Below are 56,666 nucleotides of genomic sequence, written 5' to 3'. Positions count from 1 at the left end.
ATGCAGTTCGAGGCGGCGCCACGGGTGCGCTGGGGCGTCGTACGGGAATGAGCCGGCACCGGCGTGGTGCACCGAGGGCCCGGTGCCGCAGGGAATGTCTGCGGCACCGGGCCCTCGGTCTGTCCGGGCGGGGTCTGGGACGGCTCAGCGGTCCACGAGGCGGTCGTACTGCGTGGTGGTGTGCCGCAGATGGGCCACGAGCTCCTCGCCGACCTGCGGCTGTGGGGCATCGCCCGGCACGAACAGGATCGACACCTGCATGTGCGGGGGCTCCGCGAACCAGCGCTGCTTCCCGGCCCACACATAGGGCGCGAGATTGCGGTTGACGGTGGCCAGGCCGGCCCGCGCCACGCCCTTGGCACGCGGCATCACCCCGTGCAGAGCCTTGGGTGATTCCAGGCCGACACCGTGCGAGGTGCCGCCGGCCACCACGACCAGGTAACCGTCGGAGGCCGCCTTCTGCTGGCGGTAGCCGAAGCGCTCGCCCTTGGCGATCCGGGTGACGTCGAGCACCGAACCGCGGTACTCGGTGGCCTCGTGGTCGCCCAGCCACAGCCGGGTACCGATCCGCGCGCGGAACCGCGTCTGCGGGAACTGCTGCTGGAGACGGGCGAGTTCATCGGCCTTGAGGTGGCTGACGAACATGGTGTGCAGGGGGAGGCGGGCCGCGCGGAGACGGTCCATCCAGCCGATGACCTCCTCGACCGCATCGGACCCGTCGGTGCGGTCCAGCGGCAGGTGGAGCGCGAAGCCCTCGAGCCGGATGTCCTCGATGGCCGTGGCCAGCTTCGGCAGGTCCTCCGGCTTGACGCCATGGCGCTTCATGCTGCTCATGACCTCGATGACCACGCGGGCGCCGACCAGGCCACCGACGCCCTCGACGGAGGAGACCGAGCGGATCGCCCGGTCGGGCAGCGGCACCGGCTCCTCGCCGTGTCGGAACGGCGTCAGGACGAGCAGGTCGCCGCTGAAGAAGTCCTTGATACGGGCCGCCTCGTAGGTGGTCCCGACCGCGAGGATGTCGGCACCCAGGCGGGTCGCCTCGTCGGCGAGGCGCTCATGGCCGAAGCCGTAGCCGTTGCCCTTGCAGACCGGGACGAGCCCGGGGAACTGCTGGAGAACGCTCTGCTGATGCGCCCGCCAGCGCGCGGTGTCGACGTAGAGGGTGAGCGCCATGGCCGGGCCCGGAACCTTTCTCGTGGCTGCGGTGTGTCAGGAGTACGAACGGTGCGGTGAAGCGGATCAGCGGCGTGCCATGTACATATCGAACGCCTTGTGCAGAAGCTTGTTGAGCGGGAAGTCCCACTCACCGAGGTACTCCGCTGCCTGCCCGCCTGTGCCGACCTTGAACTGGATCAGGCCGAAGAGGTGGTCGTTTTCGTCCAGCGAATCGCTGATGCCGCGGAGGTCGTAGACCGAGGCGCCGAGCGCATAGGCGTCCTGCAGCATCCGCCACTGCATCGCGTTCGAGGGGCGGACCTCACGGCCGATGTTGTCCGAGGCGCCGTAGGAGTACCAGACGTGCCCGCCGACGACGAGCATCGTCGCCGCGGAAAGGTTCACGCCGTCGTGGCGCGCGAAGTAGAGCCGCATGCGATTGGGATCCTCGGAATTGAGGGCCGTCCACATGCGCTGGAAGTAGCTGAGCGGCCGCGGCCGGAACTGGTCACGGACCGCGGTGATCTCGTAGAGGCGCTGCCATTCGGCCAGGTCCTCGTATCCGCCCTGGACGACCTCGACGCCGGCCTTCTCGGCCTTCTTGATGTTGCGGCGCCACAGCTGGTTGAAGCCCTTGTGGACCTCCTCCAGCGAGCGGTCGGCCAGCGGCACCTGGAAGACGTAGCGGGGCTGTACGTCGGCGAAACCGGCGCCGCCGTCCTCGCCCTGCTGCCAGCCCATGCGGCGCAGCTTGTCGGCCACCTCGAAGGCGCGCGGCTCGATGTGCGTCGCCTCGACGTCCCGCAGACGCTTCACATCCGGGTTCTGGATGCCGGCCTTGATCGCCTGGGCGTCCCAGCGGCGGATGATCACCGGCGGGCCCATCTTCACGGTGAAGGCACCCTGCTGCTTGAGATGCTTCAGCATCGGCTGCAGCCAGTCCTCCAGGTTCGGCGAGTGCCAGTTGATGACCGGTCCCTCGGGGAGGTACGCCAGGTAGAGCTTGACCTTGGGGACCTGGCGGTAGAGCACCAGACCCGCGCCGACCATCTCGCCGCTCGCGTCGAACCAGCCCAGGCTCTCCGACCGCCATTCGGCCTTGACGTCCGCCCAGGCCGGAACCTGCATGTGGCTTGCCGCCGGCAGGCTCTGGATATACGCCAGATGCTGCTCTCGGCTGATGGTCCTCAGGGTCAGGCTCATGCGGGGCGCTCCTCGGCAGGTGTGTCCCCATGGTCGGGGCTCCGGCTCTCGCGCCGAAGCCTACTGTGACCGTGGAGCGCCCCGTCTGGGCCGTACCTGCGCGGGCCCTATATGCCGCATCGTCGCGGGGCCCGTCGGGCGGGCTCTAGCCGATGACGCCGCCGAAAAGGCCGCCGTGCGCCACGCCCAGATAGAAGCCGACGGCCGAGGCTCCGAGGCCGATGATCAACAGGAAGCGTTCGCCTGTCGTCGAGGAGATGAACTGGCCCCAGAGGCCGGTACCGATGCCGATCAGACCGACCCAGGAACTGATGAGGTGCAGGCTGGGAGAGAGCGTGGTGAAGACGGCGATCGCGCCGAGCACGATGGTCACGAGGGCGAGGGTGTTCTCGACGGGATGGTCCTTGCCGTCGCTGTTGAGAAGCGAGAGCAGATTGCGCTGGGTCCTTGCCTGTGCCATGCGGCACCTCCGATGACAGGGCGGCGCACTGTAACGCCGCTCACACCCGTTGTGTTCCAGATTGAGGGGTGCACCGGCCGGATTTCAACCGGAAGGCCAGAGGCAGGTACTCTGTACGGTCTGCGCCTATGTCTGTCCGGATGACCGGCCGGGCACGGCGCGGAAACGCATATGACCCTCCTGCCACGGAACGACCGTGGCCGCTGAGTCCAAAGGAGGTGGGTTCCACATGCGTCACTACGAGGTGATGGTCATCCTCGACCCCGATCTCGAGGAGCGCGCTGTCTCCCCGCTGATCGAGAACTTCCTCTCCGTCGTCCGCGAGGGCAATGGAAAGGTCGAGAAGGTCGACACCTGGGGCCGTCGTCGTCTCTCGTACGAGATCAAGAAGAAGCCCGAGGGCATCTACTCGGTCATCGACCTGCAGGCCGAGCCTGCGGTCGTCAAGGAGCTCGACCGTCAGATGAACCTGAACGAGTCGGTCCTCCGGACCAAGGTTCTCCGTCCCGAGACCCACTGAGCGCGACAGCGCCAGCGGTAACCGGGTCCGAGTAGCAGCAACACCAGCAGCCAGCAGCACACCCGCCGAGAGGTTCCCCTAATGGCAGGCGAGACCGTCATCACGGTTGTCGGCAATCTTGTCGACGACCCCGAGCTGCGCTTCACCCCGTCCGGTGCGGCGGTCGCGAAGTTCCGCGTCGCGTCCACTCCCCGCACGTTCGACCGCCAGACCAATGAGTGGAAGGACGGCGAGAGCCTGTTCCTGACCTGCTCGGTGTGGCGTCAGGCGGCGGAGAACGTCGCCGAGTCCCTTACGCGGGGTACCCGCGTGGTCGTCCAGGGCCGCCTCAAGCAGCGGTCGTACGAGGACCGCGAGGGCGTGAAGCGCACGGTCTACGAGCTCGACGTCGAGGAAGTGGGCGCGAGCCTGAAGAACGCCACGGCCAAGATCACCAAGACCAGCGGTCGCGGTGGCCAGGGCGGCGGCTTCGGCGGCGGTCAGCAGGGCGGTGGCCAGGGCGGCGGCGGTTGGGGCGGCGGCTCCGGCGGCGGCCAGCAGGGCGGCGGCGGTGCTCCCGCCGACGACCCGTGGGCGACCAATGGCCCGGCCGGCGGCGGTCAGCAGGGTGGCGGCGGCGGTGGCTGGGGCGGTAGCTCCGGCGGTGGCTACTCGGACGAGCCGCCCTTCTAGGTCCATGAGCCGGTCCGACGCCGCGCGGTTTCACGTGAAACAGCGCCGCGGACGGCCGGAGGCCTGAGGGCGTCAGCACAAACTTCTTGAACTCATTGGAGAGAGACAATGGCGAAGCCGCCTGCTCGCAAGCCTAAGAAGAAGGTTTGCGTGTTCTGCAAGGAGAAGATCTCCTACGTCGACTACAAGGACACGAACCTGCTGCGGAAGTTCATCTCCGACCGCGGCAAGATCCGTGCCCGCCGGGTCACCGGCAACTGCACTCAGCACCAGCGTGACGTCGCCACGGCCGTGAAGAACAGCCGTGAGATGGCGCTGCTGCCCTACACGTCCACCGCGCGATAAGGGAAGGGTGACCGAATCATGAAGATCATCCTCACCCACGAGGTCTCCGGCCTCGGCACCGCCGGCGACGTCGTTGACGTCAAGGACGGGTACGCCCGCAACTACCTGGTCCCGCGTGGTTTCGCGATCCGCTGGACCAAGGGTGGCGAGAAGGACGTCGAGCAGATCCGTCGCGGTCGCAAGATCCGCGAGATCGCCACGATCGAGCAGGCCAACGAGGTCAAGGGCCAGCTCGAGGGCGTCAACGTGAAGCTGGCCGTGCGTGCCGGCGACGCGGGTCGTCTGTTCGGCTCCGTCACCCCGGCCGACGTCGCCTCGGCGATCAAGGCTGCCGGTGGTCCGGACGTCGACAAGCGTCGTGTCGAGCTCGGTTCGCCGATCAAGACCCTGGGCGCGCACCAGATCTCCGTGCGTCTGCACGCCGAGGTCGTCGCGAAGCTCGGCGTCGAGGTCGTCGCCGCGTAATCGCAGTACCGCGCCGAAGGGCCGCATCCCGTCACCGGGGTGCGGCCCTTCGCCGTGTCCGGGGCCTGCTCCCCGGATCGGCCTCGTCGTGCGGCCGGCCGCGAGAGCCCGTTCTCAGTCCTCGTCCTGGGCGTGCTTGTAGAGCTTGGCGATGTCGTCGTCGAAGTACGCGGCGTACGACACATCGTCTTCGTCACCGCCGCCTTCGTGGCCGCCCAGGACACCGATGACCGTGCCGGTGTGGCTCTTGGGGTCGTAGTCGGCCAGCCAGGGGCTGCCGCTCGTACCGCCCTCGAAGTCGGTGCACTGGATACGCAATTGGGTGTCGCTGAACTTCGTGGTGCGGTTCTGGCAGGAGATCGGCATGTTGCGGCTGGTGGGGTAGCCGGTGATCTTGACTTCGTTGTCGAAGCCACGGTCTATGCCGAGGGTGTTGCCGCCCAGGACGTCCTGGATCTGCTTGCCGCTCTTCTTGTCGAGCACGAGGAAGGCGACGTCGAGATCCTCGTCCTGGGACTTGGCCCAGCGATTGTCGACGATCACCTTCTTGACCTTCCACAGGCCCGTGGGACCGTCACCGTTGCGGTAGTCGGGGGCGAAGACCAGATCGTCGACCGTGCTGCCGGCGTCGATGTCGTAGGCACAGTGCGCCGCGGTGATGAGCATGTTCCGGCCCGGGCTCTGCACCACGCTCGCGGTGCAGAAGTGGTCGCCGGAGTCGTCCTTCTCGAAGACCGCGCCGACCCGCGAGTTCTGCTCGGTTCTGCGCGGGGTGTACGCATTGCCGTCATCGGCCGGGGCCGTCGCCTTGGGATCCTGGTCCTGCGGGTCCTGGCTCGACTCCCCGGACTTGCCGAATCCGCTGCGGCCGATGCTGCTGCCGCTGCTGATGTCGGTTTGCTCCGTGGCGTAGCCCACCACGGCAGCAGCCATCATGACGACAGACGTCAAGGGCAGCACGGACTTCCTGGCAAGCGAGCGCACAGGGTCATTATTGACATGCGCTGCGTGTGACGGGAGGTGGTTCAGCGGGAGGCTCCGGTCACAATCCACCGACCGGAGCGGGTGCGCAGCCACAGGGTCAACAGTCGCACGGTCATCATCAGGGCCATAGCCCCCCACAGCGCGACCAGTCCGCCGCCGAGGGCCGGTACGGCCAGCGCGGCCGGAGCGAACAGCGCCAGTGTCACCACCATGGCCCAGGCGAGATACGGGCCGTCCCCCGCGCCCATCAGCACCCCGTCGAGGATGAAGACGATGCCGGAGACCGGCTGGGTCACGGCCACGACCAGGAGTGTCGCCAGCAGCGGCCCTTCCACGGCGGGGTCGGAGGTGAACAGGGGGATGAACAGCGGGCGGGCGAGCGCGACCAGCACGCCGAGGACCAGGCCCGCGGCGATGCCCCACTGGACCATCCGGCGACAGGCGGCCTTGGCGCCGTCGCGGTCCCCCGCGCCGAGGTAGCGGCCTATGATGGCCTGCCCGGCGATGGCGATCGCGTCCAGCGCGAAGGCCAGCAGGGACCACAGCGTGAGCACGATCTGGTGGGCGGCGACCTCGGCGTCACCGAGCCGGGCGGCGACGGCGGTGGCGATCATCAGTACGGCGCGCAGCGAGAGCGTACGCACCAGCAGCGGGACCCCGGCCTGGGCCGAGGCGCGGATCCCCGCGGCATCGGGGCGGAGCGAGGCGCCGTGCCGTCGCGCGCCGCGGACGACCACGGCGAGGTAGACCGCGGCCATGCCGCACTGGGCGATGACCGTGCCCCAGGCGGAGCCTGCGATACCGAGGCCGGCGCCGTAGACCAGGCCGATGTTGAGCGCGGCGTTCACGGAGAAGCCGCCGATGGCGACGTGGAGCGGGGTCCTGGTGTCCTGGAGGCCGCGGAGCACGCCGGTGGCGGCCAGCACGACGAGCATCGCGGGGATGCCCAGCGCGCTGATGCGCAGGTAGGTCGTGGCGTACGGGGCGGCGGTGCCGGAGGCGCCGAAGGCTTCGACGAGCCACGGGGCGGTGGGCAGCACGGTCGCGATGACGGCGGCGCCCAGCAGCAGCGCGAGCCAGATGCCGTCCATGCCCTGGCGGATGGCGGCGGGGAGGTCGCCGGCGCCGACCCTGCGGGCGACCGCCGCGGTGGTGGCGTAGGCGAGGAAGACGAAGACGGAGACGGCGGTGGTCAGCAGGGCGGCGGCGATACCGAGGCCGGCGAGCTGGGGAGTGCCGAGGTGGCCGATGACGGCGCTGTCGGCCATGACGAAGAGCGGTTCCGCGACCAGTGAGCCGAAGGCCGGCAGGGCAAGGGCGATGATCTCGCGGTCATGGCGGCGGTCGGTGCGCCGCGGCATCGCGGGAGCCTGTGTCATCCGCGCAATCTAATCTTCCACAGGTAAGAGATGCAAGTCCCTTGCAGTCCTTACTTTCCGCTGTGTGGGGGTGTCATCCGTGTGCCGTTTGTCGCGATCTTGAACACCTGGGGAAAGTTTTTCTCCCCCACAGCCTATGGACGAGAAAGGTGCAGGTCAGAAGGGTGAGGGTGGGGTGATTGTGTGCTTGTCCACAGAAGTTTCCCCCGTGCCGTGCACAGGATCCGGGGACTTCTCCACAGCTGTAGGCCAGTCATCCACATGGCCTGTGGATAACCAGATTGGCGGACGGTGCCCACGGGCCTACCGTGGTCCGGCACCCGCCGCCCGTTCCGGCTTGAGACAACGTCCGAACTCGACGCGCCGTAACCGGAGTCGGGCGTCTCGATTGTCAGAGCTGTGCCGTAAGAAAGAACCGCACAGCAAGGTCCGCGTCGCGGACGGGAGGAGGTGCCGGGGTGAGCATTCCCGAGCCCATGGAAGACCCTTGGGCGGACTCCGGTCCCAGCGACCTGCTGCCGGCCGCCCGCTCCCGGCGTGGCGAGGGCAAGGGCCGCGGCCGCGGCGACCGGCAGGAGCGTGACGACGACGGTGGCGGCTCCTGGGCCGGCGGTTTCGAACGGGTGCCTCCGCAGGATCTGGACGCCGAGCAGTCCGTGCTCGGCGGCATGCTGCTGTCGAAGGACGCCATCGCGGATGTCGTCGAGGTCCTCAAGGGCGAGGACTTCTACCGTCCCGCCCATGAGCTGGTCTTTCAGGCCATCCTCGACCTGTACGCCAAGGGCGAGCCGGCCGACCCGATCACCATCGCCGCGGAGCTGACCAAGCGCGGCGAGATCGCGCGGGTCGGCGGCGCTTCGTATCTGCACACCCTCGTCCAGTCCGTACCGACCGCCGCGAACGCCGAGTACTACGCCGAGATCGTCCATGAGCGTGCGGTGCTGCGCCGGCTGGTCGAGGCCGGCACCCGTATCACGCAGATGGGATACGCCGCGGACGGCGACGTCGACGAGATCGTCAACAGCGCCCAGGCGGAGATCTACGCCGTCACCGAGCAGCGGACCAGCGAGGACTACCTTCCGCTCGGCGACATCATGGAAGGTGCCCTCGACGAGATCGAGGCGATCGGTTCACGCCAGGGCCAGATGACGGGCGTGCCGACGGGCTTCACCGATCTGGATTCCCTCACCAACGGCCTGCACCCCGGCCAGATGATCGTGATCGCGGCCCGTCCCGCCATGGGTAAGTCGACCCTGGCGCTGGACTTCGCGCGGGCTTGCTCGATCAAGAGCAATCTGCCGAGCGTGATCTTCTCGCTGGAAATGGGGCGCAACGAGATCGCGATGCGTCTGCTGTCCGCCGAGGCGCGGGTCGCGCTGCACCACATGCGCTCCGGCAGCATGACCGACGAGGACTGGACGCGGCTGGCGCGCCGGATGCCGGATGTCTCCGCCGCGCCGTTGTACATCGACGATTCGCCGAACCTCTCGATGATGGAGATCCGCGCGAAGTGCCGCCGGCTCAAGCAGCGCAACGAGCTGAAGCTGGTGGTCATCGACTATCTGCAGCTGATGCAGTCCGGTGGCTCCAAGCGTGCCGAGAGCCGCCAGCAGGAGGTCTCGGACATGTCCCGAAACCTCAAGCTGCTGGCGAAGGAGCTGGAGCTCCCGGTCATCGCGCTCTCCCAGCTGAACCGTGGTCCGGAGCAGCGCACGGACAAGAAGCCGATGGTCTCCGACCTGCGTGAATCCGGTTCGATCGAGCAGGACGCCGACATGGTCATCCTGCTGCACCGCGAAGACGCCTACGAGAAGGAATCCCCGCGAGCCGGCGAGGCCGACCTGATCGTGGCCAAGCACCGTAACGGCCCCACCGCCACGATCACGGTGGCGTTCCAGGGCCACTACTCGCGGTTTGTCGACATGGCGCAGACCTGAGCTGTCCTGAACGGCGGCGTGCGTCGCGCCTCATGGCCGTCATTCGCGGCGTAGAAGTGTGCTGAACGGGACCGGCGCGAGCACGACGGCCCGGGCCCGGTCAACGAGGGAGCGCCGGCCGGGGCTTCACCCTCGGGCGGCCGGGTCAGAGCGACCGACAGGACGATCTTGCCGGTGGTGCGGCCGGTCTCGCCGAGAACATGGGCCTTGGCGGCGTCCTCAAGCGGTACCACCGCGTTGACGTTGATCTGCAGCTTTCCGCTGTTCACCAGGCCGGCCACGGCCTGCAGCCCGGACCGGTCGGACTCGACGAGCATGAATCCCGCGCGGATCCGTGCGTCGCGCGTTTGCTCGTCGGCGGCCGCCGGCTGCCGGAGGGCGAGCAGGCGGAGTTGGGCGCGGTGATCGGGTCGGCAGCGCTGCGGTGATACGGCGAGGATGGGCCCGGCCGAGTCGGATCCGCTGTGGAGGAGCGCCATGACCATCGCACAGTCCGGGCAGTCACATGAGCCCGGGACGAACGGGCCGGGGGCGGTTGCCGCGCCTGACGAGTTCGCGGAGCTGTTGCCGCAGACACGGAGGGCGTTGCTGCGCCGGCTCGCGGTGGGGCAGTCGGAGGGCCGGGCGCCCTCGATGGTGGGTGCGGTCGTCCGCGACGGGCGGGCGATGTGGACGGGAGCCCGCGGTGCGGTGGACGGCGAGGCGCCACACGGCGCGGTGCAGTACCGGATCGGTTCACTCACGAAGACCTTTGTCGCCGTGCTGGTGCTGCGGCTGCGGGACGAGGGGCTGCTGCGGCTGGAGGACCCGCTCGGCAGGCATCTGGACGGGACTCCGGTGCCGGACGCGACGATTGCGCAGCTGCTCGCGCACAGTTCGGGGCTGACGGCCGAGGCGCGGGGCCCGTGGTGGGAGCGGACCGACGGTGGGCTGCGGCCCGCGCCGGCCGACCTCTTCGGCGAGCGGCCCCAGCGGCTGCCGGCCGGCCGTCGGCACCATTACTCCAACCCTGGCTATGCGCTGCTCGGGACGCTGGTCGAGAGGCTGCGGGGCGACACCCCCTGGTACGAGGTCCTGCGCCGCGAGGTGCTGGAACCGCTCGGCATGAGCCGTACGACGCTGTGTCCGCAGCCGCCGTTCGCCGGCGGCTGGGCGGTGCATCCGTGGGCCGATGCGCTGCTGCCGGAGCCGGGCGAGGACACCGGACTGATGGGCCCGGCAGGGCAGTTGTGGTCGACGCTTGCGGACCTGTGCCGATGGGCGGCGTTCCTGCTGCGGGGCGACGGCCGGGTGCTGTGCGCGGAGAGTCTGGCCGAGATGCGGATGCCGGCCGTGCCGCCGGAGGGGAGTGCCTGGGATGCGGCGTACGGGCTGGGCGTTCAGCTCGTACGGCGGGACGGGCGGCTGCTGGCCGGGCACCTCGGCTCGATGCCCGGCTACCTGGCGGCGCTGTGGACCGATGTCGACGAGGACGTTGCCGGAGCCGTGCTCACCAACTGCACCTCGGGCCCGGTGGTCTCCGCCATCGCCGCCGACCTCACTGCCATCGTGACCGAGCACGAGCCGAGGATTCCCGAGCCCTGGCGCCCGCTGCCCGGGCCGCTGGACCGGGAGCTGCTGGCGCTGACCGGGCCCTGGTACTGGGGCGCGAACCCGCACGTCCTGCGGCTGCGGGCCGAACGCGGGCTGGAGCTCGCGCCGCTGTCCGGGGTGGGGCGATCCTCGCGATTCCGGCCGGAGGAGGACGGCACGTGGACGGGGCTGGACGGCTACTACGCGGGCGAGACGCTGCGGGTGGTGCGCGACGAGGACGGTTCGGTCAGCCATCTGGATCTCGGCACCTTCGTGTTCACCCGCGGGCCGTACGAGCCGTCAGATCCGGTCCCCGGCGGGGTGGATCCGGAGGGCTGGCGGGTGTGAGGCCCCTACCCGAGGGTGCGGGGGCCGGCCGTACAGTCGAACCAGATGTCAGGAGCCGCGCCGCGTCGGCTCGCCACCGCTGGAAGGCCCTGTGACTGCCGTGTCTGACCCGACCGCGAACCCCTCCGCCCCCGTCCTGCTCGATCTGCCGCCGCTCACCGCGGCCCATTTCGCGCGGATCGAGGACAAGGTCGCTGCTCTCCTGCACACCCGCTGCGATGTCGTGGCGATGCAGGGCGAAGCGCTGCTGCCGCTGGAGGCCTGTATCCGCTCGGCCGTCCGCCCCGGCAGCACCGCGCTCAACATCATCACAGGGCCGTACGGCGAGACCTTCGGCGGCTGGCTGCGCTCCTGCGGTGCCGATGTCGTCACCCTCACTGCGCCGTTCACGGGCGCGGCCGACCCGCAGCAGGTGGCCGATGCCCTGCGGCAGCACCCCGAGATCGACTTTGTGAGTCTGGTGCACGCCGAGGCGGCGACCGGCAACACCAACCCCGTCGCCGAGATCGGCGCGGTGGTGCGGGAGCACGGCGCGTTGCTGATGCTGGACGCGGTCGCCTCGGTGGGCGCCGAGCCGCTGCTCACTGACGAGTGGGGCGTGGACCTCTGTGTGATCGGCGGGCAGAAGGCGTTGGCCGGGCCCGCCGGGGTCTCCGCGGTATCCGTCAGTGCCCGGGCGTGGGAGCGGATCGCCGCCAATGAGCAGGCTCCGCGGCGCTCGTACCTCTCGCTGCTGGACTGGAAGGAGCGCTGGATCGACGGCGGACGCACCGCACTGCCACACGCTCCGGCGCAGCTGGAGATGCTCGCGCTGGAGCAGGCCGCGGACCGTGTCGAAGCCGAGGGCCTGGCCGCGGTCATCACGCGGCACCGGGCGGCGTCCGCGGCGACCAGGGCCGGTATCCAGGCCCTGGGAGGGCTCGCTCCATACGTCGTACACGACGAGGACGCGGCGCCGGCCGCCACGACGCTCCGTGCGCCCGAGGGAGTGGACGCCCGGGAAGTGGTGGCCGCAGCGGTCGCGGCGGATGCTGCGGTGCCGGTGCAGGCCGCGGCGGGCGCACTGGCCAAGGAGAGGATCCGGGTGAACCACTATGGCCGTGCCGCCGAGCGGGCCGTGGTCACGGCCTCGCTGATGGCGCTGGCAGGTGGGCTACGCGCGCTGGACGTGCCGGTGGATGCCGAGGCTGCGGCCCTGGCAGCGGGCGCGGCGTGGGACACGGTGGTCGCCGGCTGAGGCTGGTCGGCGCCCGGTGGCGGGCGAGTTGTCGACGTGGGGTCGTGTTTCACGTGAAACACGACCCCACATCCATGTCTGGGTGCGGTGTCGTTTCACGTGAAACGGCGGTAGGACCCGGTGAGTCCGGCGGTGGATGTCGCGGCTCCGGGAGGTCCTGATCCATGAGCCTGTTGCCACCCAAGTTCCTTGCGTGGCACGTGAGTTGGTGCTGTGGGCGGGAGGGGGAGGTGAGGTCCGTACGCCCGTAGAGCCGGTCGCATCGGCGAAAGCGCGGCCGCGTCCCGTCCGGAGTAGTCCAGTAGCGCGCCCCGGGCACCGGAGGCAGGCTGGACGCTGAAGCCGCCGTGTGCGCTGTCGAGTCGGACCTTGCGCGGCGGGTCGGTTATGTCGGCGCTCGGGCGTCTGTGTCGCGCGCTGTGCGGACGGCGGCCCGGACTCCGGAGTCGTGGGAGCGGGCGCACGCGTGCACGGCCCGGCGGTCCGCTGGCTGTCGGCGCCCGGCCGCACCGCAACGCCGATTCATCAACGCGGCGGCCAGGTCATTAATGATCTTGTTTGAATCCTCCTCTAGAATCGGAACGAGCGACCCGTTTGTATGGGTGGATCTTTCGACCCGGAGGTCGACGATTCTCAGGAGGCCGAGCGATGTCGGACGGCGGAGTCCCGCCCTCGCGTGCGGATGCGCGGCGCAACCGGGCCCTGGTGCTCCAGGCGGCCCGATTCGCCTTCGAGGAACAGGGGTTGGGGGTTCCGCTCGGAGAGATCGCACGTCGTGCGGGGGTCGGCGCGGGCACCGTCTACCGGCACTTTTCTTCCAAGGAAGCCCTGTTCAGGGCGACCATCGTGGACCGGATCGAACTCTTCACCGACACCGCAAGGGACTTGGCTGATGTCACCGATCCCGGACCGGTCTTCTTTCGCTTTCTGGCGTCGGTCGTACGGCTCGCCTCACGGAACAAGGCGTTGTGCGACGCACTGGAGGCGGCCGGCGCGGGCCGCTTCGAGCCGTCGCCCGGGGTCGGGAAGGACTTCGATGATGCGCTGGAGGTCTTGCTCGGCAGGGCCCAAGAGGCAGGCGCCGTACGGCAGGACGTCGGGATAGCGGACGTGCGGGCGCTGCTGGTGGGCTGTCTTTCGATGGAGCGGGCCCGGGCGGGTGCCGGCACGGAGGACGAGGTGGAGGGCCGGATGACGGCGCTGATGTGCGAGGCACTGCGGCCGGAGCGAGCCGTAACGAAACTGGCGTCAGATCCTGCAAAACGTAACGGATCGCGGTGTGAGATGTGCGGAGCAGCGCTTGCTACGGCACGCGCGGGCCGCCCGGCGCGCTACTGCGGTGGTGCCTGCCGGCAGAAGGCTCACCGGGGGCGTGCCCGACAGCGGTGATCAGGCGCGGCCGGAAGCCGGCCGGCCGCCGTGCCGCCTCAGAGCATGCGCTTGAAGCCCAGGTGGGAGGCCTCGAACCCGAGGCGCTCGTAGAAGCGGTGCGCATCGATCCGGGTCGCGTCCGAGGTGAGCTGGACCATCTGGCAGCCGAGCGTGCGGGATTCCGCGACCGCCCACTCGATCAGCTCGGTACCGAGGCCGCTGCCGCGCTCGTCGCGGTGGATCCGCACGCCCTCGATGATCGAGCGGGTGGCGCCGCGCCGGGACAGGCCGGGAATGACCGTGAGCTGGAGCGTGCCGATCGTCCGCCCCTCGCGGACCGCCACGACAAGGTGCTGCTGCGGGTCGGCGGCCAGCGCTTCGAACGCGGCACGGTACGGAGCCAGGTCGTCCGGCGCCTCGCGGGCGGCGCCCAGCGGGTCGTCGGCGAGCATCGCGACGATGGCGGGGAGGTCGGCTTCGGTCGCGCGGCGTATCTCGATATCGCTCATGGGCGCGACCCTATGCCGGGGAGCCTCAGGAGACTCAGGGGCGGCAGGTGGTCGGCGACACCGTCCGACCTGCCGCCGGGCCCCGCCCGTGGGCCTCACTCAGACGGAGCGAGCGATTCGACGGCGGTGACGAGCGGTGCCAGCTCGGGGCGCTGTGCGGCGTCCTGGAGGGCCTCGCGCAGAGCCCCGTCATGGGTGGGCCGGGCCTCCACCAGGAGTGCGAGGCCATCGGACGTGACATTGGTATAGATGCCGCGCCGGTCGTCGGGACACAGGAAGCGCGAGAGCAGGCCACGCTCCTCGAGCCGGGTCACCAGGCGGGTGGTGGCGCTCTGGCTCAGGACGACGGATTCCGCGACCTGGTGCATCCGCAGATGGCCGCCCGGCCCGTCGTGCTGCTCACTGAGCACGTTGAGTACCGAGAACTCTCGGACGCTGAGGTCGTGCTGAGCCTGCAGCGCGCGCTCGATGTGCGCCTCTATACGGCCGTGCAGCGCGGAGAGCGCGCACCAGCTCTGTGCCAGTGCGGGAGCGGCAGCCGGCGGGCAGTCGGGCGCGGGGGCTGCCATGTCCTGCGTCTCCTGCTTCTCGCGCGTCTGCTGCGGCATCACAGACCTCCTCATGGGACGTACGCGCCAGTATAGGGCACCCGCAATATCCCGCGCTTGCAATTTATCCGCGTCTGCAATTATTGTGGACGCTCGTAAAGCATGGGCGCAATCATTCGAAGGGATCCGTCATGCCTCTCGCACTCCTGGCTCTGGCCATCGGTGCCTTTGGGATCGGAACGACCGAGTTCGCGGTCATGGGCCTGCTGCCCGACATGGCGGCCGGCTTCGGCATCTCCATCCCGCTCGCCGGATACGCGACCACGCTCTACGCCCTCGGCGTGGTCGTCGGGGCGCCCCTGATGACGGCTCTCGGCACGCGCTTCACCCGCAAGCAGATGCTGATGCTGCTGATGGGCCTGTTCATCGCGGGCAATCTGCTCACCGCCGTCGCGCCCACCTTCGGGGTCCTGCTCGCCGGGCGGATCGTCGCCGCCTTCACGCACGGCGCGTTCTTCGGCATCGGTGCGCTCGTGGCGGCCGACCTCGTCGCGCCCCAGAAGCGTGCCACCGCCATCTCGCTGATGTTCAGCGGCCTGACCATCGCCAACGTCGTGGGTGTACCGGTCGGCACGCTGCTCAGCCAGCACTTCGACTGGCGCACCACGTTCTACGCCATCACCACGCTCGGCGTGATCGGGCTGCTGGGCATCGTCAAGCTGATCCCGGCGCAGCGGGCGAAGGCAGCCACGTCTATAGGCAGCGAGCTCGCCGTGTTCCGCAACCCTCAGGTCGGCCTGGCGATGCTGATGACGATCCTGGGCTTCGGCGGTGTCTTCGCGGCCGTCACCTACCTCGCCTCGATGATGACCGAGGTCACCGGCTTTGCACCGTCCTCCGTGATCTGGCTTACGGCCGTCTTCGGCCTCGGCATGGTCGGCGGAAACCTGGTTTCCGGTCGCTTCACGGACCGCGCCATGATGCCGATGCTGTTTGTGTCCATGACCGGTTTGGCGCTCTCACTGGCCGCGTTCACCTTCACCGCGCACAGCAAGATCGCCGCAATCCTCACCATCGCGCTGATCGGCATCTTCGGCTTCGCCACCGTGCCCCCGCTGCAGAAGCGGGTGATGGACCAGGCGGCCTCGGCCCCCACCCTCGCCTCGGCCGGCAATATCGCGGCCTTCAACTTCGGCAATGCTTTGGCCGCCTGGCTCGGCGGGCTCGTCATCTCAGCGGGTCTCGGCTACACCGCGCCCAACTGGGTCGGTGCGCTGATGACCGCTGCGGCGCTCGGGGTGGCGATACTCGCCACTGCCCTGGAGCGGCGGGATAAGGGCCGCGGCCAGGTGGCGGCCGCCGGCGGACCCGCCGCGTTGGCCGACGAGCCCGTGCCCGCGTCACGCAGCTGACCTTGGTGCCGCACCCCCGGTCAACAGCCTGACCGGCAGCGGCTTACCGGCACTGACCTCGTCGACCTCGTACGGCCCGAAGGGCTCTTCCACACACTGCCGACGGCGCTGGACCGGCCGCTGCTCTTCCTCGCCGGCGGTGTGCCGCTCCACCGTGACGGTCGCCTGATCGGCGCGCTCGGCTTGGGCGGCGGCTCCCCCGAGCAGGACCACCGGATCGCAGTCGAGGCGATAGCAGAGAGCGGTCTCGCCTGAGGGCGGTCACCGTCCTCTGCTGGTGGACGCCCGCTGCCGGCGGATGCCCACGCCCGCGGGATCGCTCGTCCGCGCCCGGCCGGCGCGGTCCCCGGCCGACCGTGCCGCGCGCAGTCGGCTGCCGCGCTTGGTCGGCCCCCAGGGCTTGAGGACGGAGATCGTGGTGAGGAAGAAGTAGGTGGCCGTGGCGACCGCCGGCGCGATGACGAGGTGGATGCCGGGTGCCGGGGCGCCCGCCGCGGCTGCGGCGGCGAGGTGGTTGATGCCGGGCCGGAGTGCGAAGACCGACAACAGCAGCGTGAGGAGTGTCAGCCAGAACTTGATGACGACCCAGCGGTGTCTGGCCAGCCCCCACGGCGTGCCCAGCGACAGCACCAGCCCGCTGACCAGCGACATCAACGCGATGGGGAGGACCAGCCAGTCGCCGAAGACCTTCATCGCCCGGTAGGCGGCCGTCGCCATATCGGGCGAGCCGGTCGTGTAGCCGGTGAGACCGAGCGCGAGCAGCCCCAGGGTGAGGCCGAGCCAGCTGACGGATACGGCGACATGGAGGACGAGAACGGCCCGGCGGGCCGGACGGCTGAGCTTCTGCATACCGTCCACGGTGGTGTTCCGCGCCCCGCGGTACATCTGCCGGCGGGAGTATCCGCGCCTACGCGGGCTTGAGTACGTACGTCCGGCGTTATGGTGCCGGCGGCCACCCATTCCCGCGGACCGTACGCGGACCGTACGCGGCCCGTCGTAGCAGGCGGTCGTAGCAATCCCCGGTTCCGTCCGCGCCTTCCGCCGGACAGCCCCCTTAGGCTCCGGGGCATGAGCAAGCTGCATCTGTTCGACATGGACGGGACCCTGCTCTACGGGTCCGCGGCCGCCGTCGAGATCTCCCGCCGGCTCGGGCTGGAGCGGGAGATCGCCGAGCTGGAACGGGGATTTGCCGCGGGTGAGCTGACGCCCGTGGAGTTCGCACAGCGGGCATGTGAACTGTGGGCCGCCGAGCTGACCGAACTTCAGGTGGCCGCGGCCTTCGAGGGTGCACCCTGGCTGACCGGAATCCAGGAGGTCTGGGCGGACATCCGGGCGCGCGGCGAACGGTGCGCGGTGATCTCCCTGTCGCCGGCCTTCTTCGTCGAACGGCTGCTGGCCTGGGGCGCCGACACGGCGCACGGCTCACGCTGGCCCGCGGTGCCCATTCGGCAGGCGGTGGACCCGGCCGGCATCCTCTCGTCGGCGGCGAAGGTGCGGATCGCGGACGAACTCTGCGTGCAGTACGGGTTGACCCGGGCCGACTGTGTCGCATACGGCGACTCCATGTCGGACACCGAACTGTTCGCGGCAGTTCCGCAGTCCGTTGCCGTGAATGCGGATCACCATGTTAGTGACCTGGCCTCATATGCCTACGTGGGACGGGATCTGCGTGAGGCATACGAACTGATCCGTACTGGCCGGTAATTCTGACGTCGCCGGCGGAATCGCCCGCTGTATCCAGTGAAATAGAGCTCTGTGGGAAGGATCACTGATATCGCCGGGCTGCGCGGCGTGCTTCAAGATCAGGTCTTGTGGTTTCAACCGCTGCCGGTATGGTCGACTCCGGCTTGGCGGAGTCAAGGCTTCCGCGAGTGCACGAAGGTGCCGGGCAAAGCTCGTCAGCCTAGCGGCGAAGTAGCCCTCGATACCCAGACTTCCGGCAATTTGTCCGGTGGGTGAGCAGGGGTGGCATGCTGCTGGCGCGGCATCTGCTCCGCATTGTCGCGAGGACGTGAGATTTGTCCGCTTTGGAGGATGTTGCCGGGATCGCTTGAGTCGATTAACAATTCCGGGGCAGGGCGGGGGAATTCCGGGCAGTTCCGATCATGGAAGTGCGAAGACAACCGAAAGACGTTCGAGGCGAGGCAGACCATGGACGCTCCGACCACCACGTCGGCCGATAACGGCTCTTCCGGCGGGAACAGTGGAGATTGGGGTTGGTTCACTCCGTCGGCGAAGAAGTCCTCCGGAGAACCGCAGGAGCGGCAGAACAGCCAGGACCGGCAACAGGGCCAGGACGGCCAGGCCGAAACCGACGAGCGGGGTGCACCCCACGATCGCGGCGAGTACAGAGATCGCCATGAGCGGCAGGAAAGAGCGGAGCGGAACGACCGGGAGCACATACCCAGTCGTCCGGTCAATCCGATCCGGCCGGTAGGCACCGCGGCCGAGCGCGAGCGCGAGACGGAGCCGCCGCAAGCCGCGCAGTCGCGGCCCGGCGAGGCGGCCCGGCAGCACGCCGCCCCCTCCTCCACCGAGTACCCCGCAGCCACGGCCCATCCGGGTCAGTCCACCGCGGCACCCGGGTACACCGCCTCCGCCTACACGACACCGCGCCACGAGGCCGAGCCCACGCCCTCCCCGCACGCCGATCCGTTCCAGGGCAGCTGGCCGGTCTGGGAGCGGGTGTCCGCCCCGGAACCCGAGCCCGAGCCCGTACACGAATCGGCGCGCGCCACGCAGGCGCAGGCCGCAGCGGATAGCGCCCCCACCGGAGCCGCACCCGTCCAGGAACCGGCGGTCCGGACACCGGCCACTCAGGCACCGCCCTTCCAGCAACCGACTGTCCGAGCCCCGGCTCCCCAGGAACCGACTGTCCGGACACCGGCCGCCCAGGCACCGCCCGCCCAGGCATCACCGGCCCACGCGCCCGCCGGCCAGAACGAGGCCCCCGCTGCCTCTGTCTTCGCCCCCAAGGCGCGTCCCGCCGCTCCCGCCCCCGAGGCCTCCCTCGACGCGCTGCAGCAGGCCTCGGCCTCCTCGGCCACACCCGCCTCTCCCGACGCGGTACTCATCCGTCGCACCATGGCGGAGATCGAGCCCGTGGCCGACAAGGTCACCTCGTACTTCTATGCGCTGCTCTTCGTCCAGCACCCCGATCTGCGGGCACTGTTCCCCGCCTCGATGGACACCCAGCGCGACCGGCTCTTCAAGGCGTTGCTCACCGCCGCCCAGCATGTCGACGACGGCGAGGTGCTCACTGCCTATCTTTCGAACCTCGGCCGCGGTCACCGCAAATACGGCACCCTGCCCGACCACTACCCGGCGGTCGGCGAATGCCTGCTCACCTCGCTCGGGCGCTATGCGACGTCCAGCTGGGGGCCGGAGACCGAGGCCGCGTGGGTGCGCGCGTACACCGCGATCTCGCAGATCATGATCGATGCGGCGGCCGCGAACGAGGCCGTGGCCCCCGCGTGGTGGCAGGCCGAGGTCGTCTCGCACGAGCTGCGCACCCCCGACATCGCGGTGGTGACGGTCCGCCCGGACCAGCCCTACCCGTTCCTCGCGGGCCAGTACACCAGCGTGGAAACCCCCTGGTGGCCGCGGGTCTGGCGGCACTACTCCTTTGCCTGTGCACCGCGCTCCGACGGCCTGCTCTCGTTCCACGTCAAGGCGGTGCCGGCCGGCTGGGTCTCCAACGCCATGGTCCACCGCGCCCGTCCCGGCGACGTCATCCGGCTCGGTGCACCCGGCGGCTCGATGACGGTCGACCACACCACGCGCAACGGTCTGCTGTGCGTCGGCGGCGGCACCGGCATCGCGCCGCTGAAGGCCTTGGTCGAGGACGTCGCGGAACACGGCATCCACCGCCCCGTGGAGGTGTTCTACGGCGCCCGCAGCGACCATGACCTCTACGACCTCGACACCATGCTGCAGCTGGAACAGGCCCATCCCTGGCTCTCCGTCCGCCCGGTCGTGGCGACCGGACCCGCGGCCCGTGGCGGGACGAGCAGCGAAACCGGACAACTTCCGGACGCAGTACGGCAATACGGGCCGTTCCGGGAATACGACGCCTATCTTTCCGGGCCGCCGGGGTTGATCCGCAGCGGTGTGGACGCTTTGGTGGGGGTCGGCGTCCCGGCCGATCGCATACGGCACGACTCCGTGGAAGAGCTGGTCCCGGCAGGAGACTGAGGCTGAGGCTCGGCGGCGCAGGGCGAATCCGGTCCAACAGGGGAGAGGTAGAGGTGGGGCATGGCGCAGCAGGAACGCCCCGGGAGCGACGGCGAACACCTGGTTCAGCAGAGGCTCGGTACCACCGAGCGCGCAGACCGTTTCTACGGGGATCAGGTCCTGGACCATCTCAACGTCCGTATGCAGGAGTTCGTGGCCCGACAGGAGATGTTCTTCCTGGCCACGGCCGACCGGCACGGTGAATGCGACTCGACGTTCCGGGCCGGGCCGCCCGGTTTCGTCCAGGTGCTCGACGACCGGACGCTGGCGTACCCGGAATACCGTGGCAACGGTGTCATGGCGTCCATCGGCAACATCTCGGAGAACCCGCGCCTGGGCATCATGATGATCGACTTCACCCGTGACCGCATCGGGCTGCACATCAACGGACGCGCCCGGGTCCTCATGGACGAAGAGATGCGGGCGCACCACGACGATCTCCCGGTCGACCCGGTCCCCGGGCGGCGCGCCCAGCTGTGGGTCACGGTCGAGGTCGAAGAGGCGTACATCCACTGCGCCAAGCACATCCCGCATCTGCAGAAGGTCCCGGCGCAGCAGCGCGGGGCGCGGGCCTGGGGCACCGATGACGTCAAGCGCAAGGGCGGGGACTTCTTCGGCGCGGCGGCCGAGGCGGGTGAGCGGCCGCCCTTCCGGCGCGCGGCGCACCGGAACGAACACCTCCGTGGCGGACTGCACGAGGACATCGAGGACGCGGTGTACCAGGATGCGGCTCCGCTGCCCGCCGCCACGTCTCGTGCCGCACAGGCCGGTCCGGCGGCCGGGGCCGGGCCCCGGGTGGCCGGCCGGGAGGATGTCGTCGAGGAGCTGAATGCGGAGTTCCTCGACCGGGTCGAGCAGGTGCTCGCCCGGGCCCGGCCCCGCGGGCCCGTGGAGGACGACCCTGCCTTCCGGGGATGGTTCGGCCGGCGCGACGCCTGAGCCGGCCCGCCGCCGTGGTTCGTCAGCCCAGGTCGGGGGCGTGCATCGCCCGTACGCCCTCGATATTGCCGTCCAGGTAGTGCCGTAGCGACAGCGGTACGACCTCGACGGAGGCGATGCCGACGCGGGTGAAGGGCACCCGCACGATCTCGTAGTCCCCGCAGGGTTCGTCCACCTCGGGGCCGTGTCGGCGGGAGAGATCCATGGAGTCGAGCCGGCAGACGAAGAAGTGCTGCACCTTCACGCCGTCCACCCCGCCGTCGCTGAAGTGCTCGACGGTGTCGACGAAGACCGGCACCACGTCCTTGATCTTCGCGCCCAGCTCTTCGTCCAGCTCACGGTGGAGGGCGTCGATGACCGTGGCGTCCTCGGGCTCGACACCGCCTCCCGGAGTGATCCAGTACGGTGCCCGGCCCGGCTTGGTGCGCTTGATGAGAACGAGGTCCGCTCCGTCCAGCAGAATCGCGCGGGCGGTGCGTTTGACGACAGGCCGTACGTTCATAGGGGACAGATGCCGCAGCCGAGGCCTGGTGAAACCCGTGCCTCGCTCACCAGGAGGCCGCGGCCCGCAGCAGCCACTCATGCGCCCGCGCGATATGCGGCAGCCCGAGCGTCCCGTGCCGTACGGCCAGGAAGTAGGTCCGTAGCGGAGGTACCGGAGGGTCGAGCAGGGCGACGATCTCGCCGCTGTCCAGCGCGTCGGCGCACAGATAGCGGGGCAGTACGGCGATCCCCGCACCGGCCGCCACGCAGGACAGCACCGCCCGGAGGTCGGCAGCGATCACGGTGGCGGAGGCAGCTGGCTTGGCGTCGAAGACCGCGGACCAGTAGCGCGAGATCAGCGGCAGGCTTTCGTGGACCTCGACGAGCGGTACGGGATCCAGCACCCGCGCGCCCCCGGCCTGCAGTTCCGCAGGTCCTCCCAGTTGGTCCATCCATAACGGTGCGGCGATCAGTACATGCTCCTCGTCGCACAGCGGGGTGGCGGTGAGCAGTCCGCCGCGGGGCCGGGCCGTGGTGACCGTCAGATCGTGATGGCCGGAGGACAGGCCGGTCAGCAGCTCCTCCGCGGAGCCGAAGGCGGTGCGTATGGACAGGCCCTGGGCGATCAGCGGGGTCAGCGCGGGGAGCGCGCGCTCGGCGAGGAACTCCGGGGGGCCGGCGAGATGCAGGGTGCGGGTGACGGAGTCCCGGTCCAGGCCGGCCTCGGTGATCTCGGTGAGCGCGTCCAGGTGCGGCGCCACTTTGTGCGCGAGTTCATCGCCGATGGTGGTGGGGGTGACGCCGCGGGCGTAACGGAGGAAGAGCGGGCGGCCCAACTGGCGTTCCAGCGCCCGGATCTGGCTGGTCACCGCGGGCTGGGAGAGGCCGAGTAAGGCCGCGGCGCGAGTGAAGGAGCCGGCTCGGTGCACGGTGACGAAGGTGCGCAGCAGGGCCAGATCCATCGCGTACCTCCTGCGCCCGTCGGAAGCCTGGTCGCGGGCCAACTATAAATTTGTCGATAGGGCTGTGTCGCTAGCGTGATTGGACACTGACGCACAGTCAACTAGCCTTGTTCGAGCGGTCGTTTCACGTGGAACATTTGGTTTCACGTGAAACGCGTGGGCTCGAGCCACGTGGAACCGCAGGCCGGCAGGGTGACGAGGGGGGATACCCTGCCGGCCTTCTTTTGTTGCTTCAGGTGCGCCGGGCGCAAGGCTCACTCGTTTTGTTCGAGCCGTTCCGTCGTGTGCAGTTCATGCTGTGTGTGCAGGTCATCCCGGTCGGTTGGGTCAGTTCCGCGTGGCCGCGTCCAGTGCCCGGGTGACATCCGCGATCAGATCTTCCGGCTCCTCGATGCCGACGGAGAAGCGGATGAAGCCTTCCGGCACCGCATCGCCGCCCCAGCGGGCCCGGCGCTCGGCGCTGGACCGCACACCCCCGAAGCTCGTCGCGTCGTCCACCAAGGTCAGCGCCGCCAGGAACCGCTCCGCGCAGGCCTTGTCGGGCAGCGTGAAGGACACCACGGAGCCGAAGCAGCCCGGGCGCATCTGCCGGGCGGCGAGCGCGTGGGCCGGGTCGGACGGCAGCCCGGGGTGGCGCAGGCCGGTGACCTCGGGTCGGTCGGCCAGCGCGGCGGCCAGCGCCAGAGCGCCCGCCGACTGCTGGCGGACGCGCAGCGCGAGCGTGGCGAGTGAGCGATGCGCGAGCCAGCTCTCCATGGGGCCGGGGATCGCGCCCACGGTCTTGCGCCACAGCTGTACGGCATCGGCCAGCGCGGCATCACGGGTGCTGGCGTATCCCAGCAGCACATCGCCATGGCCGGTCAGCGCCTTGGTGCCGCTGGCCACCGAGAAGTCCGCGCCGAGTGCGAGCGGCCGCTGGCCGAGTGGGGTGGCGAGGGTGTTGTCGACGGCGACCAGTGCGCCGCGACGGTGGGCCTCGTCGGACAGCCGCTGGATGTCGCAGACGTCGAGGCCGGGGTTGGAAGGTGACTCGATCCACAGCAGCCGGGCGCCGTCCAGGGCATCGAGCTGTGCGTCGTGCGCCGTCGGCGCCGTACGGACCTCGATGCCGTAGCTCTCCAGGCGGGTCCGTACGGCCGGCAGCAACTGGTAGCCGTCGCTGGGGAGCACCACGGCGTCGCCGGTGCGCAGTTGCGAGAAGAGGACAGCCGTGATGGCCGCCATTCCGGAGGCGAAGGCGACGGTATGGGCGGTTTCCTCCGGCGATTCGAGCTCGCCGATGGCCTGTTCCAGACGGGTCCAGGTCGGGTTGGCGTCGCGGCCGTACGTATACGGGCCGACGGCATCGCCGGGCAGGTGGTAGTGGGCCGCGAACACCGGCCCGGGGAGCGTCGGCTCGTATGCCTCGGGCTCCGGAAGCCCGGCCCGTACGACGCGGGTGCCGTCGCCCGTCATGCGCGCTCCTTGGCCCGCGACCTGTGCGGGTCCCGCGGGGCGTCGTGCCCTGGCGCGCCGGCCGCGACCACGGCGCGGGACGTGAGCGCGGTACGGACCGCTGCCAGCAAATCCTCGCTCGCGGTCTCGATCATCTCCAGGCACTCCTCGAAGCCGGCGAAGCCGCCGTAGTACGGATCGGGTACGTCCAGGTCACCCGTGAGGTCGGAGTCGGAGGAGTCGGAGATGAGGCCGGGGAGTTCCCTCGGGCCGGCGTCCGCCGCCGCGCCCGCCGCGCCCTTGGCATATGAGCGCAGCAGCCGGACCTTGGCGGCGTCCTGCTCGGTGGGGGCGAGGCTGCGCAGCGCGCGCAGATGGCCGGAGTCGAGCGCGATGACCAGGTCGAGTCGGTCGAACCAGGAGGCGCGGAACTGCCGGGCGGTGTGGGCGTGTGCGTAGCCGCCCGCGCGCAGTACGGCGACCGTGCGCGGGTCGGCTCCGTCGCCCTCGTGCCAGCCGCCGGTGCCGGCGCTGTCGACCTCGACCAGGCCGTCGAGTCCGTCCTCCGCGAGGTGGGCGCGGAAGACGGACTCCGCCATCGGCGACCGGCAGATGTTGCCGGTACACACGAAGCAGATGCGGAACGGGGCGTTCAAAGGTCAGTCCTCGTCGGGAAGGATCACGTGCATCGCCCAGGCCACGATGGAGACGATCACGCCGCCGACCAGTGCCGCCCAGAAGCCGCCCACATGGAAGGCGAGGTCGGCCTTGCCGGCGAGCCAGGAGGTGAGCAACAGCATCAGGGCATTCACGACCAGCGTGATCAAGCCGAGGGTGAGGATGAACAGGGGGAAGGAAAGCAGCTTCACCACGGGCTTGACGATGAAATTGACCAGCCCGAAGATCAGCGCGACCAGGATCAGGGTGAGTATTTTGCGGCCGGTGTTCTCACCGGTGAGCGTGATGTCCTTGAGCAGCCAGATGGCCACGGCAAGCGCCGCGGCGTTGGCGATCGTCTTGACCAGAAAATGCTTCATGGTGAGATCGTCGCAGACGATTCTGAACTATCGAGGGGTGCGAACGGCATGAAGGCTTTCCGACTGGATGAGCTGGAGGCGGAGCGGGCCGCGAACGACGGTGCATATCTGCAGTTCATCCGGGAACGCAACATGTCGGTCGGGCTGTATGCGCTGGACGCGGGCAGTATCGATCCGCAGCAGCCGCACGCCCAGGACGAGGTGTATCTCGTGGTCAGCGGCCGCGCGGCGATCACCGTCGGGACGGAGACGGAGTCGGTGGCGCGCGGCAGCGTGGTCTATGTACCGGCCGGGGTGCCCCACAAGTTCCACCACATCAGCGAGGACCTCCGGGTGATGGTGGTCTTCTCTCCTCCTGAGAGCTAAGGGACGGGCCCCGGGACCCGTAGGGGAAGGGTCAGGGGAGGGTGGGGGCTGTGCGGCTCCCACGGCAGCGGTCAGCGTCCTAGCATCGTGATGGAAGGGAACGGAAGCGGGCGGCGGCCGACACGCAGCACGCGGAACGATCCCTCGGCGCGACATACGGCGCAGCAGGCGGACAACGCAACGAACAGATGGCGCGGTGCACACAGCGACAGCGCGACAGACAGAAAGCAGGGCAGAGCAGTGGCTGGTAAGGGGATATTCACAGGGCTTCCGTGGTGGGTCACCTGGGTCGTGGTGCCCGTCATCCTGATCGTTGTCTTCGGCGGACTGATTGCCACCGCGCTCGGCATCCTGATCGGCCTGCTGTTCAAGGTCCTCATCGCGGCGGCCCTGATCGCCGGAGCCATCTACCTGGTCCGCAGGTTCACCGGCTCGTCCTCGTCCTCGTCCAAGAGCGACTGGTAGGCCGCAGACCGGGACGGCCGGCCTGACCCCGTCGCCCGCCCCCGTCCGTCCGACCCCACGGCCCGCGCGTCGCACCCTGCCTCACACGGCTGACGTCTGACTCCGCACGCCCCGCGCGGGCCGTCCCACACTCACGGCAGCCTTCGGGCGTCACGGCATCACACGGCGGTCGCCGCGCGTACGGCACCACATGGCAGTGGCCGCGTCCGGCGCAGCCCGACTGGCACGACGCAACTGACACGCTCGACCGACCGCCACCGGCTCACCGCGCCGATTCACCAACGCCCATGAGCCGCAACCGATTCACCAACACCCCTGGGCCGTCACCGCCACCGACTCACCAACACCGACAGGCCACCAACGACTCACCACCACCCACCGGCCGCCACCGACACCCATCACGTCCGATCGGCACCGCACCAAATCGCCCAAGGGTGGCGCAATCGATTTCGATGTCGAATCCATCCCGCCCACTCAAGTCCACACATGCACTGGGTGAGGTAACTCCCTGAATTTCCCCATACCGCCCGGATCGACCGAGTTAGAGTGCGGCGCGCAGGCGTCTTCCGGATGGTGGTATTCCGGAAATTCGAGTGAGGCGAGACCGGTCCGGGCGGCATCGCGGGGGTCTGGGAGACGCGCGCGGTTGCGGGAGTGGGTCCCGTGACCGGGGCCCCGTGCCCCACTGCGAGCGGATCTGGGGGTTGGCATTGTCAGTTGTGAATGGCGAATCCGCCGCTCATCCCACCTTGATCGGATCGGTGCAGCGGGCGCTCCGACTCCTGGAAGCGGTGGGCGCGCATCCTGGCGGTGCGCCCGCCAAGCAGCTCGCCAGGGAAACCGGGCTGCCGCTGCCGACGACCTACCACCTGCTGCGGACCCTGACGCACGAGGGCTATCTGCACCGCGAGCAGGGTGTGTTCGTTCTCGGTGCGGCGGCCGAGGCCATCGGCCGGGCCGGGGCCGGGCGCCGGCAACGGGCACAGATCTCCGAAGCTCTGGCGGTGGCCGGGCGGGAACTGCATGCCGCCGTCTACTTCGCTGTCTACCGCGAGGGTGAAGTCGAGGTGGTGGCGGTCACCGATGATCCGGCGCGGCCGCCCGTGGAGGAGTGGGTCGATTTCCGCACCACGGCCCATGCTCATGCGATGGGGCAGTGTCTGCTCGCGCAGCTTGACGAGGCATCCAGGAAGGAGCATCTTGCGCGCTATCCCGTCCAGTCGATAACGCCCTTTTCTGTGCGAACTGAGGACGATTTGCTGCACCGCTTGGATACAGTGCGTCGCGGTCAAGTCGCTTATGAGCGTCAGGAATATGCCCTTGGCACGGTGTGTGCGGCCATCCCCATTCAGGTCGGGGCGGCCTCTGCTGCGCTGGCGATTTCCTTGCCCGCGAACGAACTGCATCGATTGCGGTCCGTTACAGACCGACTACGGAAAATGGCGGAGGCGACACTAACGACACTCGCCTTCTCTATCAGTATCTGAAAACTCACTCCTTGTGATCTGCTGGCACCTGGCAGACGATGGCGCCAATAGGGCTACGGGGGATGTTTCCCGGCCATCTCCGATCAAGTGCGGGGCAGTGGTTGATGACCGACACAGTTCAGGCAGAAGTGATCATGAGCTTCGTCGTCTCGGATGAGCTTGCGTTCCGGATTCCGGTGGAGCTGGACTTCGCCAGCGCCGATCCCTTCGCCGTCCGCCTCACCTTCGATCTGCCCGGCGATGCCCCCGTGACCTGGGCGTTCGGCCGGGAGTTGCTGCTCGACGGGCTGAGCCGACCGTCCGGTGAGGGCGATGTGCGTATCGAGCCGGCCTCCCCCGAGCACCTCAGCGACGTCTTCATCAGCCTTCAAGTCGGCTCCGAGCGTGCGCTGTTCCGGGTGAGCGCGGCACCACTGGTGGCTTTCCTGGACCGTACGGACCGGCTCGTACCGCTCGGCAAGGAAGAGGTCTGCGACACCCTGGAGGCCGTACTGGACCGGATCCTCACCGAGGCCCCGGCCGGCTGAGCTCGGCCGGCCGACCCCGCCCGCGCGCCCAGCCCCGACTCCGCCCCGGCGTCCTCCCGCAACTCCGCCCCCGCACCGACCGTCCAAGCCGGGGTCATAGCGGGTACGTAGGTCATCCCGCGTACCCGTCCGCCCCTCCCCGCCTGGGCCGCGCACCCCTCCCGCCTGCGGTCACCCTCACCGCTTGCGTCGTCTGCCGTGTCCCCCGCGCCGCCGCTTCGGGCCGGCCATCGCGTCCGCCAGCCCTCCGGCGGCAATCGGCTCCCCGGTGTGCGTACCGACTCCCGAGCCTTCTCCCTCTGCCGACATGTCGGCGACCTCGGCCAGGCCCGGCTCCCTGCGGTCCGCGGAGACGACCAGCGCCGCCAGCAGCGTCGTCAGCGGTACCGCGGCGACCAGCCCGATGCTGCCCACCAGCGTGCGGACGATCTCCTCCGCGACCACTTCGCTCGTGGCGACCGTGCCGACGCTGCTCTGTGCGATCGAGAACAGCAAAAGCAACGGCAGTGCAGCGCCCGCGTAAGCCAGCACGAGGGTGTTGACGACGGACGCGATGTGATCCCGGCCGATCCGCATCGCGGCGCCGTACAGCTTGCGCCAGCCGGCCGACGGGTCCGCCTCCTTGAGCTCCCAGACCGCGGCGGTCTGCGTCACGGTCACGTCGTCGAGCACACCGAGCGATCCGATGATGATCCCCGCCAGCAGCAGACCGCGGATCTCGATGTCCGGGAAGAGGCCGTGTACCAGTCCGGTGGTGTCGTCCGTATTGCCGGTCAGCAGCGCCCAGTTGATGAACACCGACCCGAGCAGCCCGATCAACAGCAGTGACGCCAGGGTCCCGAGCACGGCCACCGACGTGCGAGCCGTCAGCCCATGGCACAGGTACAGCGCGATCAGCATGATCGCGCTGCCCCCGACCACCGCCACCACCAGCGGGTTCGAACCCTGCAAGATCGCCGGGAGGATGAACAGCGTCAGGACCACGAAGCTGGCCGCCAGCGCCACCAGCGCGAGGACGCCGCGCAGCCGGCCGACGAGCACCACCGCGAGGGCAAAGATCGCCGCCAGCACCCACATCGGGAGCGACCGGTCGACATCGCTGACCGCGTACTGCAGTTCCTTCGGTGCCTTGGGGGAGTACGCCACCACCACGTCCTGGCCGGTGGTGTAGTGGCGCAGGGCGTCCGGCGTGACCACCGTCTTGAAGGTGCGCCCGGCGTTCTCCCCCGTGGTGACCTCGATCGTCGCCTGCTGACAGGGCTTGCCCTTGTCCGCTCCCCCGGTCGGTGGTTGCCCGCCCGGCGACGGCGGCTGGGGTTGCTGCTCGGCATGGACGTCCGCGCAGTTCACCTCCGCCACTTCGGTCACTCTCGCCCGCTCGGTGGGCTGGTCGAAGCCGACACCGGACGGTTTGTGGGGCGGTGCACCGCCGGGCCAGAGCACGAGCAGACCGACGGCCACAGCGGCGGCGAAGGGGATCAGCACCGCCGCGATGACCTTGCGCAGATGCCGGGAGACGGGCGCCGCAGGACCGTGGCCATGACCATGGGAGTGCGGGGCGGAGTGGCGGTGGGACTCGTGAGGAGGCACCGCCCGATCATCGCAAGAAGTCCGGGCCCCCTGTTCACCGCGGCGGACCGGCCGCTACCGTGGTGCCACCTTTGCAATCGCGGGAGCTCGGAGCACCGGGCTGAGAGGGCGCTGACCTTCGTCCCAGCGGCGTTTCACGTGAAACGCCCATGGACGGAAGCCGCTGCGTCGACCGCCGAACCTGTTACCGGGTAATGCCGGCGTAGGGAGTTGGGTCATATGACTCTGCAGGATGCACGCACGCCCGAAAACGGTGCCGGCGACGGCAACGAGCCGCAGATCGGCTGGCACAAGGGCTATGTCTCCGGATCGCGCCCGGACCTTCGGGTTCCGGTGCGACGGGTGCATCTCACCAATGGCAAGGACGTGACGCTCTACGACACGTCAGGGCCATACACCGACCCCAATATCGAAACCGATGTCCGCCGCGGCCTGGCGCCGCTGCGGGAGAACTGGATCATCGGCCGCGGCGACACCGAGGAGTACGCCGGCCGCCCCATGCGTCCGGAGGACGACGGCCTCAAGCACACCTCCCCGCGCGGCGGGCTCAAGAACCTCGACGCGGTCTTCCCGGGCCGCCCCCGCCAGCCGCGCCGTGGCCGCGACGGCGCGGCGGTCACCCAGCTCGCCTATGCGCGGCGCGGGGAGATCACCGCGGAGATGGAGTACGTCGCCGTCCGCGAGAAGGTCACCCCCGAGTTCGTGCGCGACGAGATCGCGGCCGGGCGCGCGGTGCTGCCGTCGAACATCAACCACCCGGAGATCGAGCCGATGATCATCGGCAAGAACTTCCTGGTGAAGGTGAACGCCAACATCGGTAATTCGGCGGTCACTTCCTCCATCGAGGAGGAGGTGGAGAAGATGACCTGGGCGACCCGCTGGGGCGCCGACACGGTCATGGACCTCTCCACCGGCCGCAACATCCACACCACCCGCGAGTGGGTGCTGCGCAACTCCCCCGTCCCCATCGGCACCGTCCCCCTCTACCAGGCGCTGGAGAAGGTCGACGGCAAGGCCGAGGAGCTGACCTGGGAGATCTACAAGGACACCGTCATCGAGCAGGCCGAACAGGGCGTGGACTACATGACGGTGCACGCCGGCGTGCTGCTCCGTTATGTCCCGCTCACGGCCCGCCGTAAGACCGGCATCGTCTCCCGCGGCGGCTCGATCATGGCGGCCTGGTGCCTGGCGCACCACAAGGAGTCGTTCCTCTACACGCACTTCGAGGAGCTCTGCGAGATCCTCGCCTCCTACGACGTCACCTACTCGCTCGGTGACGGTCTGCGCCCCGGCTCCATCGCGGACGCCAACGACGAGGCGCAGTTCGCGGAGCTGCGGACGCTCGGCGAGCTGAACACCGTCGCCAAGCGGCACGGCGTGCAGACGATGATCGAGGGCCCCGGGCATGTCCCGATGCACAAGATCAAGGAGAACATCGACCTTCAGCAGGAGATCTGCGAAGAGGCGCCGTTCTACACGCTCGGCCCGCTGACCACCGACATCGCGCCCGCCTACGACCACATCACCTCCGGTATCGGCGCGGCGATGATCGCCTGGTGGGGCACCGCGATGCTCTGTTACGTCACGCCCAAGGAGCACCTGGGTCTGCCGGACCGCGACGACGTCAAGACCGGCGTGATCACGTACAAGATCGCGGCCCATGCGGCGGACCTGGCCAAGGGCCACCCGGGTGCCCAGGAATGGGATGACGCGCTCTCCGACGCACGCTTCGAGTTCCGCTGGGAGGACCAGTTCAACCTGGCCCTCGACCCGGACACGGCCCGTGCCTTCCACGACGCGACGCTGCCTGCCGAGCCGGCGAAGACGGCGCACTTCTGCTCGATGTGCGGGCCGAAGTTCTGCTCGATGAAGATCAGCCGGAGCATCACCGAGCAGTTCGGCGGGGAAGCGGACGCGACGCCCGAGGAGGTCGAGGCGGGGATGCTGGAGAAGTCCAAGGAGTTCGCCGCCGCTGGGAACCGGGTGTACCTGCCGCTGGCCGACTGACCCGGCCTTGCCGTTCGCGCTGTCCGGGCGGGAAAACCTCCTGTTTTCCCGCCCGGACAGCGCTTCGGCATTCCTGCCGGGGATTCCTGCCAGGGGTGGTTCCGACGTCGATGGCCCCCGGTGTCGGGACGGGACGTACGCCGCACCGATGCCCGTATCGGCACGGCCTGCCCCGGCACGGTCTGTTCCGGTGCGCGGCAATCCCGGCGCGGCCCTACTCCGGCTGGTGGTCCGGCCCGCCGTATTCCGGGCTGGTGAAGTCCGGGCTGGAGTAGCGCGGACGGGAGCCGGAGGAGCCGCTGTCGGGGCTGGTGAACTCGGGGCGGGTGTAGCCGAGGGTCGGAATACGGCTCTCGGGAGAGGTGCTGCGGCGGGGGACGTAGCGGGTGGGGTCGTCGTCGGGCGTGGCCGCGGGGTCGGCGAGGGCCTCTCGGAGAAACGGCAGCAGCCCACGCTCCAGGAGGGCGCTGCGCCAGGCCTCGCGGGCCAGCTGCAGCGCCTCGCCCACGTCATCGGCTCCGGCGGTCTGGGCGGTCGAGCCGTTGCGCAGCGCGGTGACGAGCAGACCGCCCATCGCGACGAGGGTGCCCGCGGCGGTCAGCGCCGCGAAGATCCAGCCGACGCTGATCAGCGGCCGGGCCAGGGACTTGTCGGGGCTGATGGCGCTCAGCACATATCCGATGAGGAGGAAGAGGACGGCGGCGATGCCTGCGAGGACCGGGGCGAGCACGGCGATCATGGCGGTCAGCCCGGCGCCGGTGGTTTCGGCCTCGTCCATCGCGGCGGCGGTGGCCGGTCCCGCACTCGCGTCAGCGGCCCCGGTCGGCTCCGTGCCGTCCGTAGTAGCCACGGACGGCGCACGCGCCGGCGCGCGCACCTCGGCGCGGAGCTGCACATAGCGCTGATATTCGGCCGTCGCGCAGGCGGCGATGGCGGTGGTGGCGCTGAGCGCCATCGCGCGCAACTGCTCGGTGCTGAGCTGTTTTCCCGCGGCGCCGGTGAGGTCGCCCGGGCGGTATTCGGCGGTACGCAGCGCCTCATCGAGGATGCGCGCAAATTCCGCGCGGTCCTCGTTCAGCAGGTGCGGAGCGCTGTTCATATGGATCCCCCGATGCTCCGTAGGGCCGTACGGCCGGCGTGGGCCGGGTAGTGGGCGGAAACGGAGGAGAGCCTGCTACGGATAGACCGATGGTAGAGCGACTCCGGCGCGGCGTGACAGAGAGTTTGCGGAATTTGAGTAATGCCGCGACCGGTTTCCGCCCGTGTCGTCACCCGCTTCCCTCCTGGCCTCCGGCCTCCCGCCCCGTGTCCGGCTGACCCGATAACGCTCAGCCGGCCAAAGGAAGTTGAACGACCAGCAGCTTCCCGGCCATCGTGATACCGCCGTCCATGGCGATGGCCAGACCGTCGGCGTAGACATGCGGACCGTCGACCGCGACACTCTCGCTCTCGCCGTCCTCCGCGCCGACCTCGCCCAGCAGATACGGGATCGGGCTGTGGCCGTGGACGACGCGGTCGCCGCCGTACGCGTCGAGGAGTTCCCGCACGGCCTGGGAGCCGGACTCGTCGCGGAAGGCGAAGCGCTTGGTGAACTTGCGGAACAGATCCCAGACTTCGTCCGCCTCGCTGCGGGTGAGCACGTCGTGCACGGTGTCGTTGACGGCCTCGATGGAGTCGCCGTAATCCAGGTAGGCGGTGGTGTCGGAGTGCACGAGCAGATGCCCGTCCTCCTCCATCACGGCGTCCAGCCGGGCCATCCACTGGAGGTGGTGGTCCTCCAGGCGGTCCATGTCGGTCTTCTGGCCGCCGTTGAGGAGCCAGGCGGCCTGGAAGGAGGCGGTGCCGGCACCTGACTGGACGGGGGTGTCGCCGAACCGCTTGGCGCCCAGCAGCAGCAGTTCGTGGTTGCCCATCAGAGCCTTGCAGTAGCCGCCGGCGGCCGCGGCCTCGGCGGAGAGCTGCATGACGAGGTCGATGACGCCGATGCCGTCCGGGCCGCGGTCGGTGAAGTCGCCGAGGAACCAGAGCCGGGCGTTGCCGGCCGCCCAGCTGCCGTCGGCGTCGATCAGGCCCTCGGCGGCGAGCGCCTCGCGCAACTCGTCGTAGTAGCCGTGCACATCGCCGACGACGTACAACGGGCCCAAGCCGTCGGGCGCGTCGGGGTCCGGGGCCGGTTCGGGCACCGGGACGACGGCCGGGCGGTCGATCAGGGTCTCGGTCCGGCCGGGCTCGATGATGGGCAGGTCACGCGCGGTCGGCGTGTACTCCTCGGGCATGTCGGCCGGCGGGGCGGCGGGCGGCACCACGGGGGGCGCGGCAGGCGGCGCGGCCGGGGAGCCGGCGGGCAGATGGAGCGGAGGGCCGGCCGGCGGCACGGGGGACCCTGCGGACATGCCGGAGGGCACTCCGGGCGGCGGTACAGACGCCGGAGTTTCTCCCGCCATGGTCCACACCATGGGTCCCTGACTGGCCCCCTGAGTCATCGACCCCTCCACCGTCGCGCCGCCGTGCACCTCTCGGACCTTTGCCTGGTCGACGGCGGTCCGCGGTGTCGTGCGCCCATCATAGGAATGCCGGTAGCGGGTTGTGACGCACCCGGGGGTGGTCAATCCGCCGGAGCCCGGCGTTCGCGGATGATTTATCCCGGGATCGCCCTGTTTTTTCCGTGCGCAAGGGAGCGTTCGGTCCTCCGTATGTGCGATCAAGGTCAGTCGCCGGTGGGTGCCCGTGGTGGACTGACGGTCGTTCGGGGAGAGCGTCGCTGGGACGAGGCCCGGATGATCAGGTCGGTCGGTATGACCTGTTCGATGGGCCGGCCGGTGTCGAGCCCCTCGATGGCGTCGATGAGGATCTGGACGACGGCGGTGCCGATACGGCGCGGCTTGAGGGACAGCGTGGTGACGGGCGGTTCGGTGGCGGCGTAGAGAGTGGACTCGCTGCAGCACACCAGCAGCAGGTCCTCCGGCACCCGCAGCCCGTAGCGCCGGGCAGCGGCGAGCAGGTCCGTGCCGTTGGGGTCGAAGAGCCCGTACACCGCGTCCGGGCGGTCCGGGCGGGCCAGCAGCCGGTCGGCGGCGACTGCCCCCGCGCACGGGTCGTGTGCCGGGTAGGACTCGTACACCGGGTCCTGGCCGACCCGCTCGCACCAGTGCAGATAGGCGGTGGTCGACAGTCGTGTGTAGGTGTCGGTGGTGTTGCCGGTGAGCAGCCCGATGCGGCGGGCGCCGGCGTCGGCGAGGTGGTCGAGGAGACCGAGGACGGCTGCCTCGTGATCGTTGTCGACCCAGCCGGTGACCGGCAGCGCGCCGCCGGGCCGGCCGTCGGAGACGACGGGGATGCCGTGCCGGACGAGCTCGGTGACGACGGGGTCGCCGTCGGCGGGGTCGATGACGACGGTGCCGTCCAGGGCGACGTTGGACCACACGTCGTGGCGGGAGGTCGCGGGGAGGATGACCAGCGCATAGCCGCGGGCCAGGGCCGCGGAGGTGGCGGCTCTGGCCATCTCGGCGAAGTACGCGAATTCGGTGAAGGTGAAAGGTTCATCCCCGTACGTGGTCACGGTCAGGCCGAGGAGGCCCGACTTGCCGGTACGGAGGGTGCGGGCGGCTGCGGACGGGCGGTAGCCCAGCCGGTCGGCCACCTCGCGGACATGGCTACGGGTGGCATCCGGAAGCCGGCCCTTGCCGTTGAGCGCGTCGGAGACAGTCGTGATCGACACACCGGCTGCGGCGGCCACGTCCCGGATGCCCGCACGCCCCAGCCGGCGACCGGTTGACCGGCTCACCTGGTGCTTCCCTGCTGCTGTCATGGCGAGCCGATAGTAGGGCTCATGAGAGCCCTTCACGGGGGTTGGGTGACGGCTTCGGAAAGACACGTTTCTGCATGGCGGAAAGCCGCCAAGTAGCCTTAATTCGCAGGTAGTTGGTGAGGGAAGCAGTTATTCCGGGGGAGATGCGGCGGCTTTACCTCTCGGTCGGTTCAGGTCTCGGAGTGGCCTCAAGTCACCTTGACGGGGGACGCGCGCCACGGCGCGAGCCACCGGCGCGCACCGGATCGGGCAGCGCCCTTCGACGGCGTTGCGCGGGGCCGTCCGGGTGAGGGTGCCAGGGGCGCGCGGTGCGCTCCGGCAGCGTCGGGGCTGCCGCCGAACGGGTCAATCCTCATAAGGTGTGCAGTATTGGAGACGAGCGGACGGTCGAGGAGGACCTGCGGTGAGCGAGAAGACCCCCAAGCTGCGTACTGCGCTGGACGGCATCCCCACCTACAAGCCGGGCCGGCCGGCGGCGACCGGCGGCCCCGTCACCTACAAGCTGTCCTCCAACGAGAACCCCTATCCGCCGCTGCCGGGTGTCCTGGAGAGCGCGGTGACCGCCGCCGGTTCCTTCAACCGCTACCCCGACATGGCCTGCACGGGCCTGATGGCGGAGCTGTCCGAGCGGTTCTCGGTGCCGGTGGAGCATCTGGCGACCGGCACCGGTTCGGTGGGCGTGGCCCAGCAGCTGATCCAGTCGACGGCCGGGCCCGGCGATGAAGTGATCTACGCCTGGCGGTCGTTCGAGGCGTACCCGATCGTCACCCAGGTCTCCGGCGCCACGTCCGTGCAGGTCCCGCTGGACTCCGATGAGGTGCACGACCTGGAGGCCATGCTCGCGGCGATCACCGACCGGACCCGGCTGATCTTCGTCTGCAACCCCAACAATCCCACCGGCACCGTCGTACGCCGTGCGGAGCTGGAGTCCTTCCTGGACCGGGTGCCGGACGACGTGCTGGTGGTGCTGGACGAGGCCTACTGCGAATTCGTGCGCGATGCCGAGGTGCCGAACGGGCTCGACCTCTACCGGGACCGCCCCAATGTGTGTGTGCTGCGCACCTTCTCCAAGGCGTACGGCCTGGCGGGGCTGCGGGTCGGCTTCGCGGTGGCGCACGAGCCGGTGGCCGCCGCGCTGCGCAAGACGGCGGTGCCGTTCGGTGTGAGCCAGCTCGCGCAGGAGGCGGCGGTGGCCTCGCTGCGCAGCGAGGCGGCGCTGCTGGAGCGGGTGGACGCGCTGGTGGCCGAACGGGCGCGGGTGGTGGAGGGGCTGCTCGGGCAGGGCTGGACGGTTCCCGAGACGCAGGCCAATTTCGTCTGGCTGCGGCTGGGCGACCGGACGACCGACTTTGCGGCGGCCTGTGAGCGGGCCGGCGTGGTGGTCCGGCCGTTCCCCGGGGAGGGTGTGCGGGTGACGATCGGCGAGAGCCCGGCGATGGATCTGTTCCTCCAGGCCGCGGAGGAGTTCCGCAAGGCGCTCTGAGGCGTCGTACGACCTCCTCCGAGGCCGTGGGTCCCTTCCCTGGACCCGCGGCCTCGGAATTTTTCTGCCCGGCGCACCATGGATTCGGGCGTGACCGCGGTCACGCACCCCCCATAGGTAAGGCGGAAGACCGGTAGGAGATAATGCTTGTGAATGTGAACGCGTTCACAAGCGCGCCTTTATGTGCCGCTTTATCTGGTGCAAAAAGGGCACTCGTGCTGTGCAACGGCGACGTAAGGAGGAAGCGGCGTGGAACTGGCGCTGGCGCCGGAGACTCTGGCGCGATGGCAATTCGGCATCACGACCGTCTACCACTTCCTGTTCGTCCCCCTGACGATCTCCCTCGCCGCTCTGGTGGCCGGACTGGAGACCGCATGGGTACGCACGGGGAAGCAGCAGTACCTCAAGGCCACGAAGTTCTGGGGCAAGCTGTTTCTGATCAACATCGCGATGGGTGTGGTCACCGGCATCGTCCAGGAATTCCAGTTCGGGATGAACTGGTCCGACTACTCGCGGTTCGTCGGGGACGTCTTCGGTGCCCCGCTGGCCCTCGAGGCACTGATCGCCTTCTTCTTCGAGTCCACATTCATCGGTCTGTGGATCTTCGGCTGGGACAAGCTGCCGAAGAAGATCCACTGCTTCTGCATGTGGATGGTCTCGATCGGCACGATCCTGTCGGCGTACTTCATCCTGGCGGCGAACTCCTGGATGCAGCACCCGGTCGGCTACAAGTACAACGCCACCACCGGCCGCGCCGAGCTGACCGACTTCTGGAAGGTGCTGACCCAGGACACCACCCTGGTCGTGGCCTTCCACACGCTGACCGCGGCCTTCCTGACCGGCGCCGCGTTCATGGTCGGCATCGCCGCCTTCCATCTGATGCGCAAGAAGCACATCAAGGTCATGCGCACCTCGCTGCGGCTCGGGCTGGTCACCCTGGTCATCGCCGGCGTCCTCACCGCGATCAGCGGTGACTCGCTCGGCAAGGTCATGTTCCAGCAGCAGCCGATGAAGATGGCCGCCGCCGAGGCGCTGTGGGACAAGGAGGAGCCGGCGCCGTTCTCGGTCTTCGCCTACGGAGATGTCGAAAAGGGGCACAACGACGTCGCCATCGAGATCCCGGGTCTGCTCTCCTTCCTCGCGCACAGCGACTTCACCTCGCCGGTCCCCGGCATCAACGACGTCAACAAGTCCGAGCAGCAGAAGTTCGGGCCCGGTGACTACCGGCCCAACATCCCGGTCGCCTACTGGGGCTTCCGCTGGATGATCGGCTTCGGGATGTCGTCGTTCGCCATCGGGCTGGCCGGCCTCTGGCTCACCCGTAGGAAGTTCTGGCTCGCGCCGGGACTGAGGACGGGGGACGAGGAACCACCCCATCTCGCGCTCACCAAGAACAAGGTGCTCGGTGCCCGGCTGAGCAGGGCGTACTGGTCGCTCGCCTTCGTCACCCTCGGCTTCCCGCTGATCGCGAACTCGTGGGGCTGGATATTCACCGAGATGGGCCGCCAGCCCTGGGTCGTCTACGGCGTGCTGCGCACCTCGGACGCGGTGTCCCCCGGCGTCTCGCAGGGCGAGGTGCTCACCTCGATGATCGTCTTCACCACGCTCTACGCGATCCTCGCCGTGGTCGAGGTCAAGCTGCTGGTGAAGTACGTCAAGGCAGGCCCGCAGGAGCTCACCGACTCCGACCTCAATCCGCCCACCAGGATCGGCGGCGACAGCACGGACGCCGACCGGCCGATGGCCTTCTCGTACTAGGAGGCGACCGTGCAACTCCACGACGTCTGGTTCGTCCTCATCGCCTTCCTCTGGGTCGGGTACTTCTTCCTCGAAGGGTTCGACTTCGGGATCGGCGTCCTCACCAAGCTCCTCGCCCGCGACCGGCGCGAGCGGCGCGTACTGATCAACACCATCGGGCCGGTCTGGGACGGCAACGAGGTCTGGCTGCTCAGCGCGGTCGGCGGGACCTTCGCGGCCTTCCCCGACTGGTACGCCACCCTGTTCTCCGGCTTCTATCTGCCGGTGCTGCTGATCCTGGTCTGTCTGATCCTGCGCGGTGTCGCCTTCGAGTACCGCGTCAAGCGGCCCGAGGAGCGCTGGCAGCGCAACTGGGAGCAGGTGATCTTCTGGGCCTCGCTGCTGCCCGCGGTGCTGTGGGGCGTCATCTTCGGCAACGTCGTGCACGGCGTGAAGATCAATGCCCACAAGGAGTACGTCGGCAGCCTGCTCGACCTCTTCCACCCCTACGCGCTCCTCGGCGGGCTGGTCACGCTGACGCTGTTCACCTTCCACGGTGCGGTGTTCGCCTCGCTCAAGACCGTCGGCGACATCCGGGAGCGGGCACGTCGGACGGCGACCGTCGTCGGGCTGACCGCCGCGGTGCTGGTGATCGGCTTCCTGGGCTGGACCCAGACCGCCAAGGGCGACCGCACCAGCCTGGTCGTCCTGCTGGTCGCGGTGATCGCGCTGGTCGCGGCGTTGGGAGCCAACCGGCTGGGCCGCGAGGGCTGGGCCTTCGTGTTCTCCGGCGTCACGATCGTGGCCGCGGTCTCGATGCTCTTCCTGACGCTCTTCCCGAACGTCATGCCGTCCACGCTGAACGCGAGCTGGAGCCTCACCGTCAGCAATGCCTCGTCCAGCCCGTACACCCTGAAGATCTTGACCTGGGGTGCCGGGTTCGCCGCGCCCCTCGTGATGCTCTACCAGGGGTGGACGTACTGGGTCTTCCGCAAGCGCATCGGCACCCAGCACCTCGCCGATGCCCACTAGCCGAGCGGCCGCCCTTCGGGGCGGCCTCGGCAGGAGGGGATGTTTCACGTGAAACCCGTCGACCCGCGTCTGCTCCGCTACGCCCGCGCCACCCGCGGCTTCCTCGTCGCGGTGGTCGTGCTCGGGCTTGCCGGAGCGGGCCTGGTCGTCGGCCAGGCGATGCTGATCGCCGAGATCGTGGTCGGCGCCTTCCAGCACGGTCTCGGTCCCGGAGGCCTGACCACCCCGCTGGTCCTGCTCGCCGCGGTCTCCGTCGGACGTGGTCTGGTCTCCTGGCTCACCGAGCTGGCTGCTCACCGTGCCGGTGCGGCGGTCAAGTCCGAGCTGCGGACGCGGCTGATCGAGCGGGCGGCGCGGCTGGGCTCCACCCGGCGCCCGGCCACCACGTCCGAGGAAGCGTCGTACGGTGCCACGTGGCACACCGGTGAGCTGACCAACCTTGCCACCCGCGGTATCGACGCCCTGGACGACTACTTCGCGCGCTATCTGCCGCAGCTGGGGCTGGCGGTCGTGGTCCCGGTGGCGGTGCTCGCGCGGATCGTCACCGGCGACTGGATCTCCGCCCTCACCATCGTGCTCACCCTGCCGCTGATCCCGCTGTTCATGGTCCTGATCGGCTGGGCGACCCAGTCGCGGATGGACCGCCAGTGGCGGCTGCTCGCCCGGTTGTCGGGTCACTTCCTGGACGTCGTGGAGGGGCTGCCCACCCTCAAGGTGTTCGGCCGGGCCAAGGCCCAGGCCGCCTCCATCCGGTCCATCACCGGTGCCTACCGCCGGGCGACGCTGCGCACGCTGCGGATCGCCTTTCTCTCCTCCTTCGCCCTCGAACTCCTCGCCACCCTCTCCGTCGCGCTGGTCGCGGTCGGCATCGGTATGCGCCTGGTGAAGGGCGAACTCGATCTCTACACCGGCCTGATGGTGCTGGTTCTGGCCCCCGAGGCCTATCTGCCGCTGCGGCAGGTCGGCGCGCAGTACCACGCCGCGGCCGAGGGGCTGGCGGCCGCGGAGGAGATCTTCGCGGTCCTGGAGACGCCGCTGCCGGTGCCCGGCACCGCACCCGCGCCCGGGGGCACCGCGCTGGCCGTCGAGAATCTGGTCGTCCGACACCCCGGGCGGAGTGCCGCCTCGCTCCCCGCGACCTCGTTCGAGGTCCGGCCCGGCGAGACCGTCGCGCTGGTCGGGCCCTCCGGCGCCGGTAAGTCCACGCTGCTGAGCGTGCTGCTCGGTTTCACCGAACCGGCCGGGGGCCGGGCCCTCGTCGACGGACGGGACATCGCGTCCCTGGACCCCGAGAGCTGGCGGCGGCGGATCGCCTGGGTGCCGCAGCAGCCGCACCTGTTCGCCGGCAGCATCGCCGAGAACGTACGGCTGGCGCGGCCGGACGCGGAGGACGCCGCGGTGCGCACCGCCCTGGCCGACGCGGATGCGCTGCACTTCGTCGACGCCCTCCCGGACGGTATGGCGACCCGGCTCGGCGAGTCCGGTGCCGGGCTCTCCGCCGGACAGCGTCAGCGTCTCGCGCTCGCCCGCGCCTTTCTCGCCGACCGCCCGATCCTGCTGCTGGACGAGCCCACCGCGAATCTGGACGGCGCGACCGAGGAGGCGATCGTGGCCGCGGTCCGCCGGCTCGCGGCCGGCCGTACGGTCCTGCTCGTCGTCCACCGGCCGGCGCTGCTGGCGGTGGCGGACCGGGTGGTGCGGCTGCCGGACCCGGCGGCGCCGGCAGGTGGGGCTGAGCCGGCCGGCGCCGGGGAGGCGGAGCCGCGCACCGGCGCCGGAACGGGAGCGGCGGTGCCCCCGGAAATGGCGGTGATCCCCGCTCCCCGGGACCCGGACGCCACCGAGGCCACAGCAGCGGAGACGGCGGGCCCCGCCCGCGGGGCGGCGCTCGCCCGGCTGCGCGGGACGGCCCGCGCCCGCCGGGCACGGCTGGGGCTGGCGCTGCTGCTGGGGAGCCTCGCGCTGGGCAGCGCGGTGGGGCTGATGTCGACCTCCGGCTGGCTGATCTCGCGCGCGGCACAGCAGCCGCCGGTGCTGTATCTGCTGGTGGCGGTGACCGCGACCCGGGCGTTCGGCATCGGGCGGGCGGTCTTCCGGTACGCCGAGCGGCTGGTCGCCCATGACGCGGTGTTCCGGATGCTCGCCGACGTACGCGTCGCCGTCTTCCAGCGGCTGGAGCGGCTGGCGCCGGCCGGGCTCACCGGTCGCCGCCGCGGTGATCTGCTGTCGCGGCTGGTGGCCGATGTCGATGCGGTGCAGGACTACTTCCTGCGCTGGCTGCTGCCGGTCGGGGCGGCGGTGGTGGTCGGTGCGGGCGCCGTCGGCTTCACCGGATGGCTGCTGCCCCAGGCGGGGGCGATCCTCGCCGCCGGGCTGCTGCTCGCGGGGGTGGGCGTGCCGGTGCTCTCGGGCGCCCTGGCCCGGCGGGCGGAGCGTCAGCTGGCGCCGGCGCGGGGCCGGCTCGCCACCCGGGTCGTCGAGGTGCTCACCGGCACCGCGGAGCTGACGGTGGCCGGCGCGCTCACCGCTCGTACCGAAGCGGTGCGGCGCGCGGACCGGGACCTGACCGTGCTCGCCTCCCGTTCGGCCGCGGTGGCCGGGACCGGCGCCGGGCTGTCGGCGCTGCTGTGCGGGCTGACCACTGCCGCGGCGGCGGTCGCCGGTGTCCAGGCGGTGCACGCGGGCCGGCTGGACGGGGTGCTGCTGGCGGTCGTCGTGCTCACCCCGCTCGCCGCGTTCGAGGCGGTCACGGGGCTGCCGCTCGCGGTGCAGTACCGCCGGCGCACCCGGCACGCCGCCGAGCGGGTCTTCGACGTGCTGGACGCCCCGGCGCCGGTGCGCGAGCCGGCCGCCCCGGCCGCCGCGCCCGAGACGCCGTTCCCGCTGGTGGTACGGGATCTGACCGCGCGCCACCCGGGGCAGGACCGGCCGGCGCTGGACGGGGTCGGCTTCACCCTGCGGGCCGGGCACCGGCTCGCCGTCGTCGGCGCGTCCGGCTCCGGCAAGACCACGCTGGCGCAGGTGCTGCTGCGCTTCCTGGACCAGGAGTCGGGGACGTACACACTGGCCGGCACGGAGGCCCGGGAGGTCGACGGCGACGCGGTCCGGCGACTGGTGGGGCTGTGTGCGCAGGACGCGCACCTCTTCGACAGCTCGCTGCGGGAGAACCTCAGGCTCGCCCGCCGGGACCGCGAGACCCCGGACGGCGCCGACCGGGACCTGTGGGACGCGCTCGGCCGGGCGCGGCTCGCGGACTGGGTGCGGGGGCTGCCCGACGGTCTGGACACCATGGTCGGTGAGCACGGTGCCCGGCTGTCCGGCGGCCAGCGGCAGCGGCTGGCCCTGGCGCGTGCGCTGCTCGCGGACTTCCCGGTGCTCGTCCTGGACGAGCCCGCCGAGCACCTCGATCTGGCCACCGCCGACGCGCTGACCGCGGATCTGCTGGCCGCGACCGAGGGCCGGACGACGGTGCTGATCACCCACCGGCTCACCGGTCTCGACGCGGTCGACGAGGTGCTGGTGCTGGACGGCGGGCGGATCGTGCAGAGCGGGAGCCCGGCCGAGCTGGCCGCGGCCGAGGGTTCGTTCCGGCGGATGCGGGAGCGCGAGCGGGCCGTGGAGGCGGCGTACGGGGCGGCACAGCCGGTGGCATAGGGCGCGGTCCGCGGAGTTCGTCCTATACGCGGACTTTCCTCAGAAAACAGCCGTTATTAGGCTCATGGCATGGCAGCCACGGCAGAACCACCACTCCCGGACCCGGGGGACCTCGGGGCCGGTGGCGAGGGTGCGGCCCCGGACCCCATCGACGCCGCCACCGAGGCCACGCGCAGCCTGCAGGGTCTGTCGCCCGAGCTGACCGCGCGGGTGCCGCACCTGCTGGAGGCGATGCGGACGGTCGGGGCGGGGCTCGACCTGCACGTCACCCTCGACCGGATCGTGGCGACCGCCGCCGAGCTCGCCGACGCCCGCTATGCCGCGATCGGGATCGTCGACGAGACCCGCGCGGGGCTCTCGGACTTCGTGACGTACGGCGTGACCACTGCGCAGCACGAGCAGATCGGCGCACTGCCCGACGGCCACAAGGGCCTGCTCGGTGCGCTCATCCACGATCCCGAGCCGCTGCGCCTGGGCAACCTCACCGAGGACGCCCGCTCGGTCGGGTTCCCGCCCGGGCACCCGCCGATGCGGACGTTCCTCGGGGTGCCGATCCGGGTGCAGGGCGAGGTCTTCGGCAACCTCTATCTGACGGAGAAGCGCGGCGGCGCGGAGTTCAGCGAGGAGGACCTGCACATGGTGCGGGTGCTGGCCACCGAGGCCGGTATCGCGATCGGCAATGCCCGGCTGCATGCGGCAACCCGGCAGCGGGAGCGGTGGATCGACGGTTCCGTGGCCGTGACCACCGAACTCCTCGCCGGCAGCGATGTCGACGATGCCCTCGCGGTGGTCGCCGAGCAGGCCCGGAAGCTGGCGGATTCGGCGGCCGGCATCGTGCTGCTGCCGGATGACGAAGGCGGTCTGGAGATCGTCGCGGTGTCGGCGGACGAACCCGCCGGGATCATGGGGACGCAGATCCCGAACGACAGCCCGGTGGTCGAGCAACTCCTCACCGGGGAACCGGTGTTCGTGGAGGACTCGGCCAGCGACCCGCGCATGGTCACGGACATCGCGCAGCGCTTCGGCCCCAGCATGATGCTGCCGCTCAAGAGCGGCGGACGGGTACTGGGCACCCTCGCGACCCCGCGGAGCCGCGGTGCCCGCCCGTTCACCGCCGCCGAGCGGACGCTGGCCACCCAGTTCGCGGCGCAGGCCGCACTGGCGCTGGTGCTGGCCGACGCCCAGCGCGACCGCGAGCGGCTGGCCGTCTACGAGGACCGCGACCGGATCGCCCGTGACCTGCACGACCTCGTCATCCAACGGCTGTTTGCGACGGGCATGATCCTGGAGAGCGCCCAGCGCAGAACGATCGTGCCGGACGTGGCGCTGGGCGTCGGCAAGGCGGTCGACGAGCTGGACGTCACGATCCAGGAGATCCGCACCGCGATCTTCGCCCTGCAGCAGGGCCCGGCCGAGGCACCGTCGGGGCTGCGGACCCGGGTCCTGCGCGAGATCGGCACCGCCGCCGTACCGCTCGGCTTCCAGCCCTCGGCCAGCTTCATCGGGCCGGTCGACTCCCGGGTCGGCGAGCTGACCGGCAAGAACCTGATCGCCGCGCTGCGCGAGGCGCTGTCGAACGCCTTCCGGCACGCCCAGGCGACCCGGATCGAGGTCGTCGTCGACGCCACGATCAGGCTGTCGGACGGCACCCGCGGCGTCCGTCTGACCGTCGCCGACGACGGCATCGGCATCCCGGACGGCGGTCGCCGCAGCGGCCTGAAGAACCTCGCCAAGCGCGCGGAGTCGCTGGGCGGGCGCAGCACCTACGGCCCGGGGCTGGGCGAGGCCGGCACGGGGACGACGGTGCGGTGGGAGGCGCCGCTGTGAGGCGGCGTGGGGGCGCGCTCAGCGCTGCCGGTGGCCGTCCTGGAGGATCCGCTCGATGACGACCGCGACGCCGTCGTCGTTGTTGGACGCGGTGCGGCGCGCCGTGGCGGCCAGTACATCCGGGTGGGCGTTGGCCATCGCGTACGCGGTGCCGGCCCAGGTCAGCATCTCTATGTCGTTCGGCATGTCCCCGAAGGCGACGACCTCCTCCGGGGCGATGCCGCGCTCCGCACAGCAGTGGGCGAGGGTGCCCGCCTTGCTGACTCCGGGCCCGCTGATCTCCAGGAGGGCGGTCGGGCTGGACCGGGTGAAGGAGGCGAGCCCGCCCGCGACCGTACGGGCCAGCGCGAGAAAGGCGTCGGGGTCCAGCTCGGGGTGGTGCGCGAGCAGCTTGATCACCGGCTGGTCCGGGAAGGCGGGGGCCTCGGGGGCACCGGCCGGGTCCTCCGGCAGGGACCCCTCCGGGCCCAGCGGGGTGACGAAGTCCTCGGCGAGCAGCTTCTCCGCCGGCGCGACGACCGCGGCCGGGTCCAGGAGCAGGGGCGGGTACTGCGGCTCGTAGTGGATGCCGCCGGTGCGCTCGACCGCGAACGAGGTACCGGGCGCGGCGCCGCGCAGCGCGTCCACGACGGCCAGCGCGACGGTCCGCTCCAGGGGGCTGACCTCGACGATCCGGCCGCCGCGGTGCAGATCGACGACGGCCGCGCCGTTCGCGCAGATCGCCAGGCCGTGTCCGTGCACATGGTCGCTGACCACGCCCATCCAGCGGGCCGGCCGGCCGGTGACGAAGAACACCTCGATGCCGGCTCGCTCCGCGGCGGCGAGCGCGGCGATCGTCCGGTCGGAGACCGTCTTGTCGTCGTGCAGCAGCGTGCCGTCGAGGTCGGTGGCGATCAGCCGGGGCGCAACGGCCGTATCGGGGCCCCGGGATGGCGTGGCGGAGGCATCAGTCACGGGGCCATCTTCGCGCACCGCCGTGCACAGGCGGGCGGTGGGTTGCGCGCATGAGCCACCGGCGGGGCGCTGTAGTGGACCGCACCGCCGCCGCAGCGGATCGTCCGCCGCCCCCGGGCGGCCGTACGCTCGGGGGCATGCGACTGAGCACCGTGATACTCCCTGTCCGCCGTTGGTCCGAAGGCGGGCGGGAGGTGTGGCAGCGCGCCGAGGAACTGGGTTTCCACGCCGCGTACACCTATGACCACCTCTCGTGGCGGAGCTTCCGCGACCAGGCCTGGTTCGGCGCCCTGCCGACGCTGACCGCGGCCGCGGCCGCCACCTCCCGGCTGCGCCTGGGCACCCTCGTCACCTCCCCGAACTTCCGGCACCCGGTCACCCTCGCCAAGGAACTGATCTCCCTGGACGACATCAGCGCCGGCCGGATCACCCTGGGCATCGGCGCCGGCGGCAACGGCTTCGACGCCACCGCGCTGGGACAGGACCCCTGGGAGCCGCGGGAACGGGCCGACCGTTTCGCCGAGTTCGTCGGGCTGCTGGACCGGATGCTGACCCAGGACGTCGTCTCCTACCGGGGCGAGCACTACTCCGCGCACGAGGTGCGCAACATCCCCGGCTGTGTGCAGCGGCCGCGGCTGCCGTTCGCGGTGGCGGCCACCGGTCCGCGCGGGCTGAAGCTGGCGGCCCGCTACGGCCAGGCCTGGGTGACGACGGGTGATCCCAAGGTCTCCAACGGGGGCGGTACGCCCGACGAGTCGCGCGAGGCGATCCGCGGGCAGCTCGAACGGCTCGGGAAGGCCTGCGCCGACCAGGGGCGGGACCTCGCCGAGCTGCGGAAGATCATGCTGACCGGCTTCACCCCGGACCGTCCGCTGGACTCCGTGGACGCGTTCGTCGACTTCGCCGGACGCCACGCCGAGCTGGGCTTCGACGAGCTGGTCCTGCACTGGCCGATCGCCGATTCGCTCTTCGAGGCCGATCCCGCGGTCTTCGAGCGGATCGCCACGGAGGGGCTGGCGCAGCTGGGGGCGGGCCGGTAAACGGGGCTTCTCCGGGAGCGGCCCGCCCCTCGGCGTGCGGGGGACCGGCCGCTACGACGCGCCCGGTGGTCTTCTGGCCTGGGCTTTACCCCGCATATAGCTGCGAAGAGGGAGAATCGGGGCAGCGGCGCAGTGTGAGGTACGCGGCGCGCGGTGCGAAGACGGCGCGCGAGCGGGCCGGCGCACTGCGCGAAATGCGGCGTGTGGAGGAGTCATGGCACAGACCCGATTCGCCCCGGACCGCGGGCTGACCTCACGCATGGTCACGACGATGTTCTTCATCGGACTGCTGTACGTGGTGGTCGTCGGCGTGCTGGTGGTGCTGCTCAAGGGCGCCTGGGTGGTGGTGCTGCTGATCGCCGGTGCCCTGTTCGTCGCGCAGTTCTGGTACAGCGACCGGATCGCGGCATTCAGCATGGGGGCCCGTGAGGTCACGCCGGAGCAGGCGCCCGAACTGCACGGCGCCGTCGACCGGCTGTGTGCGCTGGCCGACATGCCCAAGCCCCGGGTCGCGATCGCGGAGTCGGACGTGCCCAACGCGTTCGCCACCGGCCGCAACCAGAAGAATTCGATGGTCTGCGCCACGACCGGGCTGCTCCGGCGGCTGGAGCCGGAGGAGCTGGAGGGCGTGCTGGCCCATGAGCTCTCGCACGTCGCGCACCGCGACGTCGCGGTGATGACCATCGCCTCGTTCCTCGGCGTGCTGGCCGGGATCATCACCCGCGCCGCCCTGTGGAGCGGGGTCGGCCGCAACAACCGTGACCAGAACGCGGCCATCGCCGTGCTCATCGTCACCGCCGTCAGCGTGGTCGTCTACGCGATCAGCTTCCTGCTGACCAGGCTGCTGTCCCGTTACCGCGAGCTGTCCGCCGACCGGGCCGCCGCGCTGCTGACCGGCCGCCCGTCGGCGCTGGCCGCCGCGCTGACCAAGGTCACCGGCCAGATCGCGCGGATCCCGACCGAAGACCTGCGCAAGGCGCAGCCGTTCAACGCCTTCTACTTCGCCCCGGCGTTCAACAAGGAGAGCTTCAGCACGCTGCTGTCCTCGCACCCGACGCTGGAGCAGCGGCTGGACCAGCTGGGCCGGATCGCGGCGGAACTGGGACGGCCGTGACGCACGATGCCGCCCGTAACGAGCAAGGAGTACCTCGCGCATGGGATTTCTGGACGCCCTCCTCGGCCGCAGCAAGCCGGTACGCCCCGATCTCGACCAGCTCTTCGCGCTGCCGGCCGCGGCGGTGACGCTCCAGGCCGCGGCCGGATTCGAGCCCACCGGCCTGGGGTCGGTGTGCTTCGCGAGCGTCGAGGGCGGGACGTTCTCGCGCATCCAGGAGGACGCGCAGTCCCTGCTGGACGGCTCGGTGGAGTTCTCCCAGGACGCGTACGGCTACTCGTGGCTGCTCGCGCGGCATCCGGCGGAGGACGTGGCGGGCCTGGTCAATGACCTGCACGCGGTCAACACCTCGCTGGAGGAGGCGGGTTTCGGCCCGCAGCTGCTGTGTTCGCTGCTCGGCTTCCGCGATGAACGGCAGCGGCCGCTGGCGCTGGTCTACCTCTACAAGCGCGGCACGTTCTACCCCTTCGCCCCCAGGCCGGGCGCCGGCGAGAAGCGCGACAACCCGCTCGAACTGCAGGTGCGGGCGATGCTCGGGAACGACCTGACGATCGAGCAGGACCTGTCGCGGTGGTTTCCGGTGTGGGGTGCGCCGGGGCTCTGAGGCTGGGTGGGGCGCGCCCACCGGGTGTGCTCACGGGGCGCGGGCTCATGGGGCTGCGGACTCACGGGGCTGTGGGCTTCGGCCCCGGGCGGCGGGGAAGTCTCCCGGCTCCAGGAGGGCTCAGCCCGGGAAGCGGAGGTATGCGGCCGGTACCCGGTCGGTGAGCCACACGCCGTTGGCGCTGACCTGGAAGACGTGGCCCTCCCGGTGCATCGCGGCCGCATCGACGGTGAGTACCACGGGCCTGCCGCGGCGCGCGCCCACCCGGGTCGCGGTCTCCCGGTCGGGCGAGAGATGGACGGCATGCCGCGACATCGGCCGCAGCCCCTCGGCCCGGATGGCGGCCAGCCGACGGCCCACCGTGCCGTGGAAGAGCCGGTCGGGCGGTACGGCCGGCTCCAGATCGAGCTCCACCCGCACGGAGTGGCCCTGGTTTGCCCGGATCCGGTCGCCCTCGATGGCGTAGCGCTGCTTGTCGTTGCCGGCGACCACCTGCTCCAACTCCGCCCGGGAGAACCGGAATCCATGCCGTGCGGCCGCCGTCATGAGCGCGTCCACGGGCACCCAGCCCTGGGCGTCGAGGGTGATGCCGATCCGTTCCGGCGCATGGCGCAGATGCTTCGCCAGGTACTTCGAGAGGCGCACGGAGCGCTGGCTGTCCATGCCTCCAGGGTGCCGCGCCGGGCGTCCGGCGGCACCTGAATTGCGGGCCGGTGGCTATCCGGCCTGGAGGAGATCCGGTCCGGGGGCCGTCGGGTCCGCGGACGGCCGTGGTGCGTCAGTCCCCTTCGGGCCGGGCTCCGTCGGGCTGCCGGCTTTCCTCCTGCGGACCCGCTTCCTCGTGCTGCCGCCGCGCAAGTTCGCCCGCTTTTCTCGCCTTTGCGCTGTTGACCTCTTCGGCCGCCCATCGCGCCCACTCCTCCTGGGTCGCCGACATCCGCAGGCCGTACTCCAGCGCGATCCGCCCGTAGACCGAAATCATCTCCTCGTCCCACTGGGCGGTCTCTTCGAGGTGCTCCAGCTCGGCGCGGGTGCGCGCGGCGCGGTCGGCCTGATGCAGGAGGTACGTCTGCGCCTCCAGCGGCGTGACGATGCCGAGGAAGAAGGTGCGCAGCAGGCCGTCATGGCGCTGCTGCCCCGTGGGCTCGACCTCGATGAGCCAGCGGCGCAGCTCCGCCAGGCCGTCATCGGTGATCGCGTACTCCTTGCGTCCGCGGGGACCGTGGGCGGCGACCTCGACGAGACCGGCGGTCGTGAGCTTGGTGAGCTCGCCGTACACCTGACTCTGTGTGGCCGGCCAGACATTCGACAGCGACACGTTGAACAGCTTCATCAGGTCGTAGCCGCTCGCCGGGGATTCGGCCAGCAGGCCCAGCACGGCATGTTTCAGGCTCATGGCCCTGACTTTACCTTCCACTGTTGACATGTCAAAGGTGGAGCTTCTATGTTCGACATGTCGAGATTGGAATGTACCGCAAGGCGACGGTCTCGTCGGTGCGTCGAGCGCCGGCGGGAGCGGGTGATGAGGGGGAACCATGAACTATCTGCGGAGCTTCATTCCTTGGCTGGTCTTCGCGGGGGTGTCCTCGGCCGGCTGGCAGTGGGGTGCGCTCGCCGCTCTGGTGTCAGCCGTCGCGCTGCTCCTCACCGACCGTGCGGCGGGCCTCTCGCTCGACTACCGACTGCTGGAGTACGGCACGCTCGTGTTCTTCGCGGCCCTCGGAACGCTGGCCTTCCTCCAGCCCGACAGCGGTCTCAAGAACTACGGCAGCGCCCTCTCTATGGGCTGGCTGGCGCTGATCGCCTGGGTGTCGATCGCCGTGCGGCGGCCCTTCACTCTGGGGTTCGCGCGCCGGGTGGCTCCGCCGGAGGTCTGGGACGCTCCGCTGTTCCGCCGTATCAATGTCGTGCTCACCGCCGCCTGGGCGCTGTCCTTCACTCTCACCGCGATCGCCCAGACCGTCGTCTCCTCCCTTGGGTGGAGCGTGGCCTTCTCGATCCTTATCCAGATCGCCGGATTCATCCTTCCCGCCCGCTTCACCGCCGCCTATCCGGAACGGGCCCGGGCCCGCTTCATGCAGGAGTCCGGCACGCGGGCCGACATTCAAGGAGGCCTGGCCTCATGACCACCACATCCCCGACCACTGCATCCGCATCCGATGCTCCCGCACCGCACATGGCCGGCAACTTCGCCCCGGTGACGGATGAGCTGACGGCCTACGACCTCCCGGTCACGGGCACGATCCCGCCCGAGCTCACCGGCTGGTTCCTGCGCAACGGCCCCAACCCGCGGGACGCCGCCACCCCGCACTGGTTCTTCGGCGACGGCATGGTCCACGGCCTGCGTCTGGAGGGCGGCCGAGCCGTCTCCTACCGCAACCGCTGGGTGCGCACCTCCGCCCTCACCGAGGGCGCGCGGGCGGTGGACGCGCAGGGACGCCGGAATCTGGCGGCGGGCGTGGCCAACACCCATGTCGTCCGCCATGCCGGACGCACCCTCGCCCTGGTCGAGTCGGCGTTCCCCTACGAGATCGACTGCCGCCCCGGCCATGAGCTGGAGACCATCGGTGCCTATGACTTCGGGGGCCGGCTCACCACCGCCATGACCGCTCACCCCAAGACCTGTCCGGTGACCGGTGAGCTGCACTTCTTCGGATACGGCGGCCCCACCCCGCCCTATCTCACCTACCACCGTGCCGATGCCTCGGGGGAGTTGGTGCTCAGCCGCCCCATCGATGTTCCGGGGCCGACGATGATGCACGACTTCCATCTCACCGCGAGCCATGTCGTCTTCATGGACCTCCCGGTGGTCTTCGACCGCAGCCACCCCGGCATGCCGTACCGCTGGGACCCGGAGTACGGGGCCCGGCTCGGTGTGCTGCGCCGCGACGATCCCCATGGTGAGGTCCGCTGGCTGGCCATCGACCCTTGCTATGTCTTCCATGCCCTGAACGCTCACGACGAGGGCGACCAGCGCATCGTTCTCCATGTCGCCCGCTACGCCGAATTCGGCGGCGTGAGCCCGGCCCATCTCTGGCGCTGGACGATCGATCTCGCCACCGGCACCGTCGCCGAGGAACAACTCGACGACCACTTCTGCGAGTTCCCCAGGGTGGACGACCGCCTCGCCGGGCAACCGGCCCGCTTCGGCCATGCCACCACCGCAGAGCTGCCGGGCAGTGGTCCGATACCCGGCGCCCTGCTCCGCTACGACCTGCAGACGGGTGCGGTCGTCCGGCACGAATTCGCTCCGGGGCGCACTCCGTGCGAGGCGGTCTTCGCCCCGGCCGATGACCGCCCGGGAGGGCCCGGCTGGCTGATCACCTATGTCTACGACGCGTCCACCGACACCAGCGATTTCGTCGTACTCGACACGGAGGACATATCCGCCGACCCGGTCGCCACGGTCCATCTCCCCCAGCGGGTGCCCTACGGATTCCACGGCAACTGGCTTCCGGATCCTGCCAGTTGATGTAACAGAGGTGCGGGTGAGCCCCGCCCCCGCCTGAACCTTGACAACTCAAAAGGGATACGACGGCCTGGGCGGGCTGCGGACGGCACGGGAGCGCGGCCGGGGGGCCTGCTGCGGGCGAGGGTCAGAGCCGCCCGTCCGGGTGGCCCCGGTCGTCCACCTCGGCGGACGGCCCATCCGGCCGCCGGCCACCGGCCTCCGCGTCTGCCGGTGCGGGCCTGCTTCCGCCTGCCGGTACAGGCTCGCTTGCGCCCGCCGGTGCGGGCTTGCTTCCGCCCGCCGCCAGCGCGTCCATCGTGCGGGCTTGGACCTCCCGCTGCGCGGCGGCGGCGATGAAGGCGGCCGCGTTCTCCGGGCCCACCAGAGCCCGGACGGCCCGTACGGCGTCGGCGGGGAGCAGCACCTCCTCGCACGCTGCCGCCGGGCCGGTCTCAGGACGGGGGTTCGATACCGGCCCGGCGGCGGCCGGTGACCCGACGGCGCCCCGGGGCCCGGGGACACTCCCGAGGCCCCGGGCCGCCCCGGCCACTACGTCGGTCGGCTTCCGCGCCTCCGCGGGCCGTGCGTCGCTGAGGTGATGGCGCAAGTACCGGGTGGCCAGGGTGCGCATGGCGCGGGCGAGTTCGGCGTCGACGGTCTGCTGGGCCAGGGGGCGCAGCCGGCGTACGAGGGTGGCGGCCTCCGCTGCCTCGGCCCCGGTGGGCGGATGGTCCAGGAACGGCTGGAAGACGTGCTCGGTGGTGAAGTCCAGGAAGCGGGCGGCGATGTGCTCGACCTGGCCGCGCACCTCCCGCAGATGACCGGAGATCGCCCGGAGCGGGACCCCGGCGGAGTGCAGTTCGGCGGCGACGGCGAGTTCCTGCGGGCTGGGGACGAGGAACTCGTCGTCCCGGCCGGGGACCCGTTCCAGGACGCCCAGTTCGACCGCCTCGGCGATCGCCGTCTCGTCGGAAGTGCCCCCGAAGGCAGCGTCCAGTTCGGTGCGGGAGAGGCGGGAGGGCTCCTCGTCGGTCCACGGCCCGTCGATCTCGGCGACCAGACCCAGGACGCCGCCGAGGTCGAGGCCGGCGTCCCAGGCCTGGAGGAGTTCCTTGATGCTGGCCAGGGTGTAGCCGCGGTCGAGCAGACCGGAGATCTGGCGCAGCCGGGTCAGATGAGCCTCGCCGTAGACATTGGCCCGGCCCCGGCGTTCCGGGCGGGGGAGCAGCCCGCGGTCCTGATAGGCGCGGATGGTGCGGACCGTGGCGCCGCTGAGGTGAGCCAGGTCCTCGATGCGGTATTCGGCCGGCTGCGGCTGCTCGGTCACTATGGTTGCTCCTCACCCCATGGCCGCGCGCTACGAGAGGGCCGCTCGGCCCACCGCACCCGCCGCGGCCCGCGCGGCCGGGGAGGACGCCAGGTAGGCGACGGCCGTGCGCAGCGACCCTTCCTGCGAGGGATGGTACGACCGCCGCAGATACCGCGGTATCGCCGCTCCCAGCTCACGCCAGGTGGGCAGCAGCCCTTTGCGGACGGCCTGGTTGTGCGCGCGCAGGGAGTAGCGGGAGCGGGCGGCGAGCTGTGGGTCGTGCCGCAGGAGGTAGGCCGCGCCCCAGCCCCAGAGGTAGAGCAGCACGGGGGCGGTCACGGCCATGCCCAGGGCCCGGCGGAGATAACGGGCGGGATCCGCGCCACCGGTGTGCTGGTACATGTCGAAGGCGACCGCGCGGTGCTCGACCTCCTCGGCACCGTGCCAGCGCAGCAGATCGAGCATGACCGGGTCGGGTCCGGCACGGTCGAGGCCCTCGGCGTCCAGCACCCAGTCGCCGAGCACCGCGGTGAACTGCTCGATGGCGGCGATGAGGGAGAGCCGGAAGCGCAGCCACTCCTGGCCGGTGATCGGGATGCCGAAGGGCGGCTGCTCGCCCAGGAGGCGGGCGAAGAGGAAGTCGATGCGCCGGGTGTAGGGAGCGGTGTCCAGGCCCTGGTGGGCCAAGTGGTCGAGGACGGTGGAGTGCTGGACGCTGTGGGTGGCCTCCTGGCCCATGAAGCCCTTGACGTCCGTGCGGAGTTGCTCGTCCCGGACCAGTGGCAGGGCTTCCTTGAAGACCTTCACGAACCATCGTTCGCCCGCCGGCAGCAGCAGATGCAGCACATTGATGACGTGGGTGGCGGTGGGCTCGTCCGGTATCCACAGCAGCGGCGTGGCATGCCAGTCGAACGAGACCCGGCGAGGCGCGATCGGGTAGGGCTCTTGGGGGTGCGAGGGGAGGTACGGGGTGCTCATGCGCGGCTCCTGAGGTGCGCAGTTCTCTGGTTCACGGCGGGGCGCCCGGGGCCCCGGGCCGGGCAGAAGCTGCACCGGCGGCCCGGGAGAAGTGCCGTGCGCGGCGGACACCCGACGGGCGCCTGTGCGCGGCGGACACCCGACGGACGTCCGTGCGCGGCGGACACTCGACGGGCGCCCGGCGCTACATCCGGTGTTACCGGGGTTCGTAGGGCACTACAGCCGGGGCTCGTAGCGGGCGAAGGCGCGCAGCATGCGCGGGGCGAAGCGGGACAGCAGGCGGGCGCCGCGTGCTTCGGGGGTGACCGGCACCACCGCCTGGTTGTGGACCACCGCACGCAGGATGGCATCGGCGACCTTCTCCGGCGGGTAGTTGCGCATCCGGTACCTCCGCGCGGCCGATTCCTGGCGGCGCTTCTCCTCCTCGGCCGGGACTCCGGTGAAGCGGGCGGTGTTCGTGATGGCGGTGTTGACCAGCCCGGGGCAGATGGCGGTGACGCCGATTCCCTGCCCTGCCAGTTCGGCGCGCAGACACTCGCTGAGCATCAGGACGGCCGCCTTGGAAGTGCTGTAGGCAGGCAGCAGCTTCGACGGCAGGAAGGCGGCGGCCGAGGCGGTGTTGACGATATGGCCGCCCTGTCCGCGGTCCGCCATCCGCCTGCCGAAGATCCGGCAACCGTGGATGACCCCCCAGAGGTTGACGTCAAGGACCTTCTTCCAGTCCTCGGTGGTGGTCTGGAAAAAGGAACCGGCCAGCCCGATGCCGGCGTTGTTGACCAGCACGTCGACGGTGCCGTACTCCGCGTCGACCCGGTCGGCCAGCTTCTCCATCGCCGTCTCGTCCGCGACATCGACCACCTCCGCCCAGGCCTGGGGTGCGCCGATCAGCCGGGACATGTCCGCGGTCCGTGCCGCGCCCTCGGCGTCCCGGTCGACGGCGATGATCCGGGCGCCGGCCTCCGCGAAGGCGAACGCCGTCGCCCGGCCGATGCCGCTGGCCGCGCCGGTCACCAGCACCAGCTGTCCGCCGAACCGGTCGGCGTGCGGGCCGGACGCCACGACCCGCTTCGCCGGATCCCCCTCCTCCTTGGCGGTGACGAACTCACCGATCCAGGAGATGAGTTGGTCGGGGCGGGTGCGCGGGACCCAGTGCTTGGCCGGGAGGGTGCGGCGCACCAACTGGGGCGCCCACTCCTCCAGGTCGTCATAGAGCCGCTCGGAGAGGAAGGCGTCGCCGGTGGGGGTGATCAGCTGGACCGGGCAGTGCGCATAGGCGTCGCCGCGCGGGCGGCGGAGCCGGGGGAGCACATTGTCGCGGTAGAGCCAGGCGCCGTGAGCCGCATCCCTCGGCAGCGAGGCGGTGGGGTAGTCCCCGCCCGGCACTTTCTCCATCCGCTCCAGAATCCGCGGCCACTGCTTGCCGAGCGGGCCCTTCCATGCCAGCTCGGGCAGCACGGGGGTGTGCAGCACGCCGACGTACCAGGACTTGGCGCTCTGATGGAGCAGCTGGGCGGCGCGCCGGGGGGTGGGGCGCGTCATCCGCTTCTTGATCCAGTGGCCGAAGTGGTCCAGGGACGGGCCCGACAGGGAGGTGAAGGAGGCGATCCGGCCCTCCGTACGCCGCACGGTGGCGAACTCCCAGGCCTGTACGGAGCCCCAGTCGTGGCCGACGAGATGGACCGGGCGGCCGGGGCTGACGGTGTCGGCGACGGCCAAAAAGTCGTCCGTCAGCTTCTCCAGGGTGAAGCCGCCCCGCAGCGGCCGCGGGGCGGTGGACCGGCCGCAGCCCCGGACGTCGTAGAGCACCACATGGAAGCGGCGGGCCAGGCCGCGGGCGACCTCGGACCACACCTCCTTGCTGTCGGGATAGCCGTGCACCAGCAGCACCGTGGGTTGTTCCGGATCCCCCAGCTCCGCGACGCACAGCTCGATACCGCCGGTCCGCACCCAGCGCTCCCGCGCCCCCGCGATCCCGGCACTGGCCCCGGCCCCGGCCGCGCCCCCGGCACCGTCGCCAGCCCCGTC

52 protein-coding genes and 1 pseudogene (1 of these 53 running past the window's edge) are annotated in these 56,666 nt (G+C 70.3%); 29 read left to right on the top strand and 24 right to left on the bottom strand.

The window, feature by feature from the left end:
• Positions 1-51, top strand: the end of a protein-coding gene (locus EST54_RS06270; protein WP_129245849.1) for a glycosyltransferase family 87 protein. It extends 1,431 nt beyond the left edge of the window; only the last 51 of its 1,482 coding nucleotides appear in the window; its start codon lies off the left edge, out of view; its stop codon occupies positions 49-51.
• A gap of 93 nt (positions 52-144) precedes the next feature.
• On the opposite strand, the gene EST54_RS06265 is transcribed toward EST54_RS06270, so the two are convergent.
• The 3 genes from EST54_RS06265 to EST54_RS06255 form a co-directional block, all read right to left on the bottom strand.
• A complete protein-coding gene (locus EST54_RS06265; protein WP_093484180.1) occupies positions 145-1,176 on the bottom strand; it encodes an alanine racemase in 1,032 nt (343 codons plus the stop codon).
• A gap of 66 nt (positions 1,177-1,242) precedes the next feature.
• Positions 1,243-2,361: a lipid II:glycine glycyltransferase FemX gene (locus EST54_RS06260; protein WP_093484181.1), complete on the bottom strand. Its 1,119-nt coding sequence runs from the start codon at positions 2,359-2,361 to the stop codon at positions 1,243-1,245.
• Positions 2,362-2,506: 145 nt separating this feature from the next.
• On the bottom strand, positions 2,507-2,821 hold the full coding sequence (locus EST54_RS06255; RefSeq protein WP_129245847.1) for a hypothetical protein: 315 nt from the start codon (positions 2,819-2,821) through the stop codon (positions 2,507-2,509).
• Between the two features lie 229 nt (positions 2,822-3,050).
• On the opposite strand from EST54_RS06255, the gene rpsF reads away from it, so the two are divergent.
• From rpsF to rplI, 4 genes are all read left to right on the top strand, one after another.
• Complete coding sequence (rpsF, locus tag EST54_RS06250) at positions 3,051-3,341, top strand: 30S ribosomal protein S6 (protein ID WP_006604399.1); 291 nt, start codon at positions 3,051-3,053, stop codon at positions 3,339-3,341.
• 81 nt (positions 3,342-3,422) lie between these two features.
• Positions 3,423-4,013 carry a single-stranded DNA-binding protein gene (locus EST54_RS06245; RefSeq protein WP_129245845.1) on the top strand — a complete coding sequence of 197 codons (591 nt, stop codon included), beginning with the start codon at positions 3,423-3,425 and terminating at the stop codon, positions 4,011-4,013.
• 108 nt (positions 4,014-4,121) lie between these two features.
• Complete coding sequence (rpsR, locus tag EST54_RS06240) at positions 4,122-4,358, top strand: 30S ribosomal protein S18 (protein ID WP_003978893.1); 237 nt, start codon at positions 4,122-4,124, stop codon at positions 4,356-4,358.
• Positions 4,359-4,376: 18 nt separating this feature from the next.
• Complete coding sequence (gene rplI / locus EST54_RS06235) at positions 4,377-4,823, top strand: 50S ribosomal protein L9 (RefSeq protein ID WP_093484183.1); 447 nt, start codon at positions 4,377-4,379, stop codon at positions 4,821-4,823.
• A 114-nt stretch (positions 4,824-4,937) separates the two neighbouring features.
• Here rplI and EST54_RS06230 read toward each other — a convergent pair whose 3' ends face one another.
• Positions 4,938-5,783: a trypsin-like serine peptidase gene (locus tag EST54_RS06230; protein ID WP_244942452.1), complete on the bottom strand. Its 846-nt coding sequence runs from the start codon at positions 5,781-5,783 to the stop codon at positions 4,938-4,940.
• Positions 5,784-5,848: 65 nt separating this feature from the next.
• Positions 5,849-7,186, bottom strand: a complete 1,338-nt coding sequence (locus EST54_RS06225) for an MATE family efflux transporter (RefSeq protein ID WP_129245841.1) — start codon at positions 7,184-7,186, stop codon at positions 5,849-5,851.
• Between the two features lie 476 nt (positions 7,187-7,662).
• Between EST54_RS06225 and dnaB the strand changes: the two genes are divergently transcribed.
• Complete coding sequence (dnaB, locus tag EST54_RS06220; protein ID WP_174243909.1) at positions 7,663-9,123, top strand: replicative DNA helicase; 1,461 nt, start codon at positions 7,663-7,665, stop codon at positions 9,121-9,123.
• On the opposite strand, the gene EST54_RS36010 is transcribed toward dnaB, so the two are convergent.
• Positions 9,090-9,602 (bottom strand): zinc-binding dehydrogenase, encoded by a 513-nt coding sequence (locus EST54_RS36010; protein WP_338059681.1) that lies wholly within the window; start codon positions 9,600-9,602, stop codon positions 9,090-9,092. The genes dnaB and EST54_RS36010 overlap by 34 nt on opposite strands.
• On the opposite strand from EST54_RS36010, the gene EST54_RS06210 reads away from it, so the two are divergent.
• The 3 genes from EST54_RS06210 (at position 9,601) to EST54_RS06200 (ending at position 13,669) form a co-directional block, all read left to right on the top strand.
• On the top strand, positions 9,601-11,043 hold the full coding sequence (locus EST54_RS06210; protein ID WP_239013186.1) for a serine hydrolase domain-containing protein: 1,443 nt from the start codon (positions 9,601-9,603) through the stop codon (positions 11,041-11,043). The genes EST54_RS36010 and EST54_RS06210 overlap by 2 nt on opposite strands.
• A gap of 100 nt (positions 11,044-11,143) precedes the next feature.
• Positions 11,144-12,280, top strand: coding sequence for a pyridoxal-phosphate-dependent aminotransferase family protein (locus tag EST54_RS06205; RefSeq protein WP_372448239.1), 1,137 nt, complete (start codon positions 11,144-11,146; stop codon positions 12,278-12,280).
• Between the two features lie 705 nt (positions 12,281-12,985).
• Complete coding sequence (locus tag EST54_RS06200; protein ID WP_244942449.1) at positions 12,986-13,669, top strand: TetR/AcrR family transcriptional regulator; 684 nt, start codon at positions 12,986-12,988, stop codon at positions 13,667-13,669.
• Positions 13,670-13,707: 38 nt separating this feature from the next.
• Here EST54_RS06200 and EST54_RS06195 read toward each other — a convergent pair whose 3' ends face one another.
• Both EST54_RS06195 and EST54_RS06190 read right to left on the bottom strand, forming a co-directional pair.
• Positions 13,708-14,160 (bottom strand): GNAT family N-acetyltransferase, encoded by a 453-nt coding sequence (locus EST54_RS06195; RefSeq protein ID WP_129245831.1) that lies wholly within the window; start codon positions 14,158-14,160, stop codon positions 13,708-13,710.
• Between the two features lie 95 nt (positions 14,161-14,255).
• A complete protein-coding gene (locus tag EST54_RS06190) occupies positions 14,256-14,768 on the bottom strand; it encodes a MarR family winged helix-turn-helix transcriptional regulator (protein WP_239013185.1) in 513 nt (170 codons plus the stop codon).
• Between the two features lie 131 nt (positions 14,769-14,899).
• Between EST54_RS06190 and EST54_RS06185 the strand changes: the two genes are divergently transcribed.
• Together EST54_RS06185 and EST54_RS06180 are read left to right on the top strand one after the other, a co-directional pair.
• Positions 14,900-16,120, top strand: coding sequence for an MFS transporter (locus tag EST54_RS06185; protein WP_129245829.1), 1,221 nt, complete (start codon positions 14,900-14,902; stop codon positions 16,118-16,120).
• 54 nt (positions 16,121-16,174) lie between these two features.
• A pseudogene (locus EST54_RS06180) lies at positions 16,175-16,375 on the top strand (heme-binding protein); the annotation flags it as partial.
• A gap of 6 nt (positions 16,376-16,381) precedes the next feature.
• Here the strand turns inward: EST54_RS06180 and EST54_RS06175 are convergent.
• Entirely contained in the window at positions 16,382-16,969 is a 588-nt protein-coding gene (locus EST54_RS06175; protein WP_129245827.1) for a DUF2269 domain-containing protein, read from the bottom strand.
• 219 nt (positions 16,970-17,188) lie between these two features.
• Here EST54_RS06175 and EST54_RS06170 point away from each other — a divergent pair, with 219 nt between their 5' ends.
• From EST54_RS06170 to EST54_RS06160, 3 genes are all read left to right on the top strand, one after another.
• Positions 17,189-17,824, top strand: coding sequence for an HAD family hydrolase (locus tag EST54_RS06170; RefSeq protein ID WP_129245825.1), 636 nt, complete (start codon positions 17,189-17,191; stop codon positions 17,822-17,824).
• Between the two features lie 447 nt (positions 17,825-18,271).
• Positions 18,272-20,314, top strand: a complete 2,043-nt coding sequence (locus EST54_RS06165; RefSeq protein ID WP_129245823.1) for a globin domain-containing protein — start codon at positions 18,272-18,274, stop codon at positions 20,312-20,314.
• 60 nt (positions 20,315-20,374) lie between these two features.
• Entirely contained in the window at positions 20,375-21,292 is a 918-nt protein-coding gene (locus EST54_RS06160) for a pyridoxamine 5'-phosphate oxidase family protein (RefSeq protein ID WP_129245821.1), read from the top strand.
• Positions 21,293-21,314: 22 nt separating this feature from the next.
• Here the strand turns inward: EST54_RS06160 and EST54_RS06155 are convergent, their stop codons facing one another.
• From EST54_RS06155 to EST54_RS06135, 5 genes are all read right to left on the bottom strand, one after another.
• Complete coding sequence (locus tag EST54_RS06155; RefSeq protein ID WP_006604379.1) at positions 21,315-21,794, bottom strand: NUDIX domain-containing protein; 480 nt, start codon at positions 21,792-21,794, stop codon at positions 21,315-21,317.
• A gap of 46 nt (positions 21,795-21,840) precedes the next feature.
• Complete coding sequence (locus tag EST54_RS06150; protein ID WP_129245819.1) at positions 21,841-22,737, bottom strand: LysR family transcriptional regulator; 897 nt, start codon at positions 22,735-22,737, stop codon at positions 21,841-21,843.
• Positions 22,738-23,064: 327 nt separating this feature from the next.
• Positions 23,065-24,192: a cystathionine gamma-lyase gene (locus EST54_RS06145; protein WP_129245817.1), complete on the bottom strand. Its 1,128-nt coding sequence runs from the start codon at positions 24,190-24,192 to the stop codon at positions 23,065-23,067.
• A complete protein-coding gene (locus tag EST54_RS06140) occupies positions 24,189-24,827 on the bottom strand; it encodes a low molecular weight protein-tyrosine-phosphatase (RefSeq protein ID WP_129245814.1) in 639 nt (212 codons plus the stop codon). The genes EST54_RS06145 and EST54_RS06140 overlap by 4 nt, the downstream gene beginning before the upstream one ends.
• A gap of 3 nt (positions 24,828-24,830) precedes the next feature.
• On the bottom strand, positions 24,831-25,208 hold the full coding sequence (locus tag EST54_RS06135) for a phage holin family protein (RefSeq protein ID WP_129245812.1): 378 nt from the start codon (positions 25,206-25,208) through the stop codon (positions 24,831-24,833).
• A 48-nt stretch (positions 25,209-25,256) separates the two neighbouring features.
• Between EST54_RS06135 and EST54_RS06130 the strand changes: the two genes are divergently transcribed.
• The 4 genes from EST54_RS06130 to EST54_RS06115 all read left to right on the top strand — a co-directional run bounded on the left by EST54_RS06130 (position 25,257) and on the right by EST54_RS06115 (position 28,053).
• Positions 25,257-25,574, top strand: coding sequence for a cupin domain-containing protein (locus tag EST54_RS06130; RefSeq protein WP_006604374.1), 318 nt, complete (start codon positions 25,257-25,259; stop codon positions 25,572-25,574).
• A 240-nt stretch (positions 25,575-25,814) separates the two neighbouring features.
• Positions 25,815-26,039 (top strand): DUF5326 family protein, encoded by a 225-nt coding sequence (locus EST54_RS06125; RefSeq protein WP_129245810.1) that lies wholly within the window; start codon positions 25,815-25,817, stop codon positions 26,037-26,039.
• A 719-nt stretch (positions 26,040-26,758) separates the two neighbouring features.
• The gene (locus EST54_RS06120; RefSeq protein WP_372448238.1) at positions 26,759-27,526 is read left to right on the top strand and encodes an IclR family transcriptional regulator; all 768 of its coding nucleotides are present in this window, start codon (positions 26,759-26,761) and stop codon (positions 27,524-27,526) included.
• A 104-nt stretch (positions 27,527-27,630) separates the two neighbouring features.
• Complete coding sequence (locus EST54_RS06115) at positions 27,631-28,053, top strand: SsgA family sporulation/cell division regulator (protein ID WP_040898836.1); 423 nt, start codon at positions 27,631-27,633, stop codon at positions 28,051-28,053.
• Between the two features lie 177 nt (positions 28,054-28,230).
• Here the strand turns inward: EST54_RS06115 and EST54_RS06110 are convergent, their stop codons facing one another.
• Entirely contained in the window at positions 28,231-29,643 is a 1,413-nt protein-coding gene (locus tag EST54_RS06110; protein WP_129245807.1) for a YibE/F family protein, read from the bottom strand.
• A 219-nt stretch (positions 29,644-29,862) separates the two neighbouring features.
• Between EST54_RS06110 and thiC the strand changes: the two genes are divergently transcribed.
• Positions 29,863-31,650 (top strand): phosphomethylpyrimidine synthase ThiC, encoded by a 1,788-nt coding sequence (gene thiC / locus EST54_RS06105; protein ID WP_129245806.1) that lies wholly within the window; start codon positions 29,863-29,865, stop codon positions 31,648-31,650.
• A gap of 214 nt (positions 31,651-31,864) precedes the next feature.
• Here the strand turns inward: thiC and EST54_RS06100 are convergent, their stop codons facing one another.
• The 3 genes from EST54_RS06100 to EST54_RS06090 form a co-directional block, all read right to left on the bottom strand.
• Positions 31,865-32,749, bottom strand: coding sequence for a G protein-coupled receptor family protein (locus tag EST54_RS06100; protein WP_174857399.1), 885 nt, complete (start codon positions 32,747-32,749; stop codon positions 31,865-31,867).
• A 229-nt stretch (positions 32,750-32,978) separates the two neighbouring features.
• Entirely contained in the window at positions 32,979-34,133 is a 1,155-nt protein-coding gene (locus EST54_RS06095) for a metallophosphoesterase (RefSeq protein ID WP_244942448.1), read from the bottom strand.
• Between the two features lie 224 nt (positions 34,134-34,357).
• Positions 34,358-35,458 (bottom strand): LacI family DNA-binding transcriptional regulator, encoded by a 1,101-nt coding sequence (locus tag EST54_RS06090; RefSeq protein ID WP_093484204.1) that lies wholly within the window; start codon positions 35,456-35,458, stop codon positions 34,358-34,360.
• 403 nt (positions 35,459-35,861) lie between these two features.
• Between EST54_RS06090 and hisC the strand changes: the two genes are divergently transcribed.
• From hisC to EST54_RS06065, 5 genes are all read left to right on the top strand, one after another.
• Complete coding sequence (gene hisC / locus EST54_RS06085; RefSeq protein ID WP_129245803.1) at positions 35,862-36,941, top strand: histidinol-phosphate transaminase; 1,080 nt, start codon at positions 35,862-35,864, stop codon at positions 36,939-36,941.
• 249 nt (positions 36,942-37,190) lie between these two features.
• Positions 37,191-38,699, top strand: coding sequence for a cytochrome ubiquinol oxidase subunit I (locus EST54_RS06080; protein WP_129245802.1), 1,509 nt, complete (start codon positions 37,191-37,193; stop codon positions 38,697-38,699).
• A 9-nt stretch (positions 38,700-38,708) separates the two neighbouring features.
• Complete coding sequence (cydB, locus tag EST54_RS06075; RefSeq protein WP_129245801.1) at positions 38,709-39,710, top strand: cytochrome d ubiquinol oxidase subunit II; 1,002 nt, start codon at positions 38,709-38,711, stop codon at positions 39,708-39,710.
• Positions 39,711-39,749: 39 nt separating this feature from the next.
• Positions 39,750-43,364, top strand: coding sequence for a thiol reductant ABC exporter subunit CydD (gene cydD / locus EST54_RS06070; protein ID WP_129245800.1), 3,615 nt, complete (start codon positions 39,750-39,752; stop codon positions 43,362-43,364).
• A 147-nt stretch (positions 43,365-43,511) separates the two neighbouring features.
• Positions 43,512-45,191, top strand: coding sequence for a GAF domain-containing sensor histidine kinase (locus EST54_RS06065; protein WP_129245920.1), 1,680 nt, complete (start codon positions 43,512-43,514; stop codon positions 45,189-45,191).
• Positions 45,192-45,209: 18 nt separating this feature from the next.
• On the opposite strand, the gene EST54_RS06060 is transcribed toward EST54_RS06065, so the two are convergent.
• On the bottom strand, positions 45,210-46,145 hold the full coding sequence (locus tag EST54_RS06060) for an HAD hydrolase family protein (RefSeq protein WP_129245799.1): 936 nt from the start codon (positions 46,143-46,145) through the stop codon (positions 45,210-45,212).
• 137 nt (positions 46,146-46,282) lie between these two features.
• Between EST54_RS06060 and EST54_RS06055 the strand changes: the two genes are divergently transcribed.
• The 3 genes from EST54_RS06055 to pspAB all read left to right on the top strand — a co-directional run bounded on the left by EST54_RS06055 (position 46,283) and on the right by pspAB (position 48,903).
• Positions 46,283-47,185 (top strand): LLM class flavin-dependent oxidoreductase, encoded by a 903-nt coding sequence (locus EST54_RS06055; RefSeq protein WP_129245798.1) that lies wholly within the window; start codon positions 46,283-46,285, stop codon positions 47,183-47,185.
• Positions 47,186-47,399: 214 nt separating this feature from the next.
• Positions 47,400-48,299, top strand: coding sequence for a zinc metalloprotease HtpX (gene htpX, locus EST54_RS06050; RefSeq protein ID WP_129245797.1), 900 nt, complete (start codon positions 47,400-47,402; stop codon positions 48,297-48,299).
• A 40-nt stretch (positions 48,300-48,339) separates the two neighbouring features.
• Positions 48,340-48,903 (top strand): PspA-associated protein PspAB, encoded by a 564-nt coding sequence (gene pspAB, locus EST54_RS06045; protein WP_129245796.1) that lies wholly within the window; start codon positions 48,340-48,342, stop codon positions 48,901-48,903.
• Between the two features lie 120 nt (positions 48,904-49,023).
• Here pspAB and EST54_RS06040 read toward each other — a convergent pair whose 3' ends face one another.
• Together EST54_RS06040 and EST54_RS06035 are read right to left on the bottom strand one after the other, a co-directional pair.
• A complete protein-coding gene (locus EST54_RS06040; protein WP_129245795.1) occupies positions 49,024-49,566 on the bottom strand; it encodes an RNA 2'-phosphotransferase in 543 nt (180 codons plus the stop codon).
• Positions 49,567-49,681: 115 nt separating this feature from the next.
• Entirely contained in the window at positions 49,682-50,299 is a 618-nt protein-coding gene (locus tag EST54_RS06035; RefSeq protein WP_129245794.1) for a PadR family transcriptional regulator, read from the bottom strand.
• 139 nt (positions 50,300-50,438) lie between these two features.
• On the opposite strand from EST54_RS06035, the gene EST54_RS06030 reads away from it, so the two are divergent.
• Positions 50,439-51,029 carry a hypothetical protein gene (locus tag EST54_RS06030; RefSeq protein ID WP_129245793.1) on the top strand — a complete coding sequence of 197 codons (591 nt, stop codon included), beginning with the start codon at positions 50,439-50,441 and terminating at the stop codon, positions 51,027-51,029.
• Complete coding sequence (locus EST54_RS06025) at positions 51,026-52,375, top strand: carotenoid oxygenase family protein (protein WP_129245792.1); 1,350 nt, start codon at positions 51,026-51,028, stop codon at positions 52,373-52,375. The genes EST54_RS06030 and EST54_RS06025 overlap by 4 nt, the downstream gene beginning before the upstream one ends.
• Before the next feature lie 124 nt (positions 52,376-52,499).
• On the opposite strand, the gene EST54_RS06020 is transcribed toward EST54_RS06025, so the two are convergent.
• The 3 genes from EST54_RS06020 to EST54_RS06010 form a co-directional block, all read right to left on the bottom strand.
• Positions 52,500-53,681 (bottom strand): MerR family transcriptional regulator, encoded by a 1,182-nt coding sequence (locus tag EST54_RS06020; protein WP_129245790.1) that lies wholly within the window; start codon positions 53,679-53,681, stop codon positions 52,500-52,502.
• A 30-nt stretch (positions 53,682-53,711) separates the two neighbouring features.
• Positions 53,712-54,641, bottom strand: coding sequence for a metal-dependent hydrolase (locus EST54_RS06015; protein ID WP_129245788.1), 930 nt, complete (start codon positions 54,639-54,641; stop codon positions 53,712-53,714).
• Between the two features lie 216 nt (positions 54,642-54,857).
• The gene (locus tag EST54_RS06010; RefSeq protein WP_129245918.1) at positions 54,858-56,612 is read right to left on the bottom strand and encodes an SDR family oxidoreductase; all 1,755 of its coding nucleotides are present in this window, start codon (positions 56,610-56,612) and stop codon (positions 54,858-54,860) included.
• Positions 56,613-56,666 lie beyond the last annotated feature (54 nt).

This window comes from Streptomyces sioyaensis (assembly GCF_004122735.1).
Classification (GTDB): Bacteria; Actinomycetota; Actinomycetes; order Streptomycetales; family Streptomycetaceae; genus Streptomyces; species Streptomyces sioyaensis.
The sequence above is the reverse complement of the archived record's forward strand: the minus strand, read 5'-3'. Positions and strand labels throughout refer to the sequence as shown.

Bases quoted from the DNA above. Each gene is read 5' to 3' on its own strand.
- EST54_RS06225 (WP_129245841.1), bottom strand. From the start codon at position 7,186: ATGACACAGGCTCCCGCGATGCCGCGGCGCACCGACCGCCGCCATGAC.
- EST54_RS06155 (WP_006604379.1), bottom strand. From the start codon at position 21,794: ATGAACGTACGGCCTGTCGTCAAACGCACCGCCCGCGCGATTCTGCTG.
- EST54_RS06025 (WP_129245792.1), top strand. From the start codon at position 51,026: ATGACCACCACATCCCCGACCACTGCATCCGCATCCGATGCTCCCGCA.
- dnaB (WP_174243909.1), top strand. From the start codon at position 7,663: ATGGAAGACCCTTGGGCGGACTCCGGTCCCAGCGACCTGCTGCCGGCC.
- EST54_RS06150 (WP_129245819.1), bottom strand. From the start codon at position 22,737: ATGGATCTGGCCCTGCTGCGCACCTTCGTCACCGTGCACCGAGCCGGC.
- EST54_RS06260 (WP_093484181.1), bottom strand. From the start codon at position 2,361: ATGAGCCTGACCCTGAGGACCATCAGCCGAGAGCAGCATCTGGCGTAT.
- EST54_RS36010 (WP_338059681.1), bottom strand. From the start codon at position 9,602: ATGGCGCTCCTCCACAGCGGATCCGACTCGGCCGGGCCCATCCTCGCC.
- EST54_RS06145 (WP_129245817.1), bottom strand. From the start codon at position 24,192: ATGACGGGCGACGGCACCCGCGTCGTACGGGCCGGGCTTCCGGAGCCC.
- EST54_RS06100 (WP_174857399.1), bottom strand. From the start codon at position 32,749: ATGAACAGCGCTCCGCACCTGCTGAACGAGGACCGCGCGGAATTTGCG.
- EST54_RS06040 (WP_129245795.1), bottom strand. From the start codon at position 49,566: ATGGACAGCCAGCGCTCCGTGCGCCTCTCGAAGTACCTGGCGAAGCAT.
- EST54_RS06135 (WP_129245812.1), bottom strand. From the start codon at position 25,208: ATGAAGCATTTTCTGGTCAAGACGATCGCCAACGCCGCGGCGCTTGCC.
- EST54_RS06095 (WP_244942448.1), bottom strand. From the start codon at position 34,133: ATGACTCAGGGGGCCAGTCAGGGACCCATGGTGTGGACCATGGCGGGA.
- EST54_RS06015 (WP_129245788.1), bottom strand. From the start codon at position 54,641: ATGAGCACCCCGTACCTCCCCTCGCACCCCCAAGAGCCCTACCCGATC.
- rplI (WP_093484183.1), top strand. From the start codon at position 4,377: ATGAAGATCATCCTCACCCACGAGGTCTCCGGCCTCGGCACCGCCGGC.
- rpsF (WP_006604399.1), top strand. From the start codon at position 3,051: ATGCGTCACTACGAGGTGATGGTCATCCTCGACCCCGATCTCGAGGAG.
- rpsR (WP_003978893.1), top strand. From the start codon at position 4,122: ATGGCGAAGCCGCCTGCTCGCAAGCCTAAGAAGAAGGTTTGCGTGTTC.
- EST54_RS06195 (WP_129245831.1), bottom strand. From the start codon at position 14,160: ATGAGCGATATCGAGATACGCCGCGCGACCGAAGCCGACCTCCCCGCC.
- EST54_RS06185 (WP_129245829.1), top strand. From the start codon at position 14,900: ATGCCTCTCGCACTCCTGGCTCTGGCCATCGGTGCCTTTGGGATCGGA.
- cydD (WP_129245800.1), top strand. From the start codon at position 39,750: ATGTTTCACGTGAAACCCGTCGACCCGCGTCTGCTCCGCTACGCCCGC.
- EST54_RS06265 (WP_093484180.1), bottom strand. From the start codon at position 1,176: ATGGCGCTCACCCTCTACGTCGACACCGCGCGCTGGCGGGCGCATCAG.
- EST54_RS06175 (WP_129245827.1), bottom strand. From the start codon at position 16,969: ATGCAGAAGCTCAGCCGTCCGGCCCGCCGGGCCGTTCTCGTCCTCCAT.
- EST54_RS06190 (WP_239013185.1), bottom strand. From the start codon at position 14,768: ATGCCGCAGCAGACGCGCGAGAAGCAGGAGACGCAGGACATGGCAGCC.
- EST54_RS06130 (WP_006604374.1), top strand. From the start codon at position 25,257: ATGAAGGCTTTCCGACTGGATGAGCTGGAGGCGGAGCGGGCCGCGAAC.
- EST54_RS06160 (WP_129245821.1), top strand. From the start codon at position 20,375: ATGGCGCAGCAGGAACGCCCCGGGAGCGACGGCGAACACCTGGTTCAG.
- EST54_RS06115 (WP_040898836.1), top strand. From the start codon at position 27,631: ATGACCGACACAGTTCAGGCAGAAGTGATCATGAGCTTCGTCGTCTCG.
- EST54_RS06165 (WP_129245823.1), top strand. From the start codon at position 18,272: ATGGACGCTCCGACCACCACGTCGGCCGATAACGGCTCTTCCGGCGGG.
- EST54_RS06055 (WP_129245798.1), top strand. From the start codon at position 46,283: ATGCGACTGAGCACCGTGATACTCCCTGTCCGCCGTTGGTCCGAAGGC.
- EST54_RS06035 (WP_129245794.1), bottom strand. From the start codon at position 50,299: ATGAGCCTGAAACATGCCGTGCTGGGCCTGCTGGCCGAATCCCCGGCG.
- EST54_RS06210 (WP_239013186.1), top strand. From the start codon at position 9,601: ATGACCATCGCACAGTCCGGGCAGTCACATGAGCCCGGGACGAACGGG.
- pspAB (WP_129245796.1), top strand. From the start codon at position 48,340: ATGGGATTTCTGGACGCCCTCCTCGGCCGCAGCAAGCCGGTACGCCCC.
- EST54_RS06245 (WP_129245845.1), top strand. From the start codon at position 3,423: ATGGCAGGCGAGACCGTCATCACGGTTGTCGGCAATCTTGTCGACGAC.
- EST54_RS06030 (WP_129245793.1), top strand. From the start codon at position 50,439: ATGAACTATCTGCGGAGCTTCATTCCTTGGCTGGTCTTCGCGGGGGTG.
- EST54_RS06170 (WP_129245825.1), top strand. From the start codon at position 17,189: ATGAGCAAGCTGCATCTGTTCGACATGGACGGGACCCTGCTCTACGGG.
- htpX (WP_129245797.1), top strand. From the start codon at position 47,400: ATGGCACAGACCCGATTCGCCCCGGACCGCGGGCTGACCTCACGCATG.
- EST54_RS06090 (WP_093484204.1), bottom strand. From the start codon at position 35,458: ATGACAGCAGCAGGGAAGCACCAGGTGAGCCGGTCAACCGGTCGCCGG.
- thiC (WP_129245806.1), top strand. From the start codon at position 29,863: ATGACTCTGCAGGATGCACGCACGCCCGAAAACGGTGCCGGCGACGGC.
- EST54_RS06255 (WP_129245847.1), bottom strand. From the start codon at position 2,821: ATGGCACAGGCAAGGACCCAGCGCAATCTGCTCTCGCTTCTCAACAGC.